Annotated in this window: 54 protein-coding genes (1 of these 54 running past the window's edge); 24 read left to right on the top strand and 30 right to left on the bottom strand. The window is 44.8% G+C overall.

What is annotated here, in order from left to right; translation table 11 throughout:
• The 3 genes from clpX to tig form a co-directional block, all read right to left on the bottom strand.
• Positions 1-243, bottom strand: the 5' portion of a protein-coding gene (gene clpX / locus DWX84_RS00265) for an ATP-dependent Clp protease ATP-binding subunit ClpX (RefSeq protein WP_005867105.1). The gene continues 990 nt to the left of window position 1, outside the view; 243 of the gene's 1,233 nt are visible here — the first part of the coding sequence; the start codon lies at positions 241-243; its stop codon lies beyond the left edge, outside the window.
• 21 nt (positions 244-264) lie between these two features.
• Positions 265-927, bottom strand: coding sequence for an ATP-dependent Clp endopeptidase proteolytic subunit ClpP (gene clpP, locus DWX84_RS00260; protein WP_121961089.1), 663 nt, complete (start codon positions 925-927; stop codon positions 265-267).
• A 189-nt stretch (positions 928-1,116) separates the two neighbouring features.
• A complete protein-coding gene (gene tig, locus DWX84_RS00255) occupies positions 1,117-2,469 on the bottom strand; it encodes a trigger factor (protein WP_005853929.1) in 1,353 nt (450 codons plus the stop codon).
• Between the two features lie 143 nt (positions 2,470-2,612).
• Between tig and DWX84_RS00250 the strand changes: the two genes are divergently transcribed.
• Positions 2,613-3,500, top strand: a complete 888-nt coding sequence (locus DWX84_RS00250; protein WP_005867102.1) for a CPBP family intramembrane glutamic endopeptidase — start codon at positions 2,613-2,615, stop codon at positions 3,498-3,500.
• On the opposite strand, the gene lptB is transcribed toward DWX84_RS00250, so the two are convergent.
• Positions 3,495-4,247 (bottom strand): LPS export ABC transporter ATP-binding protein, encoded by a 753-nt coding sequence (gene lptB / locus DWX84_RS00245; RefSeq protein ID WP_005853924.1) that lies wholly within the window; start codon positions 4,245-4,247, stop codon positions 3,495-3,497. The genes DWX84_RS00250 and lptB overlap by 6 nt on opposite strands.
• A gap of 84 nt (positions 4,248-4,331) precedes the next feature.
• Entirely contained in the window at positions 4,332-5,447 is a 1,116-nt protein-coding gene (locus DWX84_RS00240) for a glycoside hydrolase family 43 protein (protein WP_121961090.1), read from the bottom strand.
• 175 nt (positions 5,448-5,622) lie between these two features.
• On the opposite strand from DWX84_RS00240, the gene DWX84_RS00235 reads away from it, so the two are divergent.
• Positions 5,623-6,369: an ABC transporter permease gene (locus DWX84_RS00235; RefSeq protein ID WP_008773770.1), complete on the top strand. Its 747-nt coding sequence runs from the start codon at positions 5,623-5,625 to the stop codon at positions 6,367-6,369.
• A 2-nt stretch (positions 6,370-6,371) separates the two neighbouring features.
• Positions 6,372-7,142 (top strand): ABC transporter ATP-binding protein, encoded by a 771-nt coding sequence (locus DWX84_RS00230; protein ID WP_048928523.1) that lies wholly within the window; start codon positions 6,372-6,374, stop codon positions 7,140-7,142.
• A gap of 114 nt (positions 7,143-7,256) precedes the next feature.
• Here the strand turns inward: DWX84_RS00230 and metK are convergent, their stop codons facing one another.
• From metK to miaB, 15 genes are all read right to left on the bottom strand, one after another.
• On the bottom strand, positions 7,257-8,543 hold the full coding sequence (gene metK / locus DWX84_RS00225) for a methionine adenosyltransferase (RefSeq protein ID WP_005867099.1): 1,287 nt from the start codon (positions 8,541-8,543) through the stop codon (positions 7,257-7,259).
• Positions 8,544-8,731: 188 nt separating this feature from the next.
• On the bottom strand, positions 8,732-8,926 hold the full coding sequence (locus DWX84_RS00220; protein WP_008778718.1) for a hypothetical protein: 195 nt from the start codon (positions 8,924-8,926) through the stop codon (positions 8,732-8,734).
• A gap of 30 nt (positions 8,927-8,956) precedes the next feature.
• A complete protein-coding gene (gene folK / locus DWX84_RS00215) occupies positions 8,957-9,415 on the bottom strand; it encodes a 2-amino-4-hydroxy-6-hydroxymethyldihydropteridine diphosphokinase (protein WP_005867096.1) in 459 nt (152 codons plus the stop codon).
• Positions 9,416-9,425: 10 nt separating this feature from the next.
• Positions 9,426-10,475 (bottom strand): tRNA preQ1(34) S-adenosylmethionine ribosyltransferase-isomerase QueA, encoded by a 1,050-nt coding sequence (gene queA, locus DWX84_RS00210; RefSeq protein WP_005853911.1) that lies wholly within the window; start codon positions 10,473-10,475, stop codon positions 9,426-9,428.
• Positions 10,476-10,487: 12 nt separating this feature from the next.
• Entirely contained in the window at positions 10,488-11,195 is a 708-nt protein-coding gene (gene truB, locus DWX84_RS00205; RefSeq protein WP_005867095.1) for a tRNA pseudouridine(55) synthase TruB, read from the bottom strand.
• A gap of 3 nt (positions 11,196-11,198) precedes the next feature.
• Entirely contained in the window at positions 11,199-11,999 is an 801-nt protein-coding gene (locus DWX84_RS00200; protein ID WP_005867094.1) for an undecaprenyl-diphosphate phosphatase, read from the bottom strand.
• Complete coding sequence (locus DWX84_RS00195) at positions 11,996-12,235, bottom strand: DUF3098 domain-containing protein (RefSeq protein WP_005853907.1); 240 nt, start codon at positions 12,233-12,235, stop codon at positions 11,996-11,998. The genes DWX84_RS00200 and DWX84_RS00195 overlap by 4 nt, the downstream gene beginning before the upstream one ends.
• Before the next feature lie 27 nt (positions 12,236-12,262).
• The gene (locus DWX84_RS00190) at positions 12,263-13,141 is read right to left on the bottom strand and encodes an ABC transporter permease (RefSeq protein ID WP_005853905.1); all 879 of its coding nucleotides are present in this window, start codon (positions 13,139-13,141) and stop codon (positions 12,263-12,265) included.
• 167 nt (positions 13,142-13,308) lie between these two features.
• Positions 13,309-13,731: a type II toxin-antitoxin system VapC family toxin gene (locus DWX84_RS00185; RefSeq protein WP_005867093.1), complete on the bottom strand. Its 423-nt coding sequence runs from the start codon at positions 13,729-13,731 to the stop codon at positions 13,309-13,311.
• Positions 13,732-13,884: a hypothetical protein gene (locus DWX84_RS21560; RefSeq protein ID WP_005853901.1), complete on the bottom strand. Its 153-nt coding sequence runs from the start codon at positions 13,882-13,884 to the stop codon at positions 13,732-13,734.
• Between the two features lie 177 nt (positions 13,885-14,061).
• Positions 14,062-19,407 (bottom strand): Ig-like domain-containing protein, encoded by a 5,346-nt coding sequence (locus tag DWX84_RS00180; protein ID WP_048928522.1) that lies wholly within the window; start codon positions 19,405-19,407, stop codon positions 14,062-14,064.
• Between the two features lie 20 nt (positions 19,408-19,427).
• Positions 19,428-23,051, bottom strand: coding sequence for a DUF1565 domain-containing protein (locus DWX84_RS00175; protein ID WP_229040465.1), 3,624 nt, complete (start codon positions 23,049-23,051; stop codon positions 19,428-19,430).
• A gap of 1,115 nt (positions 23,052-24,166) precedes the next feature.
• The gene (locus tag DWX84_RS00170) at positions 24,167-24,805 is read right to left on the bottom strand and encodes a nucleotidyl transferase AbiEii/AbiGii toxin family protein (protein WP_009017957.1); all 639 of its coding nucleotides are present in this window, start codon (positions 24,803-24,805) and stop codon (positions 24,167-24,169) included.
• Positions 24,802-25,134: a hypothetical protein gene (locus tag DWX84_RS00165; RefSeq protein ID WP_009017956.1), complete on the bottom strand. Its 333-nt coding sequence runs from the start codon at positions 25,132-25,134 to the stop codon at positions 24,802-24,804. The genes DWX84_RS00170 and DWX84_RS00165 overlap by 4 nt, the downstream gene beginning before the upstream one ends.
• Before the next feature lie 147 nt (positions 25,135-25,281).
• Complete coding sequence (miaB, locus tag DWX84_RS00160) at positions 25,282-26,655, bottom strand: tRNA (N6-isopentenyl adenosine(37)-C2)-methylthiotransferase MiaB (RefSeq protein WP_048928521.1); 1,374 nt, start codon at positions 26,653-26,655, stop codon at positions 25,282-25,284.
• A gap of 260 nt (positions 26,656-26,915) precedes the next feature.
• Between miaB and DWX84_RS00155 the strand changes: the two genes are divergently transcribed.
• The 8 genes from DWX84_RS00155 (at position 26,916) to DWX84_RS00120 (ending at position 34,388) form a co-directional block, all read left to right on the top strand.
• Entirely contained in the window at positions 26,916-27,371 is a 456-nt protein-coding gene (locus DWX84_RS00155) for a hypothetical protein (protein ID WP_048928520.1), read from the top strand.
• A gap of 101 nt (positions 27,372-27,472) precedes the next feature.
• Positions 27,473-28,969 (top strand): acetyl-CoA hydrolase/transferase family protein, encoded by a 1,497-nt coding sequence (locus tag DWX84_RS00150; RefSeq protein WP_048928519.1) that lies wholly within the window; start codon positions 27,473-27,475, stop codon positions 28,967-28,969.
• 91 nt (positions 28,970-29,060) lie between these two features.
• Positions 29,061-29,303 (top strand): DUF6722 family protein, encoded by a 243-nt coding sequence (locus DWX84_RS00145; RefSeq protein WP_008778724.1) that lies wholly within the window; start codon positions 29,061-29,063, stop codon positions 29,301-29,303.
• 272 nt (positions 29,304-29,575) lie between these two features.
• Complete coding sequence (gene pstC, locus DWX84_RS00140; RefSeq protein WP_005867078.1) at positions 29,576-30,763, top strand: phosphate ABC transporter permease subunit PstC; 1,188 nt, start codon at positions 29,576-29,578, stop codon at positions 30,761-30,763.
• Between the two features lie 8 nt (positions 30,764-30,771).
• Positions 30,772-31,659, top strand: a complete 888-nt coding sequence (gene pstA, locus DWX84_RS00135) for a phosphate ABC transporter permease PstA (RefSeq protein ID WP_005867077.1) — start codon at positions 30,772-30,774, stop codon at positions 31,657-31,659.
• Positions 31,660-31,674: 15 nt separating this feature from the next.
• Complete coding sequence (gene pstB / locus DWX84_RS00130; RefSeq protein WP_005867076.1) at positions 31,675-32,427, top strand: phosphate ABC transporter ATP-binding protein PstB; 753 nt, start codon at positions 31,675-31,677, stop codon at positions 32,425-32,427.
• Positions 32,428-32,458: 31 nt separating this feature from the next.
• On the top strand, positions 32,459-33,133 hold the full coding sequence (gene phoU / locus DWX84_RS00125; RefSeq protein WP_005853873.1) for a phosphate signaling complex protein PhoU: 675 nt from the start codon (positions 32,459-32,461) through the stop codon (positions 33,131-33,133).
• 40 nt (positions 33,134-33,173) lie between these two features.
• Positions 33,174-34,388 (top strand): OprO/OprP family phosphate-selective porin, encoded by a 1,215-nt coding sequence (locus DWX84_RS00120; protein WP_034532078.1) that lies wholly within the window; start codon positions 33,174-33,176, stop codon positions 34,386-34,388.
• Between the two features lie 60 nt (positions 34,389-34,448).
• Here DWX84_RS00120 and DWX84_RS00115 read toward each other — a convergent pair whose 3' ends face one another.
• Together DWX84_RS00115 and DWX84_RS00110 are read right to left on the bottom strand one after the other, a co-directional pair.
• On the bottom strand, positions 34,449-36,878 hold the full coding sequence (locus DWX84_RS00115) for a glycoside hydrolase N-terminal domain-containing protein (RefSeq protein ID WP_048928545.1): 2,430 nt from the start codon (positions 36,876-36,878) through the stop codon (positions 34,449-34,451).
• A gap of 82 nt (positions 36,879-36,960) precedes the next feature.
• Positions 36,961-38,808, bottom strand: a complete 1,848-nt coding sequence (locus DWX84_RS00110; protein ID WP_005853867.1) for an ABC transporter ATP-binding protein — start codon at positions 38,806-38,808, stop codon at positions 36,961-36,963.
• 129 nt (positions 38,809-38,937) lie between these two features.
• Between DWX84_RS00110 and DWX84_RS00105 the strand changes: the two genes are divergently transcribed.
• The 5 genes from DWX84_RS00105 to DWX84_RS00085 all read left to right on the top strand — a co-directional run bounded on the left by DWX84_RS00105 (position 38,938) and on the right by DWX84_RS00085 (position 45,695).
• A complete protein-coding gene (locus tag DWX84_RS00105; RefSeq protein ID WP_048928518.1) occupies positions 38,938-39,780 on the top strand; it encodes a radical SAM-associated putative lipoprotein in 843 nt (280 codons plus the stop codon).
• A gap of 3 nt (positions 39,781-39,783) precedes the next feature.
• Positions 39,784-40,254 carry a radical SAM-associated putative lipoprotein gene (locus DWX84_RS00100; protein WP_008773789.1) on the top strand — a complete coding sequence of 157 codons (471 nt, stop codon included), beginning with the start codon at positions 39,784-39,786 and terminating at the stop codon, positions 40,252-40,254.
• A gap of 3 nt (positions 40,255-40,257) precedes the next feature.
• Positions 40,258-41,334 carry a TIGR04133 family radical SAM/SPASM protein gene (locus tag DWX84_RS00095; RefSeq protein WP_008779916.1) on the top strand — a complete coding sequence of 359 codons (1,077 nt, stop codon included), beginning with the start codon at positions 40,258-40,260 and terminating at the stop codon, positions 41,332-41,334.
• Between the two features lie 57 nt (positions 41,335-41,391).
• Entirely contained in the window at positions 41,392-43,167 is a 1,776-nt protein-coding gene (locus tag DWX84_RS00090; RefSeq protein ID WP_008778726.1) for a DUF4091 domain-containing protein, read from the top strand.
• 176 nt (positions 43,168-43,343) lie between these two features.
• A complete protein-coding gene (locus DWX84_RS00085) occupies positions 43,344-45,695 on the top strand; it encodes a glycoside hydrolase family 3 N-terminal domain-containing protein (protein WP_048928517.1) in 2,352 nt (783 codons plus the stop codon).
• Positions 45,696-45,754: 59 nt separating this feature from the next.
• On the opposite strand, the gene DWX84_RS00080 is transcribed toward DWX84_RS00085, so the two are convergent.
• Both DWX84_RS00080 and DWX84_RS21740 read right to left on the bottom strand, forming a co-directional pair.
• The gene (locus DWX84_RS00080; RefSeq protein ID WP_048928516.1) at positions 45,755-46,348 is read right to left on the bottom strand and encodes a hypothetical protein; all 594 of its coding nucleotides are present in this window, start codon (positions 46,346-46,348) and stop codon (positions 45,755-45,757) included.
• Positions 46,349-46,361: 13 nt separating this feature from the next.
• Positions 46,362-47,312, bottom strand: a complete 951-nt coding sequence (locus DWX84_RS21740; protein WP_070104339.1) for a hypothetical protein — start codon at positions 47,310-47,312, stop codon at positions 46,362-46,364.
• A 121-nt stretch (positions 47,313-47,433) separates the two neighbouring features.
• Here DWX84_RS21740 and DWX84_RS00070 point away from each other — a divergent pair, with 121 nt between their 5' ends.
• From DWX84_RS00070 to DWX84_RS00035, 8 genes are all read left to right on the top strand, one after another.
• Complete coding sequence (locus DWX84_RS00070) at positions 47,434-47,730, top strand: nucleotidyltransferase family protein (protein ID WP_048928515.1); 297 nt, start codon at positions 47,434-47,436, stop codon at positions 47,728-47,730.
• A complete protein-coding gene (locus DWX84_RS00065) occupies positions 47,720-48,088 on the top strand; it encodes a DUF86 domain-containing protein (RefSeq protein ID WP_048928514.1) in 369 nt (122 codons plus the stop codon). Before DWX84_RS00070 ends, DWX84_RS00065 begins: the two co-directional genes overlap by 11 nt.
• 70 nt (positions 48,089-48,158) lie before the next feature.
• Positions 48,159-48,461, top strand: a complete 303-nt coding sequence (locus DWX84_RS00060) for a nucleotidyltransferase family protein (RefSeq protein WP_022192261.1) — start codon at positions 48,159-48,161, stop codon at positions 48,459-48,461.
• Positions 48,454-48,792, top strand: coding sequence for a DUF86 domain-containing protein (locus DWX84_RS00055; protein ID WP_048928513.1), 339 nt, complete (start codon positions 48,454-48,456; stop codon positions 48,790-48,792). Before DWX84_RS00060 ends, DWX84_RS00055 begins: the two co-directional genes overlap by 8 nt.
• A gap of 15 nt (positions 48,793-48,807) precedes the next feature.
• Complete coding sequence (locus DWX84_RS00050; protein WP_048928512.1) at positions 48,808-50,271, top strand: HNH endonuclease; 1,464 nt, start codon at positions 48,808-48,810, stop codon at positions 50,269-50,271.
• A 319-nt stretch (positions 50,272-50,590) separates the two neighbouring features.
• Positions 50,591-51,442, top strand: a complete 852-nt coding sequence (locus DWX84_RS00045; RefSeq protein ID WP_048928511.1) for a DUF6261 family protein — start codon at positions 50,591-50,593, stop codon at positions 51,440-51,442.
• 114 nt (positions 51,443-51,556) lie between these two features.
• Positions 51,557-51,763 (top strand): hypothetical protein, encoded by a 207-nt coding sequence (locus tag DWX84_RS00040; RefSeq protein ID WP_005867049.1) that lies wholly within the window; start codon positions 51,557-51,559, stop codon positions 51,761-51,763.
• Positions 51,763-52,038, top strand: coding sequence for a type II toxin-antitoxin system YafQ family toxin (locus tag DWX84_RS00035; protein ID WP_044545263.1), 276 nt, complete (start codon positions 51,763-51,765; stop codon positions 52,036-52,038). The genes DWX84_RS00040 and DWX84_RS00035 overlap by 1 nt, the downstream gene beginning before the upstream one ends.
• 52 nt (positions 52,039-52,090) lie before the next feature.
• On the opposite strand, the gene der is transcribed toward DWX84_RS00035, so the two are convergent.
• The 6 genes from der to DWX84_RS00005 all read right to left on the bottom strand — a co-directional run bounded on the left by der (position 52,091) and on the right by DWX84_RS00005 (position 57,445).
• Positions 52,091-53,404 (bottom strand): ribosome biogenesis GTPase Der, encoded by a 1,314-nt coding sequence (der, locus tag DWX84_RS00030; RefSeq protein ID WP_008773802.1) that lies wholly within the window; start codon positions 53,402-53,404, stop codon positions 52,091-52,093.
• 24 nt (positions 53,405-53,428) lie between these two features.
• Complete coding sequence (gene era, locus DWX84_RS00025) at positions 53,429-54,319, bottom strand: GTPase Era (RefSeq protein ID WP_008773803.1); 891 nt, start codon at positions 54,317-54,319, stop codon at positions 53,429-53,431.
• The gene (locus tag DWX84_RS00020) at positions 54,303-55,307 is read right to left on the bottom strand and encodes a beta-ketoacyl-ACP synthase III (RefSeq protein ID WP_008779906.1); all 1,005 of its coding nucleotides are present in this window, start codon (positions 55,305-55,307) and stop codon (positions 54,303-54,305) included. The genes era and DWX84_RS00020 overlap by 17 nt, the downstream gene beginning before the upstream one ends.
• A gap of 103 nt (positions 55,308-55,410) precedes the next feature.
• The gene (gene rpmF, locus DWX84_RS00015) at positions 55,411-55,596 is read right to left on the bottom strand and encodes a 50S ribosomal protein L32 (RefSeq protein ID WP_005634607.1); all 186 of its coding nucleotides are present in this window, start codon (positions 55,594-55,596) and stop codon (positions 55,411-55,413) included.
• Between the two features lie 12 nt (positions 55,597-55,608).
• Positions 55,609-56,199 (bottom strand): DUF177 domain-containing protein, encoded by a 591-nt coding sequence (locus tag DWX84_RS00010; RefSeq protein WP_048928510.1) that lies wholly within the window; start codon positions 56,197-56,199, stop codon positions 55,609-55,611.
• Positions 56,200-56,287: 88 nt separating this feature from the next.
• The gene (locus DWX84_RS00005) at positions 56,288-57,445 is read right to left on the bottom strand and encodes a HAMP domain-containing sensor histidine kinase (RefSeq protein ID WP_048928509.1); all 1,158 of its coding nucleotides are present in this window, start codon (positions 57,443-57,445) and stop codon (positions 56,288-56,290) included.
• Positions 57,446-57,671: the final 226 nt, after the last annotated feature.

The raw sequence follows: 57,671 nt of genomic DNA, 5'->3' as shown, positions 1-57,671 counted from the left end.
TTTAGCGTCATCTTGTCCGATCACGTACTGATCCAAGAAAGTCTTGATATCTTCCGGTTTAGGCAGATCTTTCTGCTTCAAACCAAAAGAAGTTTTCTTACCTCCTGTCTGCTCCTTTACGATCTCATACGCCTGCCGGGCACAATCATCGCAAATACAACCAGAGATCCCATTGATAAGCAAATTAACATCACGGCTACTCCTGCCGCAAAACGTACATGTATCGCCTGTTGTTTTGGCCATAGTTTCTTATTGTTGTTTTTGTTATTTACGTGTTAAAACATCGTCGATCATGCCATACTTTTTCGCTTCCTCCGCGGTCATCCAGAAATCACGGTCGCCATCGCGCTCGATCTCCTCATAGGGTCTACCTGAATGATCCGAGATTATGGTGTACAGTTCTTTCTTAACCTTCAAGATCTCGCGAGCGGTAATCTCGATGTCTGAAGCCTGTCCTTGTACGCCGCCAAGCGGTTGATGGATCATTACACGGGAGTGCTTCAAGCCGAAACGTTTTCCCTTAGTTCCCGCCACCAATAAGACAGACGCCATAGAGGCGGCCATACCCGTACAAATCGTAGATACGTCGCTGGAGATAAACTGCATCGTGTCGTAAATGCCGTAGCCCGCATATACAGAGCCACCCGGCGAATTGATATAAATAGAGATATCCTTTCCGGGATCACTGGAATCCAGATACAACAACTGCGCTTGAATCACGTTAGCGGTATAATCATCCACTTGCGTGCCCAAGAAAATAATACGGTCCATCATCAACCGAGAGAAGACATCCATTTGAGCGACATTCAGCTGTCGTTCCTCTATAATTGTCGGGGAGATATAGCTACTGGAGATGTTCATATAACGATCCAGAGCCGTACCACTCATACCTAAATGCTTTGTAGCATACTTTCTAAAATCTTCCATATTTTCTCCTATCTTTTATTTACCGAGAAGACGTAAAAAGGGATTTCCCTCTGTGACTTAACGGAAAAACAAAGTTATAAATAAATTTCTGAAAGAAACAATTTATTTCGCTATCCGCTAAGATATTTTTAGAGAGAAATCCCTTTTTTGATATAAAACAACCTCCTAAGAGGCCGAGTAAAGATCTTTTTATTCAAAAAGTTTGTTGAACTCGTCAGCGGTTACCTCCTTAACATCAAGTTCCACTTGCTCTTTCAACCAAGCAGCCAATTTCTCCTCAACCGCACGGTCGATGATGTTCTGAAGTGTTTGCTTATTTTTCAACATGTCTTTAGCGTAGTTGTCAAGTACATCTTCCGGTACAGACAACATGCCGTATTGAGCGAACTGAGCCTTAGCCACACGTTTAGCGAAGTTCTCGATGTCAGCGTCCTCAACCTTCAAGCCGTTCTTCTTAACCAAGTTCTCCTTGATCAACTGATATTTCAAATCCTGAAGGATCTGAGGGAAGTCCTCGTCGATCTTCTCTTTCGTATTCTTCTCGTTAGCGGCAAGCAACCAGCGTTTCAATAAATCGTCAGCGAAATTCAACTCGCCAGCTCTCTCAACCAACATATCACGAGTGTCTGTCAAGAACTTGAAGTCACTCTGAGGAGCGAATTGCTCAGCCAAAGCTTCCTTGATCTTGTTCTTGAACTCTTCCTCGCTAGTAACCACGTTCTCGCCAAATACCTTGTCGAACAACTCTTGGTTCATCTCAGCATCTTTATGACGGGTGATCTCCTTGATCTCGAAGCTGAAGTCGCCTGTAGTCTCAGCCACTTTCTCCTTATCGATCTTCAAGAAAGAAGCGATCTCTGCCTCAGCACCCTCATAAGCCTTATTCGGGTTGAATACCACTACGGCATTTACTTTAGCACCGATAAACTTAGCTTTTTCTTCCTCATCCTTGATATACATAGGCATCAAGACAGCGTCCTCCACAACGATACCACCTTCTTTCGGGGCACCATTCTCAAGCTCGGCTACCGTACCTTTTACCATATCTTTTTCCTCAACCTCGTCTACCTTGTCGTAAGAACCGAAGTTTGAGCGATAAGCGTTTACTTGGTTATTTAGCATTTCTTCATCGATAGCGACTTGATAGAACGGAAGTTTATCGTTCTTGCTCAACTCGATATTGATCTCCGGAGCCAAAGCCACGTCAAAACAGAATTCGAAATCCTCTTCCTTATCGAAATCCAACGGCTTTTGCTCTGTCTCGTTAGGCATCGGCTCGCCTAAGATATGCAAATCGTTCTCACGGATATACTTGAACAGATTCTCAGAAACTAATTTGTTTATCTCCTCTACCAGCACGTGCTTTCCGTACATTTTTTTAACCATGCCCATAGGAACCATGCCCTTACGGAAACCCGGTACATTGGCTTTCTGACGAAGGCTACGCAGGCTCTTGTCTACCTGATCAGCATAGTCAGCTTTCACTATTTCTAATTTCACGATACCGCTTACGGCATCATTGTTTTTAAGCGAAACGTTCATTCTGAATGATTTATTTAATTAATAGTCGTATCGAATTTTAGGTCGCAAAATTAGACTTATTCTTTTAATCGTGCAAATTTTGATCTGTTTTTATTCTTTTGTTTATATTTGGCGGCAATTATTTACCCTTTGAATGAATCATTATGAGAATAAAAGGAATATATGCTACCCGTCCGGCGGTAATCCAACTTTTGATCCTCCTGCTATTCTTATTGGCTGGAGCCGTTTTATCATCTATTATATCCACGGGCTTATTACTCGCGACCCACGGTTTACAGGCTGATATAACCCAAGACGCTAATTTAATGAGGCTCATTCAGTTCATCTCGGCGATCTGTACCTTTTTGCTACCATCTATCGCCATGGCTTGGACATGTAGTGACAATCCCCGCCATTATCTATCAGTCAAGAAAATCACAGACGGCAGGATCTGGATTCTCACCTTAGTTTGCATGTTCTTATTTTCTCCGGTTATCAATTTGCTAGGATTGCTCAACAAGCAGATGGAGTTACCCGCGTTTATGGCTCCTATCGAGGAATGGATGCGGGCGCAAGAAACCCTCGCCGAACAACTGACGACGATCCTGTTATCCAGCGATAGCGTTTGGGTAATCCTGGCCAACCTTATCGTTATCGCCGTTACGGCCGGGATAACCGAGGAGTTCCTGTTCAGAGGAGCCTTGCAACGAGTGATCGGGAAATGGACCTCCAACCCTCATACGATCATATGGGTCGCCGCCATACTATTTAGCGCCTTCCATTTACAATTTTACGGATTCTTGCCCCGGATGATACTCGGAGCCTATTTCGGCTATCTACTCTATTGGAGCAAAAGCATCTGGATACCGGTGTTCGCCCACTTTGTCAATAATGCTTTCGCCGTAATAGGGATGTCGGACAGTCGTCTCAAGGATAACGAGTTTATCACAGGCAATATTCCCGCCGAGCATCTTTTGGACTTTTGTCTTATCGCCGCCTTATCTTTCCTGCTGTTCATACTGGTAAACAGGCGATTGAAACGGCTGCTATAAGTCTTTCTTACGCAGCACGAAGTCTTTTCCCAAATATTTCTCGCGCACGATCTCGTTCTCGGCTAGTTGTTCGGCGGTTCCTTGGAAAAGGACTTTTCCCTCGAACAAAAGATAGGCCCGGTCACAAATACTCAATGTCTCGTATACATTGTGGTCGGTAATCAAGATTCCGATATTCTTATGTTTCAAGCGAGCCACGATTGTCTGGATATCTTGTACGGCGATCGGGTCTACACCGGCGAAAGGCTCATCCAACATAATGAACTTCGGATCGATCGCCAGACAGCGGGCAATTTCCGCACGACGCCGCTCTCCACCCGAAAGCTGGTCTCCCAAGTTTTTACGAACCTTATTCAAACCGAACTCTGAAATCAAACTTTCCAGTTTCTCTTTTTGGTACTCAACGCTACGTCCCGTCATCTCCAAGACCGAGCGGATATTATCTTCCACCGTCATTTTCCGGAAAATCGAAGCCTCTTGCGCCAGATAGCCAATGCCGTTGCGAGCCCGCTTATAGACCGGGAATTTCGTAATCTCCATGTCATTCAAGAAGATCTTACCCTCGTTAGGAGTGACCAAACCTACTGTCATATAAAAGGTGGTCGTCTTTCCCGCTCCGTTCGGACCAAGCAAACCAACGATCTCCCCTTGTTTCACGTTAATCGATACATGATTCACGACCGTACGAGTCCTATATTTCTTTACCAAGTCCTCCGTACGGAGCACCATTCGTTGTTCGTCTGACATAAGCTACTTAAAAATTTAACGCGAATGTACGTGATAATCCGCAGATCTACATCACATACATTCGCAAAAAAGCGATAAGAGAATTTAATAACTCCACTCAGATTGCCACTCGATCACGGGTTGCTCCCCCTCGAATCGGATAGGAAGCCAGATATAACGTCCGTCTATAGCGTTCTCCGGAGTCCAACGATCTCCCATATAAATAAAGCGATCCGCATGGCCGGGTACAGGCAATACGTACGTGCTCTGAGAATAAAACGACACCTCCGAGTTCTCTCCCCTAAACGGATTTTCCAATTCCTTCCAAGGTCCCCAAATCGAGGTAGCGACCGCCGATCGTCCCGCATTCGGAGCCCAGCCCGTACAGCCGGACATAATCAAATAATATTTCCCCTTCTGTTTGAACAAGGCTGGAGCTTCCATGAAACGCCCCGGGAAGAAACGGGCGTACTTACCGGAATAACTCGTATAATCATCGGTCAGCTGCGATATATGCAAGGTACTATTCTCTTCCGAGGAATAAATATGATAAGCGATGCCATCGTCATCCACGAAAAGGTTCATATCCCTAGCCATTTGTCCGGAGATCTGGTCACGCCCCAATAAATTCAAGCTATCCGGATGGGCTGGTAACTCTCCACCGCTAAAACGTAGATCTGCGGAAAGCGTACAAGGTTGCTTATGTAGTTCCTGTACATTAACCGGCCAAAAACCGGCATTCGGACGGAAAGCGTTTACGAACGAGTAAGGCCCCGCCACGTTTTTACTGACAGCCACTCCACTCAATGCTCCCGAATAGCCAGCACCTCTCGGCTCTAAATGAAACCACATTACATATTGATCATTCTTTTTATTATAAATCACTTTCGGACGCTCCAACACGCATCCCTTAGCAATATGGCTCGTCGTATCATCCGGCACGACCGATAAGGCGATTCCCTCGTCTTTCCAATTATATAAATCTTTCGACGAATAGCAATGAACGCCTACTTGAGCCAGATTTCCAGCCGAGCCCTCCGTTTTATGCTCACCAAACCAATAATAAGTATCCCCGACCCGTAGAATACCGCCACCATGAGCGTTTATATGTACCCCTTTATCATCCGGCCAAACTTCCCCCGGCTTAAAAGAAAGATCCTTCCGCTGGCAAGCCACACATAAACACAGCAAGCCGATCACTCCTAAAAGAATTCGCTTCATAAAAGTATTTTTTAGTATTTAAGAAAGCAAATATAGTTAAAAAAGAGGGATGTGGCAAACTTTAATATCATAGGATTTACAAATAAAACCAATCTTGTTTCTAAGATGTTATATGGTTATTAGTGGATTTTACGCTATCTTTGCAAATTGAAATCAGAAATTTATCAAGATAAAAATGAATAAAGCATTACACAGAATGGGTGAGTATACCCTACTGATGATGAAGAGTATAACACTTCCAGACCGGTGGAGTATGTTCTTTAAGCAATTGATCAAAGAGATATACAAGCTAGGCGTGGATTCTCTTTGGATTGTCATAATCATCTCGGTCTTTATCGGTACGGTTATCGCCATCCAGATCTCCTTGAATATCAGTTCCCCCTTGATTCCTAAGTTTACGATCGGCTATACCACCCGTGAGATTATCTTGCTGGAATTCTCTTCCTCTATCATGGCACTAATCCTAGCGGGTAAAGTAGGCAGTAATATCGCCTCCGAGATCGGAACCATGCGAGTCACCGAGCAGATAGACGCCATGGAAATCATGGGTGTTAATTCCGCCAATTTCCTGATCCTTCCGAAAATGCTCGGTTTGATGATCTTTATTCCGGTATTGGTTATCTTCAGTATGTTCACCGGTATCATGGGCGGCATATTCGCCAGTTACTCAACGAGTACGGGAATGACTCCTTCCTCGTTCGAGTACGGTTTGCAATTCTACTTCAACGAGTTTTACATTTGGTATTCTATTATCAAATCCGTAGTATATGCGTTCATCATCTCATCCATCGCCGCCTATTTTGGCTATAACGTAAAGGGAGGCGCCCTAGAGGTAGGTAAGGCAAGTACGAATGCCGTGGTCATGAGCAGTATCATGATTTTACTTGCCGACGTAATATTAACCCATTTAATGCTTACTTAAAAATGATCGAAGTTAAGAATATAACGAAGTCTTTCGATGGACGTGTCGTCTTGAAAGATATAAGTACGACGTTCGAGGATGGTAAGACGAATCTGATCATCGGACGAAGCGGTTCGGGTAAAACGGTAATGATCAAGAATATCATCGGGTTAATGAAACCTGATACCGGACAGATATTATACGACGGCAGAGACTTGATCACGATGAACAAGCATGAGTTAAATATGCTGCGTCGGGAAATGGGTATGTTGTTCCAAGGTTCCGCTTTATTCGACAGCATGACGGTAATGGAAAACGTAATGTTTCCTTTAGATATGTTCTCTAAAGACTCAACGAAAGAGCGCAGGAAACGTGCGGAATTCTGTTTGGAACGTGTAAACCTGTCCGAGGCCGGACATCTATATCCTTCCGAGATCAGTGGAGGTATGATGAAACGTGCCGCCATCGCAAGAGCGATCTCCCTAAATCCTAAATACCTGTTCTGCGATGAGCCGAACTCCGGACTAGACCCCAAGACTTCTCTATTGATCGATGATTTGATTCACGACATTACGGTGGAGTACAATATGACGACCGTTATCAATACCCACGACATGAACTCCGTGATGAATATTGGTGATAATATCGTCTTTATTAAGGAAGGCGTGAAGGAATGGCAAGGAACAAAAGAGCAGGTAATCACCTCTAATAACCAAGCGTTGAACGATTTCATCTTTGCGTCCGACCTGTTCAGGAAAGTAAAAGAAGTAGAAATGCTCCAAGAGGAAGGGTAAGTTAACATACTTGGCAAAGTATCTTAACTTCATCGGCTAAGTATCTTAACTTAAATGGCAAAGTATCTTAACATACTTCGCCATTTAAGCCAGCTTACTTTTTCCACTTATTTTTTATAGACCAAACACGTCCTTGATCTTATCTGCATAATCCAATTTCTCCCATGTGAATAACTCCACATCACAAGTAACCGGCTTCTGCAAATAACGGGAAGAGAATGTCTTCGTCACCGTCTGGGGTTTGCGTCCCATATGACCATAAGAAGCGGTCTCGAAATAAATCGGGTTACGCAATTTCAAACGCTCCTCGATCGCTTTCGGACGCATATCGAAGATATCCCAGATCTTAGCGGCGATCTCTCCGTCTGTCATATTCACCTTCGCACGGCCAAAAGTATTCACGAAAATATTCATCGGTTTAGCCACACCGATCGCATAAGACACCTGTACCAGCATCTCATCCGCCACACCGGCGGCAACCATATTCTTAGCGATATGACGAGCGGCATAAGCAGCCGAACGGTCTACCTTAGAAGGGTCCTTTCCAGAGAAAGCACCACCGCCATGAGCACCTTTGCCACCGTATGTATCCACGATGATCTTACGGCCGGTCAAACCGGTATCACCGTGAGGACCACCGATCACGAACTTACCGGTCGGGTTCACATGATAAATGATATTATCATTAAACAAAGCCTGTACATGAGCCGGATATTGAGCCTTCACACGAGGTATCAATATCTTCTTCACGTCTAAGGCGATCCTCTTTTGCATAGCCTCATCCGCTTCCTTCTGTGAAATACCTTTCGGACCGATAAACTCATCATGCTGCGTGGATACCACAATCGTATCGATACGCAATGGCTTACCGTTATCATCGTATTCAATCGTAACCTGACTCTTAGCGTCCGGACGTAAATAAGGCATCAAATCCGGTTCTTCCTTACGGATCTTCGCCAATTCCCATAATAAACTATGAGATAAGTCCAACGCCAAAGGCATGTAATTCTCAGTCTCATTAGTAGCATAACCGAACATCATACCTTGGTCGCCGGCACCCTGCTCATAGGGATCCGCACGCTCTACGCCACGGTTGATGTCGCCACTCTGCTCATGGATAGAAGAGAACACACCACATGACTTCGCTTCAAACTGGTACTCGCTTTTCGTGTAACCAATCTTCTCGATCACGCCACGTGCCACTTCCTGCACATCCACATACGCACTTGATTTAACTTCTCCAGCCAAGACAACCTGTCCGGTTGTAACAAGGGTTTCGCAAGCAACTTTCGAATTCTTGTCATACGCCAAGAACTCATCCAGCAAAGCATCCGATATTTGATCGGCTACTTTATCGGGGTGCCCTTCAGACACCGATTCGGAGGTGAATAAATAACTCATCGTTTTAAATTGAAAAGATTACTAATCTACAACTGAATTGAACTTGGAAGGATTTTTCTGCCGGACGGCAACGAAAAGGATATGTTTTTAGCATTTTTTCCCGTGGTTGCAAGCAATACAAATCTATCCACGTCAATTCATTCGCAAAGATACGCAATAATTGAGAATTGAAAGTTGAAAATTGAAAATTATTTCTTCTTTTTGGAATTACGTAAGGCTTTTTTATATTTAAAACCGGCCTTCCATTTCGCTGAATCAGAGCCATGTGTCCCTTTCAAGAAATCAGAGAACTTGATTTTCTTACCATTCGAATCTTCCGCTTCGCCTTTCGCTTTCTTGAAGACGATCCCTTGCGTCATCGCTTTATTAATTTCTTTATTCATAACTCAAATCTCGTAGTTCATAATTAAAACTTATAATTCGGATAAAAGTTCACGCATCGTCTTGCCAAACACAGGATGTTTCACCGACGGAGCTACTTCTGCCAACGGTTCCATTACAAACGACCGTTTGTGCATCAGAGGGTGCGGTAGCGTCAGCCGCTCCGTATGCAGGATTTGCTCATCCACCATTAACAGATCGATATCGATGATACGGTCATGATACGCACCGTCACTTTTTTCGATACGTCCCATCTCGATCTCGATCAAACGGGTAGCGTCTAATAATTCCATAGGGGAAAGTTCCGTCGTCATAACGATCACGGCGTTCAAGAAAGTGTTGTCCGATTCAAATCCCCAAGGCTCCGTCTCATACATATCAGAAAGGGCAAGAACATCTCCCACCCTTTCAGCCAACAGCGCCGCCGCTGTCACCAAATTTCCTCGTTTATTACCTACGTTCGTACCTAATCCAAGGTAAGCTGTCGCCATAGAAACCGGATTAAAGGATTAGCATAGCGTCGCCGTAAGCACCGAAACGATATTTCTCTTTCAAAGCGATATCGTAAGCGTCCATGATCAACTCATAACCACCGAAAGAAGCTGTCATCATCAATAATGTAGACAACGGCATGTGGAAATTTGTCACCATGCTGGTAGCCACGCTGAAATCATACGGAGGGAAGATAAACTTATTCGTCCAGCCCTCGAACTCTTTCAGATGACCATCCGTACTTACGGCCGTCTCGATCGCACGCATCACGGAAGTTCCGACCGCACAAACCTTGTGCCCCTCATCCTTTCCCTTGTTCACGATATCCACTACATCGGCATTTACGACCATTTGCTCAGAATCCATCTTATGCTTTGTCAAATCTTCCACGTCGATCTCACGGAAATTACCCAAGCCCGAATGCAATGTCAAGAAAGCGAACTGGCAATCCTTGATCTCCAAGCGTTTCATCAACTCACGGCTAAAATGCAATCCCGCAGCAGGAGCCACAACCGCACCTTCTTCCGCAGCAAAAATATTCTGATAACGATCCTCGTCTTCCGGTTCCACCTCACGTTCGATATACTTAGGCAGCGGAGTCTCGCCCAAGGCATACAAAGCCTTCTTAAACTCGTCGTGGTTCCCGTCATATAAGAAACGGAGCGTACGACCACGCGAAGTCGTATTATCAATTACCTCCGCGACCATGGAATCATCCTCGCCAAAGTATAACTTATTACCGATACGGATCTTACGAGCCGGATCCACCAATACGTCCCACAAACGTAAGTCCTCGTTCAGCTCGCGCAACAAGAACACCTCGATACGCGCCCCTGTTTTCTCCTTGTTACCGTACAAGCGAGCGGGGAACACTTTCGTGTTATTAAAGATAAACACGTCACCTTTTCCATAATAGTCTAGAATATCCTTGAATTCGCGATGCTCGATCTCACCTGTATCACGATGAACGACCATCAACCTCGACTCATCTCTGTTCTTCGCCGGATGTAAAGCGATTAATTCCGACGGTAAGTTAAATTTGAATTTCGAAAGCTTCATAATGCACTCTATTTATTTTTCTTCTTCTATTTTTACCACATTCTTCTCTAAGAAATCATCGATCTCCTCCGGAGACATACACATATCCAAGGTTACCTCTCCGATGCGAGTCCGTTCCAAGCCAATCAAATGAGCGCCGGAATCCAAGGCCTTCCCGATATCACGAGCCAACGCACGAATATAGGTACCTTTGCTACATACCACCCGTATCTTTATAACAGGCAAATCGCACTCCAGCAACTCCAGTTCGTCTATAACCAATGTCTTGGATTTTAGTTCAACCTCCTCTCCTTTCCGGGCTAGCTCATAAGCACGTTTACCTTCGATTTTGCAAGCGGAGAACACCGGGGGAATCTGTTGGATCGTACCCACGAATGTCTTTAAAACCTCCTCCACGAGCTCACGGGTTATATGTTCCGTGGGATACACGGCGTCTATCTCTTTCTCCAAATCGAAAGACGGGGTAGTCTCTCCCAACTTCAACGTAGCGATATATTCCTTCGTCTGATATTGAAACTCATCGATCCGCTTCGTAGCCCTTCCGGTACAAACGATCATCACACCTGTAGCCAAGGGATCCAGTGTCCCCGCATGTCCAACTTTAATCTTCTTTACCTTCAGTTTCCGACTTAGCTTATAGCGAAATTTATTAACTAGGTCAAAAGAAGTCCACGTTAGCGGTTTATTAAAATATAAAATTTCTCCAGCTATAAAATCCATTCTTTATTTCAGTAATGTACAAGCAATTGTCACCAATCCCGCGATCGCGCAATAGATAGCGAAATAAATCAGTTTCCCCTTTTTCACGATGTTGATCATCCATTTACAGGCCACGCAACCGGAAACAAAAGCGGCCACGAAACCTACCGCTAATGATAATGCGGGAATGCTCCCGGCCACATCTTCACCTTTCACCATCTTCATCACATCCAACAACGCCTCTCCCAAGATCGGAGGTATTACCATCAAGAAAGAGAACTGGGCTAGTTTCGCCTTATTATTTCCCAATAACAAACCGGTAGCGATCGTTGATCCGGAACGTGACAAACCCGGCATCACGGCGCAAGCCTGAGCCAGACCGATAATAAAAGCATCTTTCATCGAGATCGACTCTTTCTGGCGTGGTTTGGCATAATACGAAAATGCCAGCAAAGCCGCCGTCAATAGCAGCATACAACCAACGACCAATAAACCTGATCCAAAGATTTGTTCTACCGTATCTTTAAAGAATACCCCAACGATCCCGATCGGAATCATGGAAATCAAGATATTAATCACATACTTCGTCTCCGCGTTCATCTGAAATTTAAACAAACCACGGAATATCCAATCGATTTCCTTCCATAAAACCACTAACGTACTGAATACGGTCGCCACATGTACGACGATCGTAAACGCAAGATTCTCCTCTCCCTCTATACCAAACAAAGCTGAGCCAATCGCTAAATGACCGCTACTGCTCACCGGCAGATATTCGGTCAATCCCTGTACGATACCCAGTATCAAGGCCTCAAACCAACTCATTCTGTTACTTCTTTATCTTTGCTATTCTTCAAGATTCCAAAAATCATCATCACGAAACCAATAACCGTAACCACCGGAGCTACCACGATACGGCGGGCGCTGAATATATCGGGATTGAACGTATTATCCCCGGAACCTCCACCACTCATCAATATGAAACCAAGCACGATGCAGGCAACCGCTACCGCAATCAGTATAAAATTCTCTTTTCCGAAAGCAAAATCTCTTTTAGCCATCTTTCTCAACTCTTTATTATTCGTACATTAAATATAATACAACTTATCGACCCCCATCCGCAAATATTTATTCACGGCAAAAATGGTCGCGATCACGGACAAGACAATACCTAAAGCAAACACTGCCACATAAACCAATAATAATGTTTGCATATCCAATATCTGGATAAAACCTTTCAATTCATTTTGCAAATAATATAACGCTCCGGTTAGCATCAATATTGCCAAGATAGAGGCGAAAATGCCACTTACTATGTTATATTTCACAAAAGGCCTACGTATAAAGCCGGAAGTAGCCCCCACTAGCTTCATCGTATGAATTAAGAATCGTTTGGAATAAATCAACAGGCGAATCGTATTACTGATCAACACGAACGAGATAATCATCAGTACCGCAGCCAAGGTTAGCAGGATCAAGCCCAACCGCTTCATATTATTATGGACCATCTCCATCATATCCTTTCGGTAAAGCAGCTCCGAGACCGACGTATAGTTTCTAATCTTCTTCTCTATCACTTGGAGGCTATCGGGGTTGGCGTACTCCGAATGCAGTTTCACCTCAATCGAGGCCTGTAAAGGGTTAAAGCCTAAGAAGGTTTCCGGATTCTCGCCCAGTTCTTCTTCCAACTCTTTCGCGGCTTGCTCTTTCGATATATACTCGGTTGATTTTATAAAAGGAAGAGCATCCAAGCTCTTCTGCATTTTCTTTATCTCAGTTTCTTTTTGGTTATCTTTCAGCACGATGGAGAAAGATAAGTTCTCTTTCACATAAACGGAGAGTTTATTACCCAACATCCCTATCAATAGAATGAGTCCTAGCAAGAATAGTACCAAGGAGATACTAATAACAGACGTAAGCCGGGAGTTAAAGAAAGAAACAGAACTAACTTTTTTATTTTCAGCCATCAGACTCTCACTTATTAACGTTAAATAAATTAAGGAGATGCGTACAGAGAACACACCTCCCAATTTTCTTGCAAAAGAACGAATAAAATAAGTAAGCCGAAAGGGTTTTAGAATATTTAACCTCTACAACTCTAACAAAGGCCATTCGTACATATACAATATATAGATTATTTCTGATTGAATACCAAGTCCAACCCTTGACTTCTATAGAATCCGAAACGGGTATCACTTGATATAAGCGGTAGATGTTCCGTTATGGCATGCGCAATAATTACGTGGTCTGAGGGATCTTTGTGTCCCTGCGCCTCATTGATCTCCATATGCGCATACGTTTGCATATGTTCTTTTTTCAATGGCAATATTTTCACATAAAACTCCTTTTCTATGGCGACGATCATCGCTTCTGCCGACTTCCATCGTTTAGAACACAGTCCTTTATTTCGATAAGCGACAATCAGCTCACGTACGGACTCGGCACTTATATAAAGAAGGGTTTCCGGTTCTTGGATAATAGCATCTATATCCCTATTTAGATATTCGGGATCAGATGCCATATATACAAAAATATTCGTGTCAATGAGATATCGCATTTACAGTAAAAATTTAGGGTCATTTACAATCAGACTTCCCTTTAACCGCTGCATAGCTTCCCATGTCTTACTTACCTTTCTTTTTCCAGTCTTCGCCACAGTTGTTTTAGTTTTGGCATTTTCTTCCTTTTTCTTTTCTTCATTTTTTTCCATAAGGCTTTCTGTTTTAATTTTCTATGATACAAAGATAACGTTTTATTTAATTATATCAGAACAAAAACAGATAAAGTAAAGCTTATAGGATAAAAAAGAAGACCGCCGGAACTGAGTATTCCTAGCGGCCTTCCCCAACATTAAAGACTCAAGGGTTAGTTTCTTAAAATAAGGTTGTTAGCGAACGTTCACTTTCACTGTTATACGCTTACCATTCTCGTTGATCTCTATCAGATAGATTCCTGTCGATACCGGGATACGGGTAGTTCCGATAATTGAGTCGCCATACAGGCTAACTCCAGTCACCGCTATGATACGGATCGAGATTGGACGGGCCGGATGAACGGTTATCGCACCTCGCTCGCAATAGATTTGATGATCGTTGATGATTTGCTCGATACCTACCGTGCCGGAGACAGTTACCACACAAGACGCCGTCTTGTTTCCATCATCGGTAGCCACGGTAATCTTGCAGGTACCGATCTTCAGCGCGGTAACGACACCATCCGCGTCAACAGTAGCCACCGTCTCGTCGCTGCTGCTCCAAGAGACAGTTTTCATCGTAGCGTTATTAGGGGTAACTTTCGCTTGCAAGGCAAAAGATTCACCTACGGCCAATGCCTTGGACGTGATATTCAAGGAAACTCCCGTAACAGCCACATCTGTTCCCGGAGGTGTAGAAACCGGCTTGAACTCTGCCATAATAGCCAAGGACTTATCGACTTCAATCTCTACAGGCGAAGTCGTATACTTCTCTTCGCCTATTTGAATAACGGCCAATTCATAATCCGGATTGGCTTCCGCCTCAATGGTTAGCTTAGTCGCTTTCGCCACAGCGGTTCCACTCGTTATCTCGGTCTTCTCGCCCTCACCCTTCAACATATAGACTTTCAAAGAACCATTTTCCGGTTGAGCGAACGTGACAACTAACGCATCCGAACTTTTCACCGTAACCTCCGCTTCCGTAGTCGCATCCTCATAATTCGGATCATACGACGTGAAGATCACTTCCTTTTTCTGGCTATTGCCGGGTTTCAATATAGCTGACGCGTCAGCCCATTCAAATTTACCGGATATGGTAGTCCCATCGGCACCTTTCGCAACACCACCGGATAATAGGGATTCCGACAAGGACTGACCTTCCGTGATCGTAGATGCGGTAGGAGCCACTACCTTTACGACCTTCGCTTTCTTTATCACTAATTTCTTGGTTGCCTCGAAAGATCGCCAGTTCTCATCCCCGGTACGTGTTACAGTCACAAGATAAGTACCTGCGTTCAATGGAGTAGCAACCGATCCATCCGTATTTGAATATTTAATATTTACATCTGTCGGATAACTACCGCTCAAAATGTCTTTCAATTCCACAAGCCTTACGGAACCATTATAAACAAACTCCAAATCTGAAGGATTCGCCGTTATTTTAGGTTTATCCACAAAATTCGGGGTGTATGTCGCATCAGCCGCCAAAGTAACCGTTATCTCTGGGTTCTTTCTATCGGCGCTTGAGACATTTTCACTCCAAGAATCAAAACGTTGATCCTCGCTAGGAGCTACCGCTCGCAACTTTAAAACCGTATTCTCCGGAACTTCCGAATAATCGCTAATAACCAAGCCTCCATTCGTAACCTCCGTATTTGAGGTACTTAAAGAAAACGTTTTTACTTCACCAACCGGCATTGAATAATCTACCGATTCATAATTACTCTTGTCAAGTGGGGTAAAGCGCAGAATATTTACCTGATCCTTTGTCGGGATTCCGGTCACATTCGCACGAAGCGCCGATTTTTGTGTAGAAGGATTCCATTCCACATCCTCGAAGTCTTGAGTAAGTTTAGCGTCAATCTTTGAATAATCCTCCCCTTCTATAGTCGGTTCTTTCAGCAATGCCATACCAGCCTTCTTGATAATCAGCTCGGCAGTTACATCCACGGCTTTAAATAAATCATCCTCGCCACGGGTAATCCGAACTTTATAAGTTCCGGCCGATTTAGGATTCTCTGTCATTTCTACCCCACTCCGGGAATATGCGACCTTAAAGTCCAAACCGGAATAGCCCGTAATCTTAACCTCGAAATTCCGGTATTGCTTATTATAGACTACCGTTTGCGTCGTCTTATCAATCAGCGAAGCCAAATCTTTCTTCTCCACATAATTAGCGGTAACAACCATAGGGCCAGAAACGGTGAATACGTCTCCATCCTTGATCTCGGAAGAGTTCACCATCATATTCATAAAACGATATCCCGTTTCCGTCTCAACAGAAGCGGTCAGTTGAGTCATATAAGGTACCTTTGAACCGGAAGCCACCTCTTTGCCTGCCTTGTCTTTCAACACGATCTTACCCGCATTAGGAATACTCAACGCCGAGGTTATTTGATATTCCATCAACTGGAAACTTGCGTTCACCGTAACATCTCCGGTTCCAACCGTAAATGAGTCATCAGTCTCATTATAATTCGCACCTACCACTCTCACGGAAGCCAGTTCATAGCCATAATCCGCATTTCCTATCACCTTCACTTTCACACCTTCAGAGATAGCCTCACCGGGAGTAACGGGTGCCTTCGTATCCACCTCGATCAGATTCACGCTACCATTCTTCAACTCCCCAACCTTTACCAAATGTTTATCCGGTTCTTTTTGAAGGAAATCGGCCGATATATCAGCGGCTTGTATCAAAGTATAAGAACCGTTATTCACCAAAGCCCCGTTCACCTTCACGGACTGAACCATATAGCCCGGATCCGGAGTCGCCGTGATAGTCAATAAGGTTCCCTGCAAAAACTCAGCACCATTCTTTACCTCCACGCCATTCGCGAAGACCTTCAAGGAACCATTCATCGGATTCGTAAACGTCACGCCATAAACGATCGAATCGAAACGGGCTACGATATCCAAGTTCGTATTCGCTTGCAACTCCCGTGTAGCCGATGTATTCCCATCACTCCAACCGGCAAACCGGTAATTCTTATCCGCAACGGCTGTCGCTTTCAAAACCGAGCCTCTCGCGTATTTATCATTTGCGGTACGCCCCTCCAAGATGACAGTACCGAAATTACCGGCGGTAACATTCATAGAATAAACAGGAATTACGTTCAAGGTTATAAACGTATCTTTAGCCGCATAGAGAACAGGATCATTCGGTTCGAATATCAAGTCGTACTTTTTCTTATCCAGAGAAGCGATCTCGTTCGGAGTTTTCCAGATAAATGATCCGGAAGAAGTTCCATCGATCAAGGTACACGCCGATAAAGCCTGTCCTTCCTCAATACGACCCGGAGTAGGTAACACCAAACTCTCCACCTCTTTCTTGCTCTCCACCACTAACGTAACCGTATCAGAGAGGCTACGGTATGTCAAGTCCTCCGCACGGCTCAAACGAGCCTTATAAGAACCCACAGCCAGCGTGGAAGGCAATGTCGTAACCCAAGCCTTACCGCTCAATTGATATTCGATCTTGATATCCTCCACAGCACTTGTTACCGTGACCGGCTTGATGGAGCCGACCGTCTGGACAAGGTTGTTAGCCACGAACCTCACCGTATCCTTGGAGACGAACGCAAAAGTATAGCTATCGCCACTCATCAGATTAGGAGTCGTGTACGTGTAAGAGGTATTTCCATTAGCATACGTTCCCTTGATCTTCGAGATATCCACATCCGAAGAGGCTTGCTTAATAGCCCCTAGCCTATAGTTGGCATTCGATACGATCGAGAAAATGACGGGCTTACCGTAAGCGATCTCACCACCGCTCATGATGTCCTTGTTATCCATCTTGGCGGTAACCGTGCCCTGTCCACCATCGACAGCGTAAGCCAAGGTATTGGCATTACGGATCGTAAACGTTTTAGAGGAATCCTCTAACGCGGCATACTCCATGATCTCCGGACTAAATAAGACGATCTTATAAGCTCCGACTATCTGCGGTAACGTGGAAGTCTCCGAACCATCGGCCGCACGATATCGAACCGCTTGTCCCGCTATTTCCGGCGTAAACTTAATAACCGGCAAATTCTTCCCGGCCACGATCTCATCTTTTGTCGCCGAAGAACCTGTTACATTCACAGCAATCGTTTTCTTTGCGGCGAAACCTACCGATAAGGTCGTAGAGGCGGTTAACGAGGCGGTCGTATAGGTATAAGAGATGGTGTTATCCTTATTAAGCGCACCTTTTGGCAAGGCTGATACCGCGGTTCCATTCACAACAATCTTATTCAATAGAAATCCGGGGTTAGCGATAATTGTAAATACGGCAGGTTGCCCGTTAATGATCTCGCTACCGCTTGCCATGTCCGTAGAGCCCATCTTGGCGGTAACCGTACCTTGTCCGGCCGTTTCCACGTTATAATTTAATACATTCGCTTTAGATACCGTGAACTTCATGTTCTCATCCTTCAAGGCGGCATATTCCGCGGTCTCGGGACTGGTCGCGACGACCGTGTAAACACCATCCGCCGCAGGAAGTTTATCGGATAAAGCTCCGGAAGCGTTCTTATATTGAACCTTCTGCCCCGCTATCGTATTGGGGGAAAATGTAATAACCGGAAGATTCTTACCAGCCAAAACCTCATCCTTCGTGGCAGATAATGGATTGGCTGTTACAGATACGGTTTTCTTCGCGGCAAATCGCACGTCAATAACCGTAGAAGCGGTCAACGCCGATGTCGTATAATCCGCGTAGGAAGTCTCATTCGTAGAAGAATTAAAAGTTCCTTTCGGCAAAGTCACCTCATTATTATCTACGGTAAGTCTACTCAACACATAACCGGGCTTGGAGGCAATCTTCAATACGGCTGGCTTATTATAAACGATCTCATCACCACTGGCGATAATGGAGCCATCCATAGAAGCGGTTACAGATCCTTGCGCCTCCTCAAACGAGTAAGAAAGCGTATGGGGCGGTTGTACCTTGAATAGAATCTCCTTGTTTATGGCGGCTTGCGTATCAGTCTCCGACTTGGTTACGACAACATAATAAAGTCCAGCCTTTTCGGGTAACTCATCCGTCAAAGCAGCAGAGCCATCCTCCCTGTATTGTACTTTATACCCCGTAATAACCGGGTCAAAAGTAACCTTGGGCAAATTCACCTTCGCCCTTATCTCATCCAAGGTGGCATACTCAGGAGAGATCGTGACTGTCACCTGCTCTTTTGCCTTGAACACCGCCTTGATTTCCGTACTACCGGTCAAAGCGGTGGAAGTATAGGAATAGGTGGTCGTATTATCATTTTGAAAAGTACCGCTCGGCAACGTGCCAATAGTAGCCGTATTCATCGTTATATCCGACAGGACATATCCGGGCTTCGCCGTGATCGTGAAAACGGGTTTACTATTATATGCCACCTTGGAACCTGTGGCTACCGTACTGATTATGGTTCCTTGATCCGTATTCGCCGAGCTATAATTCAATGTCACCTTGAACGTCGGAAGATCCGGGGCGGAACGTAAATCTGAATCTTGCGCATGTACCTGTGCCATCGCAATGACAGCAAGGAATATCGCTAATATACTCTTTTTCATGTTTATCTTTGTTTTAATCGTTATTTAACCCTTACTAATTGACCGTTCACGGCATAGATGCCCGAAGAAACCATGATCCGCTGTCCGTCCGTAACCTCGCCACGATAAGCGACCTTGCCATTCATTCTGATAACCACCACGTCCATAGGCTCCGGCGTGTGAATCACGATAGCGCCACGATCGGTAGTCACGTAATAACCATCTACCGGCTCGATCGTCTGGTTGCCCGTAACCACGCCATCGCCGATACGTAAAGAGCGAAGCGTACTCAATGTCTTGGCGTCTGTCAAGACAAAGCTTTGGAAAGGCTTGATCTCCGGATTTGCCTCTTGCTCGAAAGAGGTTCCATCCGTTGTCAATATATAAGCAGATTGTTTCAAGGTAATCGTAAATGTATTCGGATTCGAGCACATCAAGAAAGTACCTGTTTCAGTTGGAGCGGCAGGTTCTTCCAAGGTCTTGAATTCAAAAGCTCCTTCAGAAGAGATCGTATAGGTATCGCCATTAGCCGCCCATAATCCGGCTGCGCCAAAGTTGTCGGTCTTCACCTCAAATATAGGAGTCTTATTATTCTTCAGATCCGCAAACCAAATACCATTATCAGCTTCTTGAGCGCTTGGTGCTGATACGGATGCACCTTTCGAGTCTTTTACTTCCAGAGACGTAAACGGTACACCTAGCGCTTTCCAGTTATTACCGGATAATTTTGGAGCGAAACGAAGTACCTTAGCGGTTACCTTTTGGTTGACATCCGTAAGCGCAGATCGCAATTGGGCACCTTCTTCCATTGTAACGGTATCTAAAACCATTGGAGTAGAGAGGGTCAGAGTCGCTCCATCCAATACATTCACCTTCCTTTCCGAATAAGGAGTGGCCCACGTAGTATCATTTTTTATTTCAATAGCTACCGCATAATCTTTTATAGAAAAAGACTTCTCACCTTGGTTTAGCCAATAAACCCTTTTATAAGGATTGGCGATAGCATACGTTTTAGCCGCACTTTCCTTTGCCACCAAACAACCGTCCTTACAATCAAAAATCACACTATCCGGAATAACATAAGGTTCCCAAATGGCAGGCGTTGTACCTTGATCAGAGGGAACAGTAGGGGCTTTAAAGAAGGTATATTCCGCCGCATTTAAAGCATCAAGCGTTTCTGCTATAGTCGTATCAGGAATCATTATTATATCTCCCGCATAGGCAATGCCTTCATGGTAATATGTACTCCCATACAATTCTCCAAAATCGATTGCTGTTACTATAGAGACCGCTGCATTCCTAAATGAACCATCCGGTTTATTAATGATTACACAAGGTTTCCCGTTCTGGTCTTGCAATTGCACATCAGTGCCTTCCAGCATGATTACATTATTATATTTATCAGGATTCATACCATAACCCACTATAGTTGGATTCTTTATGTTATCAGTAGTTGAGACAATTGTTTTTCCTTTCAGTATAATCTTATTATCACAAGGAATAGGAGTAAAACTACCATTTATTTTAATCGGAGTCATTGCCATTGTCTCTTGTTCAGCAAACTTATTCCCGATATAAGAATCCTCAATCACAATCTCGTTATTGGAAGCTCCCACTGTAGAATTATTTGTTGATATCGCTATAGCCGCAAAGCTATCGGAAACACCCTTATTTTTTGTCTTACCTGTTAAGATACTCCCTCCCGAAACATGGACGTTCATATCTGAGGTCTCATACAAATAGAGAGCACCATATCCTACGATGTTCGATTTATTCTTTATTGTCAATTTTTGATCGCCGGCGTTATTAGCATAAATACAATAATGGTTATTTAGCAAGATTGTCGTACTATCTACCGTCACTGGCGTTTTTTTATGGTGAATATATACACCAAATTGATTCGAACCGTTCACCTGTCCCTCAATCTTTGTATTAACAAGAGAGACATCCGTCAGTTCTCCATCAATAAGAACTCCAGATTGTGCGTTAGCCGCCAAATTTATTGTAGTATTTTCAACACGTACAGTCCCCTTTGCCGTTGCTCCCAGAAGAATCGCATTTTGTAATGCTTCCGCAGGATTTGGGTTCTTACGATCACCATAGCCTTGTGTATTATTATTCATAATACAATTATCTATCAACAAATCCGCATTACCGGTTACCTCTATAATTGGAGTACATTTTCCAGAGGTAACTTTCGTTGGCGTATAATCGATACTCAATCCTTTTATTTTAACATCGGTAGCAGTATTATTGGCAGAGCCATTAACCAAGATCGCACCTTTTATAATAGTCTTGTCCTGCCCAGCTCCTTGAATTGTGATAGATTTATCTAATGGTAGAGTCATTGGTAAAGTATATTCTCCTTCCGGGAAAACGATACGATTTTGATCTGTCAAATCTACCTCAGAAAGTAGACCAGACATATCGCAAGCCGCATTACGTAATGAACCATCTTGGTTGAATACAGTAATCGCTGATTTCTCATCCGCGATCTGGTACTTAACCGTATTGTCGCAATTAAAAGTATTCGTTTTATAGTCCTGTATCAAAACCCCTACATTATTTTTATTCACTTTCAGTACAGAGCCCTCACCAATATTAAATGTATTACCCGTACTACGAACAGAAATAGGATATTGCAGAGCTGTACTTTCCATAAAAGCAAACAAATTAGTATTTTTTATATCAAAGGAATTGTTAATCGCATTGTCTTCTTCATCTTTATTTAATACAATCGTAGCAAAATCATTTGATCCTTTAAGTTGATAGTTATGAGACTCCAATGTTGAATTAGCTATCTTAAACTTATTATTAGATGACCAAATATTGAGTGCCGCCCATGAATCTATTTTTGAATCTACAATTGAAATCGAAAGATTATCATTTAGCGCTGTTACATTTATTGCATAATAAAATCCTTTGATAGTACTATTATTTTTCATTTCTATGGACGATCCATTCATATTTGAGAAACTTATTCCTCTACTATAAGTACCATTCTTCGGATATACCGCAGAAAGAATATGAGAATTATCCAATACAATAGTATTTTTCACCTTAGTCGTATTTCCAAACGAAGAGAACCCTCGATTGTAAGACCCTTCTAAATAAATACAAGAATTCGTAAGAGATACATTCACATTATCACAAATACTATTAGAATCATAGCTTTTTCCCAGATTAACAATGCCCATAGAACTTTTACCCCAACCATCACCACTACCTGCTGTTAGTTGATGAAGATGGACCCCAGACAAATTCAAATTCACATTCTTAGACATCACATTAATAAGGCCTTGGCTTAATGTTGTAGCTTTTGTAATCTGTAAATTCCGCAAATTGACATTGATTACGCTCTCTTCCTCATCCCGTTGAATATCTAGCTGCCCTTCTATAATACAATTTGTCGAATCACTGCCAATAATTGTAATAGACTTTGGAATAACAATAGGTGAAACTTGGGGATAAATTCCCTCTGCCACACGAATGGTAGCCCCATCTGCGGCTTTTTCAATCGCTTTCGCAATTGTAGCCAAAGGAGCTTCCACACCACCTCCGTTACCATCAGAACCCGAAGTGCTGACATACAAATCCGTCTGTCCCCACCCCACACTCGTTGCCACCATAAACACGGCGAACAAGAAAAGTAGTCTTCTTTTCATACGATTAATTTTTATAAGTTAGTAATATTCAATTATTTAAAACATTTACCCTATATTCATAAACTCTGTAGTTTCCAGCACATCAGTCTTCTCATAATCATCATTTACAAGCAGTTATGCGAAATCATCGGTTATAAAACGACTAGTCTAAACGATCATTTTATTCTGGCGTTTTATTGAATTCAACACATAAGCGTCCATATTTACGTTTATGCGTTGATAATCAATTTTTAAAAGTTTCTCTGGATTTTGTTTTATTCAAAAATATAGCCTATCTTTAACGCCTAGAATAAACGATCGTTTAGACTAGGCGTTTTTATCTATTACAGAATACTTATAGATCAAAGATTTTTACGTAAAAAATTTTTCTACTCTAAAAACTTCATATCATCACAAGCTATAAGATTCTCTTCTTAAAGCATGTGGAATAGCATAACTAACCAAATATCAGACTGCAACTATACATAATTGAGATAAAAGGAATTCTACAATATTGATTTTATGAAAACATCTACAATATCTACCACTACGCCATGTATGCTTTATAAATCAAAGCATTACATATAGGTTGTAGATAGCCTGACATCTACAATTATCATTCAACATCTACCACTTATACTTGACATTGATACTTTTTCTTTGCATTGGATGAGAATACGTGTTATTTTTGAAAGACATGCGCAAAGCGATAGGGTTAATAAGAGTTTCCCTTAGGGGAACAAAGAGTTTCCCTAGAAGAAAACTAAAGTTTCATAAGCACGAACCAAAAGTTTTCCCCTATGAAAACTTTTGTTTTATGCCTTAAAAACTATAAATACCTATTATTCAATATTTTAAATCAATACACAAGGTATACAAATAACCAAGCAGACAGCCAGTTGGCATACCGTCGCAGAACGAGTAATGTTGTTAGCGAATAGTGAACGGCTGCATTTAGTGGTTGAAAAGCAGTAAATAGTGGTAGATGCAAGCTGATAGTGGTAGATGTTTATTATCTACCACCATTCAACAAATTTCTTATAATTAGATACTTATATAGATAATGGCAGATATGGTAGATGATTTAGTTTTTTCATTTCTATATATAACCCCATTCGCAAGAATGTTGCAGCAGTTTATAATAAACAAGACTTTATATAATCTTCTATTTCTTGAGCAGTTACAGCATAAGTCGGTGCAAGTTGCTCAAAATGGGAGTCTCTTGTAAAACGAGAGCCGTTGGTGAGCATAGCCAACAGGTTTTTGGATTTCAATTTATGTCCAGAGTAAGTGAGGGCTAAAGATACCAAATCGTTGATAGGTACACCAGACTTTAAGATGGAATAAATATCATAATAATCGCGAAAATTACTCCTACGCAGCAGCACCTCCATCTTCATAGCTCCAATAGACTTTACATCTGCCAATCTGAGATTATTCAGATATTCCACAGGCATACTGACAGGAGAATATTTGGGGCAGGCATAAAACGAGAACTTTACTCCAGACACTAAATATTCCACATGGTCTATATCTAAAATGTTCTTATGCTGAGTGTCACCTATTGCAGCGAGCTCTTTCTCTATCTGATACCATGCCACTTCCATTTTCTCTGTTTTAGAAGTACGCCATTTCATAAAGTCCAAGTCCTCACTTTGCCGAGTTCCCATTTGCAATGACAAAGCAGTGCCACCTACCAAGAGATAGGGTTTGATGCAGTCCAGCTTAGAGACAGCTTCAAAAACTTGCAGCGTGTGTGGAGCTAAACCTTTCATGCAAACATTTTATTAAGGTGGCGAGTAGCCATAGACTTTATATAAGCATCTGGCTTCTTTGCCTTGAAATAATACCATGCGAAGAAACGATTCAACGTGTAGAGATATTCCGCTTGGGGAACAAGATAATCCAGCCACACCTGCTTGATTTTCTTGAAAGGATAAATTAGAAACAGTTGGTTTATTTCTTCCAAGTCAAGATGCAACAAAGTTTTCTCTATCAGCATATCATCTGGAATATCCTTGATAGAGTTTTCGTTGTACGACCAGAAGCAGTGTTCTTGCTTCAGTTTCGCCAATAGTTCTTGTTTTACCACATCTCTTGACATAACTTCCTGTTTTAGAATAACACAAATTTAGTGATTATTCTTGTCAGAAGCAAATCACAATAGAGAATGTTACATTGTGAATAAGATTTTTAAATAAGAGAAACGCCAATATCGCTCGAAATGGAACGTATTGGCGTTTTCTTTTTCTTATTCCTCCACAGGTTCCCCGAACAGGGTAGCCGAGGAAGCCTTATGGATCTTGACTTTTATGAATTGACCTACATGATAGTTCTTCTTGTCAAAGATAACCACCTTGTTTTGGCTGGTTCGTCCGAACAATTGCTCACGGGAACGTTTCGAGAATCCTTCTATCAGAACCTCGAAAGTCTTGCCTATATCCCGCAAGTTACTTTCCTCGGACAACTTATTTTGCAAATCGATCATACCTTGCAAACGGCGTACCTTCTCTTCTTCCGGTACATTATCCTCCAAATGGCTAGCGGCATATGTACCCGGACGCTCAGAATATTTAAATAAGAAAGCACTATCATATCCCACTTCACGCATCAAGGATAAAGTCTCTTGATAATCCTCCTCGGTCTCGGAATGGAAACCGCAGAATAAATCAGTCGAGATAGCGCAATCCGGTACGATACGACGGATCGCCGCTATACGGTCCAGATACCATTCACGAGTATATTTACGATTCATGACCTTCAAGATGCGACTGCTGCCAGATTGGGCAGGCAGATGGATAAACTTACAGATATTGTCGTTCGCGGCAATCACACGTAAGGTATCATCGCTCATGTCCTTCGGATGGGAGGTCGTAAAACGAATTCGCATATCGGGAACCTCTTTCGCCACACGATCCAACAAGATCGGGAAGGTTATGGTCTCACCTTCTTTCTCGAAAGAATAGGAGTTTACATTTTGTCCCAACAACGTAACTTCCTTAAAGCCTTTCTCGTGCATATCCCGTATCTCATTCAAGATACTCTCGATATCCCGGCTACGCTCGCGTCCTCTTGTATAAGGTACGATGCAATACGTACAAAAATTATTACAACCGCGCATAATAGACACGAAACCGGAGATATGTACGCCCGGTAACTTCAAAGGAATAACATCCTTATAGGTCTCTTGGGTAGAAAGCTCCACGTTGATCGCTTTCTCTCCGTGCTCTACCGCTCCCACCAAGTTCGACAAGTCCAGATAAGAATCCGGTCCTACCACCAAGTCGGCATGATGCACATGGATCAGGTCTTCCTTCACTCGTTCGGCCATACATCCCAATACACCGACAATTAATGACTTCTTTTTCCGTTTTAAAGACTGGAAATACTGTAGCCGCCCATAGATTTTCTGTTCGGCGTTGTCGCGTACGGAGCAAGTATTCACGAAGATGGCATCCGCCTCCTCGATATTCTCCGTCATACTATAGCCATCCATCTTCATGATAGAAGCTACAACTTCGCTGTCCGCCACATTCATCTGACAGCCGTAGGTCTCGATAAACAACTTTCGTTCATCGCTTTGGGTAGCGGATTTTAAGTCCACACCGTTTTCTTGATTTACCATACTATATGTTAATAGAATTTAAATAAGCAAGATTCTTAAAAATAATTACGCAAACGCTTGCATAGTTCGAATCCCACCGTTATATTTGCATTCGAAAAACGTAAATTTTTTCATAGTTAAGGTTTTGGTTAAATCGAATAAGGGTGGCTGTGAAGTTACCCTTATTTACTTTTATACCTATCTGATGTTTTATATACTCCCATCTTTTCACTTCTCAATTATTCTTCTTACATTTGGAGGTGCAAAAATAATCAAAGTTTATGGATAACGTAGGAGATTGGTTATATATTGTTTTCCTGATTATCGCCGCCGTCAGTGGCTTATTCAGTTCGAAAGACAAAAAGAAGAAGAGTCGCCCCGATATATTGGGGCAACCCGACAGGGAAATCATGCCTAATGACCAGCCTACAGAAGGAAAAGGCTTCTGGGAGATACTGGAGGATATGCAAAAGGAAACGCAAAAACCTAAGCCCGCTCCCCGACAAAAGCAGGTAACGCCAAAGGTTGAGAAACCGCAAGTCGTAACCTCATCGCCTGCCTCATCTCCATTCCTTTCCGCCGAGAAGAATATCCCGAATCATATCGCGACCCGGCCATCCGTAAGGATGAGTGCTATCGAGGAAGAACCGGGGCTTATGCCGGAAGATACCTTCAGAGACATCGAGGAATTGAAGAAAGCGATCATTTGTGCGGAGATTCTAAACCGGAAGTATTAATTTACGCCACACTTATATTCGATTCAGCGTAATTTTATGTAAGTTTGCCCGAAAAATATTGAACAGTAAGTATTTACCTAAAAACATAAAAACTAATTATCATGGCATTAAAATTCATTACAGCTGAAGAAGCCGCATCTTATGTGCATCATAATGACAATGTTGGTTTCAGTGGTTTTACACCCGCAGGATGCCCGAAAGTCGTTCCCGGAGCTATCGCCCGGAAGGCAGCGGAAGAACACGCTAAAGGTAACCCTTTCCAAATCGGTATGTTTACCGGTGCTTCTACCGGTGATAAGCTAGACGGAGAATTTGCTCGCGCTAACGCCATCAAATTCCGTACACCGTACCAATCGAACAAAGACTTACGTGCCGCATTAAACGCTCATCAGGCACAATATTTCGATTTGCACTTGTCTGAATTGGCACAAAGCTTGCGTTACGGATTCTTGGGTAAGATCGATGTAGCGATCGTAGAGGCTGCCGATGTTACTGAGGATGGTGAGATCGTTCCGACTTCAGGTGTTGGTATCTTACCTACTATCTGTCGTATGGCAGACCGTATCATCGTTGAGTTGAACTGCCGTCACCCGAAAGAAATCCGCGGTATGCATGATATTTACGAGCCGGCTGATCCTCCTTTACGCCGTGAGATCCCTATCTACACTCCTTCTGACAGGATCGGTAACGATTGTGTAAAAGTAGACCCGGCTAAGATCGTTGGTGTGGTAAGGACCGATGAGCCGAATGAAGGTGGAAAATTCTCTCCGCTGGATGATGTTACGATGGCGATCGGTAAAAACGTTGCGGACTTCTTGGTTAGCGAGATCAAGGCCGGCCGTCTTCCGAAAGAATTCGTTCCATTGCAGAGTGGCGTAGGTAACGTGGCTAACGCAGTCTTGGGCTGCATGGGAGCTAATGAGTCTATCCCCGCATTCAATGTATATACTGAGGTTATTCAAGACGCTGTCATCGAGTTGATGAAACAGGGCCGTGTTAAATTTGCCAGCGGTTGCTCTTTGTCCGTAAGTAACGAGGTGATCCGTGAGATCTACGCTAACCTTGATTTCTTCAAGGATAAGATCTTGCTTCGTCCGCAAGAGATCTCTAACAATCCGGAGGTTGCCCGCCGTTTAGGCTTGATCGCTATCAATACGGCTTTGGAGGCTGATATCTTCGGTAATATCAACTCTACGCACGTATCCGGTACTCGTATGATGAATGGTATCGGTGGTTCCGGCGACTTTACCCGTTCGGCTATGTTGTCGATCTTCACGACTCCGTCTACGGCGAAGGATGGAAAGATCAGCGCGTTCGTACCGATGGTATCTCACTTGGATCATAGCGAGCACTCCGTGAAGATCATCATCACTGAATATGGTGTAGCGGACTTACGCGGTAAATCTCCGATCCAACGCGCTCGTTGTATCATCGACAATTGTGTTCACCCGGATTACAAACCGTTATTGGAAGAGTACCTCGCTATGGGTATCAAGGGACATACGCCTCAAAACCTGAAATGCTGTTTCGCTTTCCATGAGGAACTAGCGGCCAGCGGAGATATGCACAATGTGGATTGGAGCAAGTATAATAAGTAATACAAACATATTACATACTTATCTCAAGGCCATTCCGAATAATTTCGGGATGGCCTTTTGTTTATCTAAAAACTATTCATATCTTTGTTATATGGGAAACTGGGAGAAACAACAGGATGAAAAAAAAGAAAGCAGGGAAAGAGATCAATCCCGTAGAGAAAACCTGGGAAAGTTCTTCTATGATTTGGCTAAATTAACTTTTGCGGGTCTGGTTATTGGAGGTATTGCTACTTTTGATACAGAGCTAAAAGAGTCAATATTTATATATAGAGCTATCGTTGGTGGAATAGCAACAGTGATATTCGCCTGGATTGGAAATAAAATTTTTAAATAAGGTTTATTATGGATATGCTAAGTTTAGTTTTCACGATCAGTGCTATTGTTGGAGGTGGATTCCTCGTATGGCTATATACCAAGCCTGGTAAAAAATGGCTAGAAAATCTATAATCTCCAATATATTTTGAGGCTCCGCATAACGGAGCCTTTTTTATTTCAATTGTATATATTACAAACTCGTAATATGTTTGTAATAATTCTTTCAAACAGGCTTAACAGCTTCTTAATATGGATATCCTTTCTTTGCATCAGAATAAATAGGCAAAGATTGTGAGAAAGTTTATTGAAAAATTAGTGGAAGGAGGATTTTTGATCAGTGGAAGCGTCAGTAGCTTTACGATCTTGTTGATCATTGTCTTCTTATTTAAAGAGGCCGCAGGTCTTTTTAACAGCCCGGAGGTAGAGGAAGGATATATATTGGCCGTGAATCAGGAAAATCCGGTCGAACATTTGTCGCCCGAGCAAATCATGGATGTCTTCGATGCCAATATCACCAATTGGGAAGATTTAAACGGAGAAAATCAAGATATACTAGTCTTCCGGTTCTCGGATCTAACCAACTATTATACGGAAGAAGAGCTAGGTGAAGAATTTCAATATGTTCCCGAGAAAATCAATGAACTTATCCATAAAGAGCCCGGGATTATCGCATTCTTTCCGGAACAATACAAGTCGGAAAACTTTACGGGAAAAATCATATCGGGAGCCACGATCAAGCCTTCGGAATTCTTTGGAGGGACGAAATGGTATCCGACCTCAACTCCCGCTCCGATCTTTGGGCTGATCCCTCTATTACTAGGAACGCTGTTGGTAAGTATAGGTGCGATCGCCTTATCCCTCCCCTTCGGAGTAGCGGTAGCGATCTATATGGCAGAGATCGCCAATACAAAAACACGCAATTTATTAAAACCGCTTATCGAGTTGCTGGCAGGTATTCCCTCAGTCGTTTATGGTTTCTTCGGATTGGTGGTGATCGTTCCCCTTATCCAAAAGACTTTAGACCTTCCGGTAGGCGAGACCGCTTTCGCCGGAAGCGTGGTTTTAGCGATCATGGCGTTGCCGACCATCATCACGGTAGCGGAAGATGCCATGCGAACTACACCACGAGCCATGAAAGAGGCCAGCTTGGCATTGGGAGCCACGCAATGGCAAACCATCTATAAAGTAATAATCCCCTACTCCATATCCGGTATCACGTCCGCTGTCGTATTAGGTATAGGACGTGCGATCGGTGAGACGATGGCCGTATTGATGGTAACCGGAAACGCCGCCGTTATCCCTACCTCGTTCTTCGAACCGGTACGGACAATTCCTGCCACGATAGCGGCGGAATTGGGTGAGGCTCCCGCAGGTGGAGCACATTACCAAGCCTTGTTTATGCTGGGAGCCGTGTTGTTCCTCATCACCTTGGGGTTGAGCATCGCCGTAGAATATATTTCATCCAAACGTAAAATTTAATTAAAGATATGGCACCTATTCAACATTTAGGGAATATAGACAAGAGGAAACGGGCCTCTCAACAGGTTGCTTTCGGTTTCTTTTCTTTCCTGAGTTATTTGGTCGTAGTGATCTTATTCGTAATACTGGGATTCATTATCTTAAAGGGAGCGAGCGTGATCAGTTGGGATTTCCTGACACAAGCACCCCAAGAGGGCATGACCTCCGGGGGGATTTTTCCGGCTATCGTAGGTACACTCTATTTAGTGATCGGAAGTAGCTTGATTAGTTTTCCTATCGGCATCATGAGTGGTATTTATATGAACGAGTACGCCACGAACGGGAAACTCATCCGCTTCATCCGTATCATGACGAATAATCTAAGTGGTGTCCCATCCGTTGTTTTCGGGTTATTTGGTATGTCTCTATTCGTAAGCACCTTGGGATGGGGAGACTCTATTATAGCGGGTTCGTTTACCTTGGCGCTGATGTCCTTGCCACTTATCATCCGTACGACGGAAGAGGCTTTGAAAAGTATCGATGATTCTTTCCGCCACGGTAGCCTAGCGTTAGGGGCTACGAAATTGCAGACCATTCGCAGGGTCGTGCTACCGATGGCGTTCCCCAATATTATTACGGGATTGATTCTTTCGATCGGGCGTGTGTCCGGAGAGACCGCTCCTATCCTTTTTACGGTGGCCGCTTATTTCTTGCCGCAATTACCGAAAAGTATTTTCGACCAATGTATGGCATTACCCTATCACTTATATGTTATATCTACAAGCGGTACGGATATCGAGGCTTCCCGGGGAATGGCTTATGGCACGGCACTCGTACTGATTGTCATCGTATTATTAGTAAACCTTTTGGCAAATGCCTTGCGTAGTTATTTCGCCAAGAAGGTAAAAATGAATTAAAAAAATAAGACAATTATGATAAAGATTGATGCTAAAAACGTAGACTTTTATTATGGGGATTTCCATGCGTTGAAGAACATTTCCATGGAGATAGAGCCGAATACGTCCACCGCTTTCATCGGACCGTCCGGTTGCGGAAAGTCTACTTTCCTCCGCCTGTTCAACCGCATGAATGATTTGATTCCGGGCACTCGCATGGAAGGTCAGATCCTAATTGATGGAAGAGATATCTATACGAAAAGTGAGAAAGTGGATCGCTTACGTAAAAACGTGGGGATGGTTTTCCAGAAACCGAATCCTTTTCCTAAGACGATTTATGAGAATGTCGCTTATGGCCTGCGGGTAAACGGTGTCAACGATGAGAATTATATTGAGGAGACGGTGGTCAAGACTTTAAAGCAGGTCGTCCTTTGGGACGAGGTAAAGGATAAACTGAAAGAATCGGCATTCGCTCTTTCCGGCGGACAACAGCAACGTTTATGTATCGCCCGTGCCTTGGCGATCTCGCCTTCTATCTTGTTGATGGACGAGCCGACTTCCGCGTTGGACCCGATTTCAACCAGTAAGATCGAGGATTTGATACATGAGCTGAAAAATGATTATACGATCGTAATCGTTACCCATAATATGCAACAAGCGGCTCGTGTTAGCGACAAGACCGGATATTTCTATTTAGGGGAATTGATTGAATATGATAATACCCGGAAGATTTTCACCAATCCGGAGAAAGAGTCTACACAGAATTACATTACCGGACGGTTTGGGTAATTGAAAATTAAAAATTGAAAATTAGAAGAGTATGAAGGTTATAGAGCAGGAGATTCATTCTTTAAAAAATAGTATCAGTGAGATGTGGGCATTGGTTCACCAGCAATTATACAACGCAGGGGAGGCTATGCTTACCGGAGATAAGGAACTCGCTTATAAGGTAATCAGCCGGGAACGCCGGGTAAATGCTTTCGAGCTAAAGATCGACAGTGATTGCGAGGATATCATCGCCTTGTACGCACCGGTAGCGATCGACCTACGTTTCGTATTGGCGATGTATAAGATTAATACAAACCTAGAGCGTCTGGGAGATTTCGCAGAAAGCATCGCCCGTTTCGCAGGAAACCTTCCCGAGGGGGAACCGATTGACCCGCAACTGGTCAAGGAAACCCGGGTAGAAGAAATGCTGTCGGAGTTATTAAGCATGATCTCACTCACCAAAGAGGCTTTTGAGAAAGAAAGCTCAGAGATCGCTTCCCGTATCTTCTTGAAGGATAATTTGATCGATGAGATCAATCATAATTCTACCGCTATTATCGCCAAATATATAGAGGAGCATAAAGGTAGCGCGTTGGCAGGGTTATATATGGCCGGTGTTATCCGGAAAATGGAACGTTTCGGAGATCATTGTACGAATATAGCGGAAGAACTCATTTTCTATCTGGACGCTAAAGTCATGAAGCATATGGGCAAAACCGAGCAATAATTCGTATCTTTGCGGCCACTTTAATAATTAACATCAGTAAATGAAACGACTCACAGTGGCTTGGCTGTCGGCCTTCTTATTTATCGGTTCCGCGTTAACGTCTTACGCTCAGACAAATTCTCCGATCCCAGAGCGGGATTCTTCTTCGGTATCTCTTTTTGAATACGCAACTAAGATTCCGAAACGCAACAAGGTTTTCAATCTGGACTTGGAGATGCATGCAGGATTCAACGCGGACTTTTTCTCGGGGAAGCTGGATGAAGCCGCCTTTCGTTTCAGGGATGTCAAAATTGATGTTACCGGAGAAGTGAACGATCGGTTATTCTATTGGTATCGCCAAACGCTGAATGGCGGTTATGAGGGACAAGCCTTGGAGAATTTGAATGAGTCGATCGAATATGCGTATATTGGCTATAAACTGAATGAGCGTTTTACCTTAACCGCCGGAAAACAAGATGTGTTCTACGGTGGTTTTGAGTACGACGAGAATCCTTTGCTTATTTATGAGTATAGCGATATGAATGAATACTCCCTTTGCTACCTTACGGGAATCGGGCTGGGGTATCAGCCGAATGAGTCACAAGAGATCCGCTTACAGGTGACGAACAGTCGTATGGGATCGATGGAAGATGAGTATGGACGTCTGCCGGAAGGATTTAAGAAACCGAGAGTTCCCTTGTTTTACACATTGAACTGGAACGGTAACTTTCTGGATGAGTTGATTCATTTACGGTACTCCGTATCCGCCGCGGAGCAAGCCCAAGGGAAATATATGTATAGCGTCTTTACCGGTCAAAGTATAGAGGCCGGACCGGTCTATGCTTATTTCGATGTCATGTATTCACGAGGAAAATTAGACCCATTAGGATTATTGACCGAATTGACCCAGCCCGAAGTCTCCGGAGAGGAGGAACCGGAACCACCGGTTCGTATGCAAAACATCGATTATCTTTCGCTGGTGGGGGAAATACAGTATCGTTTCCATCCCAAATGGCAACTATTCGCGAAAGGAATGTATGAAAGCGCATCGATCTATAAAGCCTACGATGCTTACGAGAAAGGTAAATACCGTACGGCATGGGGGTATCAAGGAGGGCTTGAGTTCTATCCGATGGCCGATGATAATCTACATATCTTCTTGACCGCCATAGGTAAAAAATATAACCTATCCGAACGAGCGAAGGCGCTCGATGCCTCTCTGGACGACACCGCACGCCTTTCGATCGGTTTCATTTATAGATTACCGTTATATTAAATTTTTCTCATTTGTTGTAGAGACGCAGCATGCCGCGTCTCATCCCCTCAGAATGGTAACTTAGAATTGCAACACAAGCTCTTCCCCTTGTAACAAGTCCACTGTTACTTTTCCATCGACTACAGGTAGGGAAACCGGCTTTTGGTTCTTTTTGAGGCTCATGTTCGCGGAATTCGCCGGAAGCTTGATCTGGAAAGAACCGGGAACGATCGCTTTCAATCGAGCTTCCGTCAACAGACCTTCCGTCCATTTAGCCGACACCTCCCCGCCATTCCGGACTTTTAAACCGCTAAAGCTTCCATTTTTCCAAGCGGATGGCAAAGCGGGCAAGAACTCGATCAATCCGGATTGACTCTGTATCAGCATCTCCGCAATACCGGCTGTTCCTCCAAAATTACCATCAATCTGGAAAGGAGGATGGGCACAAAACAAATTAGGATAAGAGCCTCCTCCCTTCACCTCCTTCGTATGCTCATCTACACAGGGACGTAACAAATCACCCAGCAATTTATAAGCATGATCGCCATCCTGTAAACGGGCCCAGAAATTAATCTTCCAAGCCATAGACCAGCCCGTGCTTTGATCGCCACGGACCTCCAAGGATTTACGAGCCGCCTCTGCCAACTCCGGCGTATGCTCTATCGATATCTCATTCCCGGGATAAAGCCCATATAAATGAGAGACATGACGATGGGTAGGCTCTACCTCCTCATACGGCTCGAGCCATTCCATAATACGGCCGTCTTTACCGATCGTCGTAGGCATCAAGCGATCTCGTTTCGCCGCCAACTCAGCAGCGAACGCGCTATCCACACCTAAAATCCCGGCGGCCTCAATGGTATTCGTAAATAATTCCCGCAAGATCTGATTGTCCATCGTCGATCCGGCACAAATACTCACGACACTTCCGTTTGGCATTTTATAAGCGTTCTCCGGAGAGGTAGTAGGTGCCGTCACCAGATATTTAGTCCGGGGATCTTGCACCAGCATATCCACAAAGAATTGGGCAGCCCCTTTCATCGTCGGATAAACATCCCTCAAATACGCCTTATCTAATGTATACTGATAATGCGTGTACAAATGCTCGCATAGCCATGCGGCGGATGTATTCGTGGCTCCCCACGACGGATGTTCGCCCGGGGCGGTAAACTCCCAGACATTACCTAAAATATGCGTGACCCATCCCCGTGCGTTATAAAAAGCTTTGGCCGTACGTTCACCGCTAGGGACTTGCTGTTTCGTCCATTCGATCAGCGGAAGGTGCAACTCGGAGAGGTTCGTGACCTCCGCTGGCCAATGATTCATCTGTAAATTAATATTTAGGTGATAATCCCCGTTCCAAGGCGTATGAATCGTATTACACCACAAGCCCTGCAAATTCGGGGGCAGTAATCCCTGCCGGGTCGAGGAAATCAATAAATATCGACCGAACTGGAAATATAAAGCCGCCAATCCCGGATCGTTCTTATCTTGAGCGAAAGCGGCCAAACGCTCATGGATCGGAAGATGATCCCTTTCGCCTTTTCCCAAATCCAAAGAGACCCGATCAAACAGGGAGCGATAAGCGAGTGTATGTTCCCGGCGCAAGGTGGAGAAATCCTTAGATTCCGCTTGCGATAAGTATTTTTCCAAGGATTGTCCGACGCCGTCTTTATCGAAATAATCCGTACCTAAACTTACCAAGATAATCGCTTCCGAGGCACTTCGCACCGATAAACTACTATCCGTTGCGGTCAAATCCCCCCCCTTCGGCAAGACGATACGGACACGAGAGGCGAAACGCATCCCTTTCATCTCCAACGTATCCACCCCGTCCGGCAATTGTCCCCGCATCAGCAAGTCCTTTCCGTCCAAAGAGATCGTCGCATGTTCCGGACGATTCATACCCAATGAGAAATTCAAGGCCCGATCTGCGTCCGCTACCAAGTGAATAACTCCCAGATCCCCGGAAAAAGAGGTAAACATTTCCCGTTGATAATTCACATTCCCCCTTTTAAAAGAGACGGAAGCGATAGCCTCGCTTAGGTTCAACCGCCTGCGATACTCAGCGATAGAATCCGATTCATTCGGATACGTATATCTCAGCACTAGATTTCCGAATAATTGGTAACTCCCATACGGAGCGTTCGCACCGTCCCCCAGATTACTCCCGGTCCCTTTGCAGACGAAAGTTTTATACATCAAATCCTGTGCCTCGTCATTCCGTCCCTCAAATAAGAGGCGACGAATATTCGCCAAAGAGTAATACGCATAAGGATTGTCCGTATCTTGCTTACTTCCGGACCACAGGGAGATCTCATTCAGGACCACATTCTCCCGCTCAATACCACCATCCGGCATCATACCGATACGGCCGTTTCCCAAAGGCAAAGTTTCTTCCCATATCTGCGCTGGTTGGTCAAAATAATAAGAGACCTCCTTCCCAGTCTGCATATCCGGCAAATTACAACCGAAAAGGAACGATAACAAAATCAAATAAAGTCCTTTCATATTCATACGATTATTCCTTGTTATTGTTTTTCCATCAAAAGCCGAAGAGGCGATCCACTGCAACCCGGGTTGCAGTATCACCCTAAAAGCTTTGCATATCACATAGTCGTTTATAATAGCCATCCAAAGCCAACAACTCCTCGTGTTTGCCCCGTTCTACGATCTCACCCTCATGCATCACACAGATCTCATCCGCGTTACGGATCGTAGAGAGACGGTGGGCGATCACTACGGTCGTACGATTCTTCATCAAGTTCTCCAACGCTTCTTGTACCAAACGTTCGGATTCCGTATCCAAGGCGGATGTGGCCTCATCCAAGATCAAGATCGGGGGATTCTTCAAGATCGCACGGGCGATACTGATTCGCTGGCGTTGTCCGCCGGACAGTTTTCCACCCCGGTCGCCGATATTGGTATCGTAACCTTTCTCACTCGCTATGATAAAATCGTGAGCGTTGGCGATGCGGGCGGCTTCCTCCACCTGTTCCATCGTAGCTCCTTCCACTCCAAAAGCGATATTATTGAAGAAGGTATCGTTAAACAAGATAGCCTCTTGATTGACATTTCCCATCAATCCCCTAAGATCGAAAAGGGTGGCCTCACGGATATCCGTATCATCAATACGGATATTCCCTTTATTCACATCATAAAAGCGAGGCAATAGATCCACCAAGGTACTTTTGCCCGAACCGGATTGACCGACCAAAGCCACGGTTGTTCCTTTCCGGATATCCAGATTGATTCCTTTCAAGACCCAAGCTTCCTGATATTTAAACCAAACATCTTTATAACTGATTTTCTCTTTCAAGGCGATCTTCTTCGGATGTTCCGGATCATGGATATCCGTCTCCGCCTTCAAGATCTTATCGACACGCTCCATAGAGGCCAGACCTTTCTGGATCGCATAAACCGACTTACTTAGATCTTTCGCGGGATTGATAATGCTATAGAAAATAACCAGATAATAAATAAACGTAGGAGCGTCGATCGGGCTATTCGCACTCAAGATCAGCGTACCTCCATACCAAAGTACGATAGCGATCGTAACGGTTCCCAAAAACTCGCTCATCGGATGCGCCATTTGTTGGCGGCGATAGATACGGTTCGTCAACCGGCGGAAAGTATCATTGCTTCGCTCAAAGCGGTCTTGTATCTTCTTCTCGGCGTTAAAGGCCTTGATAATACGGAGTCCGCCTAATGTCTCCTCGATCTGGCTCATCAGGAATCCCCATTGTTGCTGTCCTTCCAAGGATTTCCGTTTCAATTTCTTGCCGACTTGTCCCATTACGTAACCCGCCAACGGCAGCAGGATCAAGACGAACACGGTAAGTTGCCAACTGATAGCGATCATACCCACCAGATAGATCACGATCAGGATCGGGTTCTTGAATAACATGTCCAATGAACTCATGATGGATGTCTCGATCTCGTTCACGTCTCCGGATACACGGGCGATAATATCCCCTTTTCGCTCCTCGGAGAAAAAGCTCAACGGCAACTGCGTAATCTTCTTGTTAATCTGATTACGGATATCACGAACGACTCCGGTCCGGATCGGGATCATCGTATAAAAGGCCAGATACATGGTCGCCACTTTCAAGAAAGTCGCCACGATCAGGAAGATTCCCAACATAATCAAGGCGAACGAACCTCCGTGTACCTCTATCAGATCGGATACGTACCAAAAAAAGTTATTCTTGATCAACTCCGGCAAGGCTTTCCACGACTCCCAGCTTCCCGCGTTAAAATTCCAATCCATAAAGGTGTAATTCCCCTCATCCATCTTAAACAATATCTGAAGGATCGGGATAATCAAGGCGAAAGAAAACAGGTTCAAGATAGCGGAAAGTACATTGAACACGATGTTCAGAACCATATACTTTTTGTAAGGGGGAACGAAACGCTTTAAAATACGTATGAAATCTCTCATAAATTGATCTGTTACATTGAAGTGGCAAAGATACAAAAAGTCATCACATTTTCTTACGCATTCGCATGCAACTATTTTGCTGCCCCATTCATCAAATAAATAGAATCGTAAATAAAAATAATTTACACCATGAAAAGGATGCACTTGCAATTGTTGAAAAAAGCCAACTGCGTATTGGCGAGTTTATTAATGCTTTTAGGTTTCTCCTGCACTGACGACGAGGGAGAAGGTCCCATAATTTGTGAATATGGCACTCCTTACGCCAATTTTCAGATAAAAGGAAAAGTCGTGGATACAAACGATAATCCGATACCTAACGCCCAAATACGTATCAATCGAAATGACGCAAGAATTTATCCTTACGGATGGCTGCATACCGATACCGTAAGGACCAACGCTAACGGAGAGTTTGATTGGAAGAAAACTGATTTTCCAATCCTAAAATACCGATTCATCACGGAAGACATAGACGAAGAAATGAACGGAGGACAATTCGCATCCGATACGACTCAAGTAATCTTCGACAGCGAGCAACTTACCGGAGGTGATGGATGGTACGAAGGTAGTGCCTCTAAGGAAATCAAGATCACACTTAAGGAATATGTAGATACACATACGGAACCTTACGCATTGTACACGATCTACGGAAAAGTAACTGATGATCAAGGCTATCCGCTGGCCGGAGTCGCAATCTTAACCTCACCGGCATATACCCCTACTCTAGAGGACGACCTTTCCTGCTTTCCGGCCATCACGGATGAGACCGGACGATATCAATTCACCTACGATAAGGCTACGGCTATCGAACATACCATCTACACAAAATTATCTTCGTATTGGAATGACCCAAACGCTTGCAAAACTGATTCTATTATCGTAAATTTCGCCGAAATTGAATTATTACAAGGGAAAGGGATGTTAATAGGTAAAGGATCAAAAGAAATTAACTTCCAACTAACACGCAAAAACTAGAAAATGGAAACAGTTTATCATTCCATATTAAAAGGTTTTAACTGGATTTTAGCGGGGCTTCTTTCTCTACTAGGCTTCAGCGTTACTTCCTGTGGCGCTACAGATGAGTATGGTAGCCCTTACGCAGAATACGAGTTGAAAGGAAAAGTTACAGATATGAACGGAGATCCCATCCAAGGAATAGAGATCAACTATGGGGGCATATATAATAACGTATTATCTCCCTCATATATAAGCGAAATATATAAATCACCCCAAACCCAAAAAGACGGAAGTTACGATATAAAATTCGAGGATTCCCCAATGGGCATCGTACGCATTATCGCTAAAGATATTGACGGGCCTGAAAACGGATCATTTGAGACGGATTCGATAGATGTCAAGATCGAAGGATTTGAGGGAGGTAAATCTTGGTTCCATGGGAAAGCAGAGGTTAACATCCCCGACATCAAACTTAAAGAGAAAAAAGAATAAAATATGGACAAACGCCCAAACATCAAAAAACGTATCGCCCTAGAGCTTTTTCGAAGTATCAAGAAGAACAGGGCTAAATTACATGAATTGCGTACACTCTTTTGGGAGTGTACGCTTCGTTGTAATGTATCCTGCCGTCATTGCGGGAGCGATTGCCATGTCTCGGCCTCTGTCCCGGATATGCCTGTCGAAGACTTCCTGAAAGTCATAGACGATATCACGCCTTACGTCGAGCCGAACAAAGTGCTCGTCATCTTTACCGGAGGCGAGGCGCTGGTTCGTAAGGATATCGAGAAATGCGGGTTGGAACTGTATCGCAGGGGATATCCTTGGGGGATCGTCTCCAATGGTTATCTGATGACCCGGGAACGGCTCGACTCGCTCTTGGCTTCCGGATTGCACTCGGCGACTATCAGCCTAGATGGTTTCGAGGAAGCGCATAACTGGCTTCGCCGTAATCCTAAAAGTTTCGAGAAGGCACTGAATGCCATCTGTATGTTGGCCGAGGAAAAGGAGATCATCTGGGATGTGGTGACTTGCGTAAACCAACGCAACTTCAAGGATTTGATGCTCTTCAAGGATTTCTTGATCGAGATGGGCGTAAAACGGTGGCGTATCTTTACGATCTTCCCAGTTGGACGTGCCGCGACTGAGACCGATTTGCAACTGACGAACGAGCAGTTCACATGGCTCATGAACTTCATCCGCTTCTGCCGGAAAGAGGGTAAGATACACGTTAGCTACGGCTGTGAGGGCTTCCTCGGGAATTATGAGGCAGAGATGAGAGACTCGATTTTCCAATGCAACGCCGGTATCAATACGGCCTCTGTCCTCGCTGATGGCGCTATCTCCGGTTGTCCCAGTATACGGGCCAACTTCCACCAAGGGAACATCTATAAAGACGATTTCATTGATATCTGGAATAATGAGTTTAAACCGTATCGTAACCGCCAGTGGGCTAAAAAAGGGGAATGCGCGGATTGTAAGATGTTCCGTTATTGCGAAGGCAACGGGATGCACTTATACGATGATGAGGGGAATCTGCTCGTATGCCACTATAAAAGGCTAGTTGACAGTTGACAACTGTCAACTAATTCCTATCTTTGCCCTAGTTAATATTCTAAAATAAGCAATCGTATGAAAAACACTTTCATCCTTTGTGCCTTTCTGGCACTAAGTTCTTTTACCGTAGCCCAGCAATCCGAGAAATACCCGCTAGGCGACTATACGGAATTGACCGACACGAAACCGCATGACAGCGACGAGATCTGGGACAAGTTATCGGCCCCAACCCAATTAAGCTGGGGCACGACCGATATACGATATCCGAAACTCAGTATTCCCGATGTCAAGAAAAGCAATCGCTGGCAGACGAAAGCATGGAAAGGGGAACGGGTAAACGCACAAGCCGTGTTATGGACCAAGGTGGGACTCGAGGATGCCTCTATCACCGTGAGCGACTTAAAGAGCGGTTCTTCCATCATCCCATCCTCCGCTATCACGACGAACTTTGTCCGTTACGTCATGACCGATGAGTTGAATAAAGACCGTAAAGGCGGTTGCGGCCACCGAGAGAATAAGGCGGAATGGGATTCCTCCGTCGTAGCCGATGTATTGGATATCGTAAAGATCCGTGATATCAAGGCACGCACCACCCAGCCGATCTGGATGAATATCTGGGTACCTCAATCCGCGAAAGCCGGTAAATATAAAGGGACATTGACCGTCACGGGAAAAAATGCCTCCCCCATGGAATTACAAATAGAAGTGGACGTATTGAACCGCACACTTCCCGCCCCGAAGGACTGGGCTTTCCATCTGGACTTATGGCAGAACCCGTATTCCGTGGCCCGTTACTACCAAGTTCCTCTTTGGAGTAAAGAGCATTTCGACGCTATGCGCCCGATCATGAAGATGTTGGCGAACGCCGGACAGCGCGCTATCACCACCAGTATCATGCATAAACCTTGGGCCGGACAGACCGAGGATCATTTCGACAGCATGATCACCCGGATCAAGAAGATAGACGGCACTTGGGCATATGATTACGCCGTCTTCGACAAATGGGTGGAATTCATGATGAACGAGATCGGTATCGATGATATGATCAGTTGCTACACCATGATCCCTTGGGCTTTATCTTTCGATTATTACGACGAGGCGACAAATCGTGTACAATTTCTCAACACGAAACCGGGTGACGCCGCTTACGCAGACTATTGGGGTACTTTCCTAAAAGATTTCTCCCGCCACCTTCGCGAGAAAGGCTGGTTCGAGAAAACCGCCATCTCTATGGACGAGCGTCCGATGGAGGCGATGCGTGAGGCGATCAAGGTTATCAAGCAAGCCGATCCGGAGTTCAAGATCACGCTGGCCGGAAATTATCATCCGGAAATTCAATCGGACTTATACTATTTAAGTATTCCCTATGGGCATAAATTCCCAGAAGACGTAAAGGCTGCCCGTGATAAAGCGGGACAGATCAGTACCGTTTATACCTGTTGCGCGGAAGCGTTCCCGAATACCTTCACCTTCTCCGACCCGGCGGAAGCGGCATGGACGGTCTTGCACGCCGTAGCCGGTGGTTACGACGGTTATCTACGTTGGGCAGTTAATAGCTGGACCACCGATCCTCTGCGTGACTCGCGTTTCCGCACTTGGGCGGCAGGCGATACATACAGTATTTATCCCGGTCCACGCAGTAGCATTCGCTTCGAACGTTTGGTCGAGGGTATACAAGATTGCGAGAAGATCCGCATCCTCCGGGAAGAGCTGACAACGAAAGGAGCTAAAGGCAAACTCGAGAAGTTGAACAAGACGGTTGCCAAGATCACTCCGGAAGGTTTATCCGAGACACAAGAATCCGCTACGCAGATGGTTAATGAGATTCATAAACTTCTGAATACATTATAAATAGTACCGGACGCCGACTGCGCAGTCGGCGTCCCCTAAATATATCATCAAACCCCTACAATGTTTGATATTCATCAAAAAACGAAATCCCTACCTCCGATACCTTTCTTTTTCTTTGTCCGCCTCGATTCCTTCGCCTATTTTTGGGGCACTGAAAAACACAAAAACCATTCTATATGAACAAACTATTAATGGGCGCATGCCTTACGATGGCCATGCAAGTAGGGCACTCCCAAACCTTGCCGCAATTGGGTAAAGATCCTATCGAGAAAATCGTAGCCGCCATGACTGCCGAAGAGAAAGTATCCCTGTTAGTCGGAACCGGAATGCCCGGGTTCGGCGGCCAATCAGCCGTAGTCGGCAGCACGCAAAATATAGTGCCGGGAGCCGCCGGAACGACCTTCCCGATCGAACGTCTGGGAATCCCCGCTATCGTAGTGGCCGACGGTCCCGCCGGATTACGTATCTCCCCGACTCGCGAGGGGAACGAGGCGACCTATTATTGCACGGCATTCCCGGTCGCTACCTTGCTAGCCTCCACATGGAACACCGCATTGGTCAAAAACGTAGGCAACGCCATGGGCGACGAGGTGAAAGAATACGGTTGCGACGTACTCTTGGCCCCCGCGCTGAATATCCACCGAAGCCCTCTCTGCGGACGTAACTTCGAGTATTATTCCGAAGATCCCTACTTGACGGGCCGGATAGCGACAGCGATGGTAAACGGTATCCAAAGCAATGGCGTGGGAACCTCCATCAAGCATTTCGCCGTCAATAATCAAGAGACCAACCGGACAGGAACGGATGCCCGCCTCACCCCTCGTGCCTTGCGGGAGATTTACCTAAGAGGTTTCGAGATGGTCGTAAAAGAGGCAAGCCCGTGGACGGTCATGTCTTCCTACAATAAGATAAATGGTGAGTATGCCTCCGAAAGCCGTGATTTATTAACGACCATCCTCCGTGACGAATGGGGCTTTAGCGGCCTTGTCATGACCGACTGGTTTGGCGGCAAGAACGCCCCCGCCCAGATCCACGCCGGAAACGATCTGCTGATGCCCGGACGGACGGACCAGAAAGAGGCCCTCCTAAAAGCGCTTGAGGACGGTTCTCTCTCTATCGACGACGTGGATACGGACGTAACCCGTGTATTACGACTGATCCTTCAAGCCCCCCGCTTTGCCCAATACGCCTATTCCGACAAACCGGACCTAAAAGCTCACGCCGAGGTAACCCGTGCGTCCGCTTCCGAAGGTATGGTTTTATTAAAGAATACGAATAATGCCTTGCCGCTGGCCCCGGGTATCAAGAAGATAGCGGCTTACGGTACCACCTCGTACGATTTTATCGCCGGAGGCACCGGCAGTGGCGACGTGAACGAGGCTTATACCGTATCCCTCGTGGAAGGTCTGGAGAACGCCGGTTATACCATGGACGCCGAAGTGAAAGCCTTATACGAGAAATACAGTACCGAGGAAAAGGCGAAACAGCCGAAAGACACGAGTCCCGCCGCCGCTTTCTTCAACCACCCTCGTATCCCGGAGTTCGTACCGGATGCCGCAGGGCTGGCCGCTAAGGCGAAAGAGGCGGATATCGCCTTCGTTACGATAGGCCGTAGCTCGGGAGAGTTCCAAGACCGGAAGATCGAGGGAGATTTCAACCTGACGGAGAATGAGCGAGCGTTGATCCAATCGGTTTCCGACGCTTTCCATAAGGAAGGGAAGAAGGTGGTCGTAATCTTGAATATCGGGGGCGTGATCGAGACCGCCAGCTGGAAATCGGAACCGGACGCCATCCTATTGGCTTGGCAAGCCGGGCAGGAAGGGGGTAACACGGTAGCCGATATCCTGTCCGGAAAGGTGAATCCTTCCGGTAAGCTCCCGATGACTTTCCCCGTGAGCATCGCCGACGTAGCCTCCACGAAGAATTTCCCGGACGCTTCGGGTATCGACCTGAAAGAAATGTTAGCCGGCTTCATGGGAGGAGGCCCGGAGCATACGGATCGTAAGAATATTGACTATACCAACTACGAGGAGGGTATCTACGTGGGCTACCGTTACTTCGATACGTTCGGCGTGCCCGTCTCCTATCCGTTTGGCTACGGACAGTCGTATACTACTTTCAATTATTCGAGCTTGAAAGTGTTCATGGGCGATACGGACTACAGCATCAGTTGCACGATCACGAACAATGGCCCGGTAGCCGGGAAGGAAGTGGTCCAGCTATATATCTCCGCCCCCGGCAAGAGCATGGATAAACCGGCGAAAGAGTTGAGAGGTTTCGTCAAGACCCAACTCCTCCAGCCGGGGGAGAGCCGTGAGATCATCTTCAAGGTGAAAGATACGGATCTGGCCTCCTTCGACGAGAGCGCCAGTCATTGGGTCGTAGAGTCCGGTAAATATGAGGCGCAGATTGGCTCCTCCGCCGACGACATCCGCCTAAGGGATTCCTTCAACGTGAAGGGGCGGGTAACGGAGAAGGTTCATGCGGTACTGTTGCCCGGCGAGAGGATCGATCTTCTGAAAAGATAAGCCCGGAGGTATCTACCTAGTTATCGGGAGGGCGGGGTATCAACCTCGCCCTCTACTTATTAATCACCCGGCTGTTCCGGCTCTAAGAAAGTAAGGTAGGTCTCCACACGCCCCTCCAGCTTCGCCTCCATGGTCCCTTGCTCCGACACGAAAAGATATTTGTCCTTTTTCTCCTCCTCGGTCCATGTATCGGGAGTGTAGGGAGCGATCTTCCGGTCGCCAGCAGTCCTCATGAAATAGATAGCGGGCAGAAGGCCGTTCAGTTGGATCTGGTTCGGATCGATATAGCGTTCCTCGTATTGTCGCGAGAAATGCGAACTCACCCTTTCCAGCCGGAAGCGGTCGAGATTATTCATAAACAGGTAATCCGTGCCTTCATCTCCCGGCAGGGAGGTGTAGATCATAGATGAGACTTTCACGGCACCGGCCGGTGTCGTGTACAAATAATAGAAATATACAGTCCATGTATTCTTGGAGCGGGTTTGAAGGGTATGTGTCTCCTGCAAGGAATGCAAGGCCCAAAATCCCGGGGGCGTGCATCTCACCCTTTGTACGAATTTATCCTTCGCGATTTCCACTCTTCCCCGGATTTCCAGAAAGTCCTTATAGGCCACTGCCTCTATTTCCTCGTTTGTCATTGATGGCGTAAACATTGTATCTTAAATTTTAAAGTGAATATAAATCATTTCCCTCCGAAGGAGCCCGCAACTGGTCGGCGATCTTCTCGATGCCAAAGTCAAGGAGGCTCTTCGCCTCATACTTCTTCACGGTCTCTTTCCACGCCTCATCGAAAAAGGAGGTCTGCTCCAAGATAACCTTCAAGCCATTGTCCAACATCCGGCTCAACTCCTCCCGCTGTTCCGGCGTGCGCCCGGCCCGCAGGACGAGCCGGTTCATGACTCTCCTCGTATGCTCGATATCCGCGCACAGTTTCTTGCTGATCGCCTGCAAGCCAAGGATATCGGAATCCTTTGCCTTCCCCATCAGATGCAGGTATTCCTCCTCCTCGCATACTTGCGCCTTGTAACGGCTCAGGTTCTCTTGGTCGAGAAAAGTAATATAAGTGAGCGTTTTCCCGCGTAGCTTGATCAGCGACAGGCCTTGCCTCGAGACAAGGAAGCACTTCTCCGCCAACTCCTCGTCGGTCCAGTTCTTGGGCAGGTAGTAAGCCTGCCTCCTGTCCTCGTTGTTCTGCATGAAATAGATGGCGGGATGCACGCCTTTCAAGTCGATCCCTGCGGGATCGAGATAACGCTCCTTATAGCGTTGGAGGAAGTGGGAACTCACCCTTTCCACTTTGAAGCACTTAGGGTCGTTCATAAAAAGGTAATCCACCCCGTTCTCCCGTCGCAAGGGGATGTAGAGGTAGCAGACGATGTTAATCTGACCGTCCGGCGTATAGCCCGTATAGCGAAAATTGACATTCCACGTATTCTTCGCCCGCGTGCAAAGGGTATGGCTCTCGCTCAAGGAATGGATGGCCCTTTTATGCTTCCCGCTGATCCGCATGCTTTGGCCGAAGCGCTCGAAAGCGATCTGCACCCTCGTCCGTATCTCCAAGTAATCCTTATAAGCGGCTTGTTGTATTTCCTCTTCGGTCATCGATGGCGTAAACATGGTATGCTATTTTAAAGGTGGATAATCGGAGGGTAAAGGTACGATTATTATTGAGGTTTCCGAAAGCTTTGGCGATATAAGGAATAATAATTACTTTTGTTCGGGTAATAATGAAGCATATATGAAAACAACGGCTGAATACATAAGTATTTTACGGGACTACGTGGCCAAGAACGCCGGTAAATATCATATCACCCGTATGGGGATATTCGGCTCGGTCGCCCGTGGGGAACAGACCGAGGGAAGCGATGTAGATATCTACCTCGAGACCTCGAAGCCAAGCCTGTTCGCCTTGGTACATATAAAGGAGGACTTGCAGAAACTATTCGGCTGCGATGTCGATATCGTCCGCTTACGCGAGCACATGGACGCTTTCCTGAGAAGCAGGATAGAGAAGGAGGGGATTTATGTGGGATGAGGAATTGCTCCGCTCGTCGCTACAAAAGATAGGGACAGCCATTAACCGAATATTGGAAAGATCCGATACCATACAGTCTCCCGATGATTTCCTGACAACTCCCAGCGGAGTGGAGAGAATGGAGAGTATCTGTATGCTGTTGATCGCCATTGGCGAGAGCGTAAAACGGATCGATAAAATCACGGATAAACAATTGTTATCCCAATATCCCGAAATCGATTGGAAAGGTGTAATGGGTATGAGGGATATCATCGCCCATCACTATTTCGATATTGACGCGGATATTATTTTTGATGTAATGAAAAATAATTTGCCAACCGTAAGACTCGCGGTGAACAGGATGATAGAGAATTTATAAAAGAACTTTTTCTCATGCGATTCTATTTTTAATTAAGTATATTTGCGAAAAGTATATAAACGAGACACTTATGGATTTCTTCAGCAAATATCGCCCCAGCATCATCGCCTTATGCGAGAAGCATAAGGTAAAGCGGCTATTCGCCTTCGGCTCCGTGCTGACCAGCCGCTTCACGGAGAAGAGCGACATTGACCTTGTGGTGGATTTCGACAAGGAGGTGGAGCAGGTGGATTATGTAAACAATTTCTTCGACCTACGGGATGCCTTGTCCGCCATCTTCCACCGGGAGATCGACTTGCTGGAAGACAAGGCGATCCGGAACCCGGTGTTGAGGAGGAATATCGACAGGACAAAATCGTTGATTTATGGATGAATATATAGAGAAACATCTTTACGATGTACTGCTTTCCATCGAAGAAACTGAGAGTTACTTTGAGGGCAGCCCGAGTGTTTACCAAGATTTCGAGAAAGATATCCTCCGCCAAAGAGCTGTGGAGCGTAACGTCGAGATCATGGGCGAGGCCATAAACAGGATACTAAAAATCGATCCCGATTTCCAATTGCCCCACGCAAGGGCAATCGTCAATACCCGGAACAGAGTTATTCATGGCTACGATAGCGTGACACCAGATTTCCTTTGGACGCTTATCATGAATCATATCCCGGCGCTGAAGAGGGATGTGATGGAGCTATTGGAAAAATAAAAATGCAATAATACTATGATGAGCTATAAAGAGCAACTAGAAACCAGTGAATGGAAAGAAAAAAGGAATGCCATACTACAACGAGACAAATATCATTGTCAACATTGCAATAAGTCTGGGATATGTGGCGATGACATATTTATTCCTCTACGCACTCTAGACGATATTCGTAATTATATCACAGACAAAGAACTACAAAAATTAGTCTATGATAGTTTCTTTCATTTAAATTGTGTCTCTGGAACATATGATAGCTACGGAAGACCAATCATAGATGAAAAAAAATTAGAAACTGAAAAGACTTTTTTTTACCCAAACACAGTTGATAATAAGACACAAATCAAAGGAACAGATTTTAATGTCATATTAATTAATAGCAACAACTGGCTACAAAAACATCCTTCTTGGACTAATCCATTACTCTACAATATGGGAGGAACAATACTCAATCAAGCAGAGGATTACATTTTATGGAAAAACGAAGAAAAATCATCTTTTCCAATTAGTGGTAGAAAAATATTAATTAATCCATATAGCTATATTTGCTCTTATGAAGTTAAGCATAAGGATAAACAACCTTCCGGTTTCCTTAAAATGACAACAACAGCAATTCATATACTATTTAATAATATCTGTATAGATGATGATTACATAGAAGATAGTACCTATTTTTACACGAATCTTTGTAAACAAGAATATGATATGCCAATTCTCCATGTCCATCATAAATCATATAAAGAAAATCATCTTGCATGGGAATATGAAAATTCAAATCTTATCACTTTATGTGAGGACTGCCATCAAAAAGAGCACTATCAAAATCACATTAGTAAAACTCACACAAACAGCATAAACGCTAATAATAGATCCTCCATTTATCAAAAATATCTAACCTTTTTCCTTAATAATATTGATTTCGCACAAATATACCTTTCCATACATTATCCATTTAGTTACCAATTTTTAATAAACAATTGGCATTACCTTAAATTAGGAGATGCCCATTACTCCGTTTTTATGTCTGATATCGACACTCTTTATAGACCTAAATTAGGTCTAGTATTCAATAAAAATATTCGTTGGAACAGCAAACTAAGAGCCAAATTTGATTATGGATTATGGAATCCCTTTTTAGGAGTATATGAAGGTACAGATCATGGACAGACGGAGCATGACGAAATTGATTTTGAAGATATAATGATCCCATTAGATCTAAAAAGAGAATTTGAAACACTTGATCATTGTATCTTTTTTGAAATGGCCTACCTTTGGCAAGAGCTTGATGATATGCCGGTCTTATACTCAGAACAGAATCTATTTGAAGAAATACCATTCCTCAATTTCGAAGAATTCAAAGATAAATTCAAAGATTCATCTCTAAAAGTACTAGTAAACGGAAGTATTTGGGAAAACACTTTAAAGCATATAATTGATGAAAAGTTTTGTATCGCAATCTTTGAGAAACTAAAAACAATATAGCAATAAAAGATCTTTAACTGGTTTTCTTCCGGATTTCTAAAAACGGGCATCAAACAGTGAAACATCACTTTTAGAAATCTAAAAGACATTTCGCGAGGGTGAAAACAGGTTTCCGGATTTCTAAAAATGATCTCGCGGCATTTAAAAGCCATTTTTAGATTTCTAAAAGTGATTTTTCAACGTTGAAAAGTCGTTTTTAGATTCCTTGAAGGCATTTTTCAGCATTCGAGCGGCAAATCATAAAAATTGGGGCCTAAAACCTAGCCTCGTAAAGATTATTTGCCTACATTGCCTTTCATTAATCTAAAAAATCAATATCATGGGCAATTACACTAAAGTTAAAAACATCATGCTCTACGTCCTTAACAACGCCGAGTACCTCTCCTTCATGAACCACGTCCTCGACCTAGCCAACGGAAACAGCGGTGGCGGCGATTCCGAGTCCCCCGACGAGATCTCCCTGCTGACCGGCAGCGACGGCATCCCCGAGCTGGGCCTCACCAAAGAATTCCTCGATACCTACGAGGCAGACCTCCTCGCCATGGCCGACGTGGTGGACGAGAGCCGCACCTCGCAGGAGACCGAGCAAATGGCCTTGCACGATACCAACCGCGACAACCTCGCCATCTATATCATCACCCGCATCTCACGGGCCGGTACCCTCCCGCTGGAGGCCGAGCGTGACGCGGGCAAGTACCTATACAAGGTCATCAAGCCCTATAACGGCATCGCCCGCCTTCCCATGGCGCAGGAGACCGCCAAGATAAAGGGCCTCTTGCTGGATTTGCGCAAGGACGAGAACAAGCCGTACGTCACCACGCTCGGCCTCGACGCTTACCTCGCCGAACTGGAGAAAGAGAATAACGCCTACGACCGCCTGTCGCAGCAACGCGTCCAAAACCGGACCACCTCCAAAAAGGAAAGCGGCGCCAACCTGCGCAAGCGGATCGACGTGTATTATGACGATCTCACCCTGCTGGCCCAGTCCTATGGCGTAGCGAAGCCGTCCGAGAAAGCGACCGCCTTCATCGCCGCCCTCAACCAGCTGATCGCCGAGACCACCGCCGCCTACAACCAGCGCATGGCCTCCGCCAAGAAACCGGCGCCCGCTCCCGAGCCTACACCCGAGCCTACGCCCGGCGGAGACTCCGAGAGCCCGGACGAGATCTAACCGTCACGTCCCTCCCTCCCGACGCGGAAGCGGGAAATAAAAAGAGAAGGAAAACAATTCCCCTTCTCTTTTTATTCCGTATATTCGCGAAGGAAATTCCTAAAACAGAGCGATATGGAGACAACGACATCATTAAAGACATTCGAGGTAACCATCCCCGAGAAATACGCCGACATCTTGAAGAAATTCATCACCTCGCTGGAAGGCAAGGTGAAGGCACAGAAGAAATCCGGATTGGACGAGGCCTTGGAGGACGTGAAGGCAGGAAGGATTTATCATGCGGAAAGCACAAAGGATTTGATGAAACAAATCCTAGGCTGATGAAATATTCCATCAACTATACCAAAAAGTTCAAGAAGAACTTGAGGCTATGCCAAAAAAGAGGATATGATATGAACTTATTCGAGCAAGTATCCAACTTGCTTGAAACAACCGGTTCCCTTCCCTCCCAATACCACCCGCATAAGCTATCCGGGAAATACGCGGGATTGTGGGAATGCCATATCCAAGGAGACTGGCTGCTGATATGGAGCCAAGACGACACGGAGCTAATCTTGCTTTTCACCGATACCGGAACGCATTCCGATCTATTCTAAATAGAAAAAGCCGCCTCCCCATTACAGGAAGCGGCTTTTTTGTATCTAGTATTTACTTTTCCCGGATAAATATATTAATCGGCGTACCGGTAAAATCCCAATTCTCGCGGATCTTGTTCTCAAGGAAACGTTTGTACGGGTCCTTGATCCATTGCGGCAAGTTACAGAAGAACACGAAAGAAGGCACGCTGCCCGCCGGAAGCTGGGTGATATATTTGATCTTGATATACTTACCCTTCCATGCTGGGGGAGGATAATTCTCGATGATCGGGAGCATCACCTCGTTCAACTTGGCCGTAGGGACACGCTTGGAGCGATTCTCGTAAACCTCCTTGGCGGTCTCCAGCACCTTCAGGATACGCTGCTTCGTCATGGCCGAGATAAACAAGATCGGGAAGTCGGTAAACGGAGCCAGACGCTCACGGATAGCGGTCGTGTACGAGTCGATCACCTTCTGGCTCTTATCCTCGACCAAGTCCCACTTATTCACGCAAACCACCAATCCCTTCTTATTCTTCTGCACCAGCGAGAAGATATTCATATCCTGGCTCTCGATGCCCCTCGTAGCGTCCAACATCAGCACGCAGACATCCGAGTTCTCGATCGCACGGATCGAACGGATCACCGAGTAATACTCCAAGTCCTCGTTCACCTTCCCCTTCTTACGGATACCCGCCGTATCCACCAAATAGAAGTTCAAGCCGAATTTATTATATTTCGTGTAGATGGAATCACGGGTCGTGCCCGCGATATCGGTAACGATATGCCGATCCTCGCCAATAAAAGCATTGATAAGAGAAGACTTTCCCGCGTTCGGGCGTCCTATAATCGCGATACGGGGCAACTCCTCCTCCAGTATCTCCACCTTCTCCTCGGGCAACGTCGCCACGATCTTATCCAGCAAATCCCCGGTATAAGAACCATTGATGGCCGAGATGCAGAAAGGATCTCCCAAGCCAAACGAGTAAAACTCCGCCGAGGCCGGATGCAATTCGTAATTATCCGCCTTGTTCGCCACCACGATCACCGGCCGCTTGCAACGGCGCAAGATCTGCGCCACCTCCATGTCCAGATCCGTGATGCCATTCAATACATCGACGACGAACAAGATCACGTCCGCCTCCTCGATAGCCACTTTTACCTGCTTGTTGATCTCCTCCTCGAAAACATCCTCCGAGTTAACCACCCATCCGCCTGTGTCAATCAGCGAAAACTCCTTGCCGGTCCACTCCACCTTGCCGTACTGACGGTCGCGGGTAGTACCAGCCTCCTCGTTCACGATCGCCTGACGGGTACCCGTCAACCGGTTGAAAAGGGTGGACTTACCTACATTGGGTCTCCCCACTATCGCTACTATATTTCCCATAAATTCTCCTTTCGTATGCTATTATTAGTCCAGCTGATAACCGAAGTTCTTCAATATGTTGTCACGATTACGCCAGTCTTTTTCCACTTTGACAAACATTTCCAAAAACACCTTTTTTCCGAAGAAACGTTCGATATCCTTCCGGGCCATAGCACCTACTTTCTTCAATGCTTGCCCTTGATGCCCGATGATAATCCCCTTCTGGGTATCACGCTCCACGATGATCAGCGCCTTGATATGGATCAGCTCATCATCTTCCTTGAACAACTCGACGACCACTTCTACCGCATAAGGTATTTCCTTCTGATAATATAACAAGATTTTCTCACGAATGATCTCTGTCACGAAGAAACGGGCCGGTTTATCGGTCAAGGCGTCTTTCTCGAAATAAGGCGGGGAATCAGGCATCAACTCCTCCACCCGACGCTTCACGTAATCTATATTGAAATTCGAAAGCGCGGAGATCGGGATGATCTCGGCCTTCGGAAGCAATTCCTTCCACTGGGCCACGAGCTTCTCCAGCTCCGGCTGATTGGTCTGGTCGATCTTATTGATCAACAAGAGAACCGGACACTCTATGCTCTGTACCCGTGCTAGGAACTCGTTATTTTTATCAATCGTCTCGACGACATCCGTCACGTACAACAGCACGTCGGCGTCGCCTAAGGCGGATTGAGAGAAATTAAGCATGGATTCCTGCAACTTATAATTCGGCCGCAAGACTCCCGGCGTGTCAGAATACACGATTTGCATATCGTCGGTATTCACGATACCCATAATACGATGCCTTGTCGTTTGCGCCTTCGAGGTGATAATAGAGATCCGCTCCCCGACCAAACGATTCATCAACGTAGACTTACCTACGTTTGGGTTTCCAACGATATTGACAAAACCCGATTTATGCTTTTTTTCCATCATACCCCCATTTCAGATAAACCGCTCCCCACGTAAAGCCCGCTCCAAAAGCGGCAAGGATCAGGTTATCTCCTTTTTTCAATTGATTCTCCCATTCCCATAGACAAATAGGAATCGTACCGGCGCTTGTGTTGCCATATTTCTGGATATTGATCATCACCTTATCCATATCTACGCCCAAGCGTTTCGCCGTAGCGTCGATAATCCGCAGGTTCGCTTGATGAGGAACGATCCACGCGATATCATCATGCGTCAAGCCATTCTTCTCCGCGATCTCAGCGGCCACGTCCGCCATATAAGAAACCGCGTACTTGAACACCACACGTCCATCTTGATAAACGAAATGCTCACGGTTGTCCACCGTCTCGTGAGAAGGAGGATAAGCCGAGCCGCCCGATTTCATGATCAGATGCGGATAGCCTACGCCGTCTGTCCGTAAAATAGTATCCAAGACACCGAACTCCTCGGTAGTTGGCTCCAACAAGACCGCTCCGCAAGCATCCCCGAACAAAGGACAAGTAGAACGATCTTGATAATCTGTAATAGATGTCATCTTATCACCCGATACGACAACCACCTTCTTATAACGCCCCGAGCGAATATAATTAGCGCCCGTCTCCAAAGCATACAAGAAGCCTGCGCACGCACCTTGCATATCAAAAGTCATCGCGTTCTTACAACCTGTATGATAAGCGATGATAGAAGAAGTTGTCGGGAAATGATGATCCGGGGTAGTCGTAGCGGTCAAGACAACCTCTACTTCTTCCGGATTCAGGTTCGTTTTCTCGAGCAATTGCTTCACGGCCCGTATACCCATGTAAGAGAGTCCTACGCCCTCCCCTTTCAATATCCTGCGCTCCTTAATACCCACACGAGTCATGATCCACTCATCCGTCGTATCGACCATCTTGGAAATATCCTCATTCGTCAATACATCTTCAGGAACGTATCCACCCACTCCTGTGATAACCGCATTTATCTTATCCATAACTTTAAAAATAAAAGGACTACTTATCCCAATTAAAAAAAAGCCCTAAAAAAAACTTTTAGGGCTATTTCTTTTGTTCATCAAACCATATAAGTTGACAAACTTACACAGCAGCTTCTTTTTCAATCGCTAATTTACCTCTGTAATAACCGCACTCACCACATACAGTGTGATAGATGTGCCATGCGCCACAGTTCGGGCAAATTGCCATTGTTGGAGCTACAGCCTTGTCATGAGTTCTTCTCTTGGCTGTTCTTGTCTTACCTTGTCTTCTTTTAGGATGTGCCATTGTTTTATTTATTTAATTGTTATCATTCTCTAGCAAACCTTTCAGAGCATCCCAACGAGGATCGGCAGGACTAGCGTTTCCGTCATCTTCCAACGCCAAATCATCACCTCCCATGTCATCCTCAAAATCGTCTTCGGTCTCATCCGAACTTCTGGCGGTATGTTTCTTCAATTTAGACGACATTGCCTTATTACATTTACCCGGCGCATGTACATGCTTCATGGGAACCGCCAAAGCGATAAACTCATACAGGAACCACGCCAAATTAATAGCGCCCTCCTCTTCCGGTATCACGACAACCTCATCACTCTCCTCGGCATATTCCTTGCCGAATTTTACCACCAGACGATTGTGGGTATCAATAGGAATTTCCATATCGTCCAAGCATCTATCGCATGGAACAACAACAACCCCTTCTATCTGAAAGTTCATCTCAAACATCATTGACGACCGTTTTACGGTAAGATGAACCTCCACTTTGCCCTTCTGGACCTCGGTTCCGTCAATGTCCACAAAAAACTTGTTCTCCAAAAGATACTCGAATTCGTGTACTCCCGGAGAGAGATTTTTCAAATCTACATTATATAATTTAAATTTCCCCAAAGCCTTTTAGTGTAAAAACCTTGCAAAGGTACGAAAAAACTAAATACAAAAACAATACCTTTATGCTTATTTTTTCCTATAATACGATTTAACCCTTATATTTCTTCAATTTTATACGAAAAGTCGTCCCTTTCCCTAGCTCCGAACTCTTCACGAAAATCTTTCCTCCTTGGAAGGACTCGATAATGCGCTTTACCAAGGACAAGCCTAGTCCCCAGCCACGTTTCTTGGTCGTATACCCCGGATTGAAAACCGTCTTGAATTTTGATTTTGGGATACCTTTTCCGGTATCAGACAAATCGATCAGCACGAACTTCTCTCTTTCCTCTACTTTTAGCGAAATCTCACCCTGCCCCTCCATGGCGTCCACCGCATTTTTCGTCAGGTTCTCGATTACCCAAGCGAACAGGGAATCATTCATTAAGACCAATATCGGCCGCTCCGGCAAATACGTATTAATTTTCACCTTCGAGGAAATACGGGTCTCCATATATCCCAAAGCCGCACGGATGGATTCCACGATATTTGTCGGAACCGGATCTGGATCTGAACCGATTTTAGAGAAACGCTCCGCTATCGTTTGTAAGCGTTTCACATCCTTATCCATCTCTGTCAATAGAGAAGAATCTATATCTTTCGTTCGCAAATATTCAACCCAAGCGATTAGCGAGGATATAGGCGTTCCTAATTGGTGAGCCGTCTCTTTCGATAACCCCACCCACACTTTATTCTGTTCTGCCTTCTTTGTACTAGCCAAGGCTAAAAAAGCGATTAATATAAAAACAAATACAACTGATAATTGCGCATAGGGATAAACAAGCAGTCGCTTTAAGATAATCGAATCATCGTAATATAAATATTGGTAAGTACCATCCTCCATGTCAATTACGATCGGAGGATTTTTGGTTCTCAGTTCCTTAACCTTATTCGTCATGAACTGCGCTACATTCTTTTCCGGAATCTCTATATTATTGTAAGAAACCACGCTATCCGTCTCGCTGCATAATATAACAGGAATAGAAGTATTCCCTTGGATGATTTTTAGGATAAGATTCATATTAAGGCTTGGATTCTCACTGGTCATGACCCGGGTTGCCTCACTCCAAACCTCGATCTTCTGACGCTCTTCTCGGGCCAGATCTTTAATCAAGAGATCCGAGACTACCACAGAAGCCATAGCGATCAATACAGCGGCAAAAATAAAGCCTAATTTCCATCTTTGACGAGAATCATATATGCTGCTCATAAATCAGAATCATTCGGTGAATTCTTAATATAACGGCAAGATACGAACTTTATTGTTCCCGATTCAGCAAACAATGAAATCTCACCCAATTGTAGAGACGTAGCGTGCAGCGTCTCATCCCTTCAAATGGTAACTTAGAATATCGTCAGACGATACGAGATGCGGCACGCTAGGTCTCTACGACGGCTGGTGTATATAACAGAAAAAGGAGTCACCCCTTACGGAC

Origin of the sequence: Parabacteroides sp. AF21-43, assembly GCF_003635435.1 — a bacterium.
In the GTDB taxonomy this organism is placed as follows: domain Bacteria; phylum Bacteroidota; class Bacteroidia; order Bacteroidales; family Tannerellaceae; genus Parabacteroides; species Parabacteroides distasonis.
This window is presented reverse-complemented; position numbering and strand designations above follow the sequence as displayed.

Bases quoted from the DNA above. Each gene is read 5' to 3' on its own strand.
- clpP (WP_121961089.1), bottom strand. From the start codon at position 927: ATGGAAGATTTTAGAAAGTATGCTACAAAGCATTTAGGTATGAGTGGT.
- tig (WP_005853929.1), bottom strand. From the start codon at position 2,469: ATGAACGTTTCGCTTAAAAACAATGATGCCGTAAGCGGTATCGTGAAA.
- DWX84_RS00250 (WP_005867102.1), top strand. From the start codon at position 2,613: ATGAGAATAAAAGGAATATATGCTACCCGTCCGGCGGTAATCCAACTT.
- lptB (WP_005853924.1), bottom strand. From the start codon at position 4,247: ATGTCAGACGAACAACGAATGGTGCTCCGTACGGAGGACTTGGTAAAG.
- DWX84_RS00240 (WP_121961090.1), bottom strand. From the start codon at position 5,447: ATGAAGCGAATTCTTTTAGGAGTGATCGGCTTGCTGTGTTTATGTGTG.
- DWX84_RS00235 (WP_008773770.1), top strand. From the start codon at position 5,623: ATGAATAAAGCATTACACAGAATGGGTGAGTATACCCTACTGATGATG.
- DWX84_RS00230 (WP_048928523.1), top strand. From the start codon at position 6,372: ATGATCGAAGTTAAGAATATAACGAAGTCTTTCGATGGACGTGTCGTC.
- metK (WP_005867099.1), bottom strand. From the start codon at position 8,543: ATGAGTTATTTATTCACCTCCGAATCGGTGTCTGAAGGGCACCCCGAT.
- DWX84_RS00220 (WP_008778718.1), bottom strand. From the start codon at position 8,926: ATGAATAAAGAAATTAATAAAGCGATGACGCAAGGGATCGTCTTCAAG.
- folK (WP_005867096.1), bottom strand. From the start codon at position 9,415: ATGGCGACAGCTTACCTTGGATTAGGTACGAACGTAGGTAATAAACGA.
- queA (WP_005853911.1), bottom strand. From the start codon at position 10,475: ATGAAGCTTTCGAAATTCAAATTTAACTTACCGTCGGAATTAATCGCT.
- truB (WP_005867095.1), bottom strand. From the start codon at position 11,195: ATGGATTTTATAGCTGGAGAAATTTTATATTTTAATAAACCGCTAACG.
- DWX84_RS00200 (WP_005867094.1), bottom strand. From the start codon at position 11,999: ATGAGTTGGTTTGAGGCCTTGATACTGGGTATCGTACAGGGATTGACC.
- DWX84_RS00195 (WP_005853907.1), bottom strand. From the start codon at position 12,235: ATGGCTAAAAGAGATTTTGCTTTCGGAAAAGAGAATTTTATACTGATT.
- DWX84_RS00190 (WP_005853905.1), bottom strand. From the start codon at position 13,141: ATGGCTGAAAATAAAAAAGTTAGTTCTGTTTCTTTCTTTAACTCCCGG.
- DWX84_RS00185 (WP_005867093.1), bottom strand. From the start codon at position 13,731: ATGCGATATCTCATTGACACGAATATTTTTGTATATATGGCATCTGAT.
- DWX84_RS21560 (WP_005853901.1), bottom strand. From the start codon at position 13,884: ATGGAAAAAAATGAAGAAAAGAAAAAGGAAGAAAATGCCAAAACTAAA.
- DWX84_RS00180 (WP_048928522.1), bottom strand. From the start codon at position 19,407: ATGAAAAAGAGTATATTAGCGATATTCCTTGCTGTCATTGCGATGGCA.
- DWX84_RS00175 (WP_229040465.1), bottom strand. From the start codon at position 23,051: ATGAAAAGAAGACTACTTTTCTTGTTCGCCGTGTTTATGGTGGCAACG.
- DWX84_RS00170 (WP_009017957.1), bottom strand. From the start codon at position 24,805: ATGAAAGGTTTAGCTCCACACACGCTGCAAGTTTTTGAAGCTGTCTCT.
- DWX84_RS00165 (WP_009017956.1), bottom strand. From the start codon at position 25,134: ATGTCAAGAGATGTGGTAAAACAAGAACTATTGGCGAAACTGAAGCAA.
- miaB (WP_048928521.1), bottom strand. From the start codon at position 26,655: ATGGTAAATCAAGAAAACGGTGTGGACTTAAAATCCGCTACCCAAAGC.
- DWX84_RS00155 (WP_048928520.1), top strand. From the start codon at position 26,916: ATGGATAACGTAGGAGATTGGTTATATATTGTTTTCCTGATTATCGCC.
- DWX84_RS00150 (WP_048928519.1), top strand. From the start codon at position 27,473: ATGGCATTAAAATTCATTACAGCTGAAGAAGCCGCATCTTATGTGCAT.
- DWX84_RS00145 (WP_008778724.1), top strand. From the start codon at position 29,061: ATGGGAAACTGGGAGAAACAACAGGATGAAAAAAAAGAAAGCAGGGAA.
- pstA (WP_005867077.1), top strand. From the start codon at position 30,772: ATGGCACCTATTCAACATTTAGGGAATATAGACAAGAGGAAACGGGCC.
- pstB (WP_005867076.1), top strand. From the start codon at position 31,675: ATGATAAAGATTGATGCTAAAAACGTAGACTTTTATTATGGGGATTTC.
- phoU (WP_005853873.1), top strand. From the start codon at position 32,459: ATGAAGGTTATAGAGCAGGAGATTCATTCTTTAAAAAATAGTATCAGT.
- DWX84_RS00120 (WP_034532078.1), top strand. From the start codon at position 33,174: ATGAAACGACTCACAGTGGCTTGGCTGTCGGCCTTCTTATTTATCGGT.
- DWX84_RS00115 (WP_048928545.1), bottom strand. From the start codon at position 36,878: ATGAAAGGACTTTATTTGATTTTGTTATCGTTCCTTTTCGGTTGTAAT.
- DWX84_RS00110 (WP_005853867.1), bottom strand. From the start codon at position 38,808: ATGAGAGATTTCATACGTATTTTAAAGCGTTTCGTTCCCCCTTACAAA.
- DWX84_RS00105 (WP_048928518.1), top strand. From the start codon at position 38,938: ATGAAAAGGATGCACTTGCAATTGTTGAAAAAAGCCAACTGCGTATTG.
- DWX84_RS00100 (WP_008773789.1), top strand. From the start codon at position 39,784: ATGGAAACAGTTTATCATTCCATATTAAAAGGTTTTAACTGGATTTTA.
- DWX84_RS00095 (WP_008779916.1), top strand. From the start codon at position 40,258: ATGGACAAACGCCCAAACATCAAAAAACGTATCGCCCTAGAGCTTTTT.
- DWX84_RS00090 (WP_008778726.1), top strand. From the start codon at position 41,392: ATGAAAAACACTTTCATCCTTTGTGCCTTTCTGGCACTAAGTTCTTTT.
- DWX84_RS00085 (WP_048928517.1), top strand. From the start codon at position 43,344: ATGAACAAACTATTAATGGGCGCATGCCTTACGATGGCCATGCAAGTA.
- DWX84_RS00080 (WP_048928516.1), bottom strand. From the start codon at position 46,348: ATGTTTACGCCATCAATGACAAACGAGGAAATAGAGGCAGTGGCCTAT.
- DWX84_RS21740 (WP_070104339.1), bottom strand. From the start codon at position 47,312: ATGTTTACGCCATCGATGACCGAAGAGGAAATACAACAAGCCGCTTAT.
- DWX84_RS00070 (WP_048928515.1), top strand. From the start codon at position 47,434: ATGAAAACAACGGCTGAATACATAAGTATTTTACGGGACTACGTGGCC.
- DWX84_RS00065 (WP_048928514.1), top strand. From the start codon at position 47,720: ATGTGGGATGAGGAATTGCTCCGCTCGTCGCTACAAAAGATAGGGACA.
- DWX84_RS00060 (WP_022192261.1), top strand. From the start codon at position 48,159: ATGGATTTCTTCAGCAAATATCGCCCCAGCATCATCGCCTTATGCGAG.
- DWX84_RS00055 (WP_048928513.1), top strand. From the start codon at position 48,454: ATGGATGAATATATAGAGAAACATCTTTACGATGTACTGCTTTCCATC.
- DWX84_RS00050 (WP_048928512.1), top strand. From the start codon at position 48,808: ATGATGAGCTATAAAGAGCAACTAGAAACCAGTGAATGGAAAGAAAAA.
- DWX84_RS00045 (WP_048928511.1), top strand. From the start codon at position 50,591: ATGGGCAATTACACTAAAGTTAAAAACATCATGCTCTACGTCCTTAAC.
- DWX84_RS00040 (WP_005867049.1), top strand. From the start codon at position 51,557: ATGGAGACAACGACATCATTAAAGACATTCGAGGTAACCATCCCCGAG.
- DWX84_RS00035 (WP_044545263.1), top strand. From the start codon at position 51,763: ATGAAATATTCCATCAACTATACCAAAAAGTTCAAGAAGAACTTGAGG.
- der (WP_008773802.1), bottom strand. From the start codon at position 53,404: ATGGGAAATATAGTAGCGATAGTGGGGAGACCCAATGTAGGTAAGTCC.
- era (WP_008773803.1), bottom strand. From the start codon at position 54,319: ATGGAAAAAAAGCATAAATCGGGTTTTGTCAATATCGTTGGAAACCCA.
- DWX84_RS00020 (WP_008779906.1), bottom strand. From the start codon at position 55,307: ATGGATAAGATAAATGCGGTTATCACAGGAGTGGGTGGATACGTTCCT.
- rpmF (WP_005634607.1), bottom strand. From the start codon at position 55,596: ATGGCACATCCTAAAAGAAGACAAGGTAAGACAAGAACAGCCAAGAGA.
- DWX84_RS00005 (WP_048928509.1), bottom strand. From the start codon at position 57,445: ATGAGCAGCATATATGATTCTCGTCAAAGATGGAAATTAGGCTTTATT.